We start from the raw sequence: 54,398 nt of genomic DNA, 5'->3' as shown, positions 1-54,398 counted from the left end.
CGTGCGCCCCATGAACATGCCGGTGCTCGATTTCCACCGGCAGCGCCGCACGCACATCCGTCACCTGCAGGCTGAAGCGCAGCGCCTTGCCGGCCCATGGATGGTTGCCGTCGAGCAGCACGACCGGGCCCTTGATCTTCATGACGGTGAAGACATGCTCGGTGCCGTCGTCGAGCCGGCCCTGCAACTGGCCGCCGACCTTCACGCCCGGCGGAAAGTCGGTCTTGGGAATGCTTCGCACCAGCGTCTCGTCGCGCTGGCCGAAGGCGTCTTCGGGCGCGAGGTTCAGCACGGTCTGGTAGCCCTTTTCCTTGCCATCGAGGGCTTCCTCGATCTTGGGCAGCGTGTTCTCGTAGCCGCCATGCAGGTAGGCCATCGGCTCGGGGCTCGCTTCGATGAGCTTGCCCTGGGCGTCGGAGACCTTGTACTTGATGGTGACGACGGTGTCTTTTTCGATTTTCATGGGGTGGCATTTTCAGTGGAAACGAAAAGGCCCTGAGCCTTCCCGGAAGACGGCAGCTCCTGCAGCATGTCCATGTGGTCGAGCTTGCTCATCACCAGGTCGATGAAGGCCGACACCGCCAGCGGCAGGTGCTTGCGGCTCGGGTAGACCACGCTGAGCCCCCGGCCGGTGTACTCGTACTGCGGCAGCACCCGCACCAGCCGCCCTTCCTGTTCGTCGCGCGTCGCCATCGCCGGCGGCAGCTGCGCAATGCCCAGCCCGGCCAGCGCCGCCTTGCGCAGTGCCTGGGCGGTGTTGCCGGTGAACCGGCCGGTGACCTGCACTTCTTCTTCCACCCCCTCGGGACCCGTGAGGCGCCAGATCGTGTGGCCGCTGGGGTGCGGTGGCGTCACGCAGTCGTGGTCCGCCAGCTCCTGCAATGTTGTGGGCTCCCCGCGTTGCGCGATGTAGGCGGGGCTTGCCAGCAGGCCGCCGCTGCGGGTGGCCAGCCGCCGGCCGATGTAGCCCGAATCGCGCAGCACGCCGCCGCGGAAGGCCACGTCGATCTGCTCCGCGATGAGGTCGGCGGCCGCGTCGCTGAGCACGAAGTCGAGCTTCACCAGCGGATGCGCGACCAGGAAGTCGGACACCCATTCCATCGGGAAGAAATCGAAAAAATCCGCCGGCGCCGCCACTCGTACGAGGCCGCTGGGCTCCTGGCCTCCGGCCACCAGCGCCTGCCCGGCCGCAGCCAGCCCGTCGACCAGCCCCGCGCACCGGTCATGAAAATCCTGCCCGGCGCTGGTCAGCGTCAGCTTGCGTGTCGAGCGCTGCATCAGCCGCGTGCCCAGTTGCGATTCGAGCTGCTGGATGCGCCGGCTCACGGTGTTGGGCGGCAGGCCCAGCCGCCGGGCCGCCTCGGCAAAGCTGCCGTGGCGCACCACCTGCACGAACATGGCGACGTCGTTGAGGTCGAACATGGCGGGTTGATTCCTTCAATTTTTGGACGAGTGCAATCCGACTCTACCGTCTAGTCGATTAATGGGTGCGTGCCTAACCTTATGCCCATGACTTCTTCATCTACTTCCTCTCCCATGCAGCGCCGCATCGTCTGGGGCGTTCGCATCCTGCTCGCGCTGGCTTTCGGCGCCGCCGGCGCCTCCAAGCTGGCCGGTGTGCCGCAGATGGTCCAGGTGTTCGACGCGATCGGCTTCGGCCAATGGTTCCGCTACGTGACGGGGCTGGTCGAGGTCGGCGGTGCGCTGCTGCTGCTCGTGCCCGCAACCGGCTTCTTCGGTGGCCTGCTGCTGGCCGCGACCATGGTCTGCGGCGTGGCCACGCACCTGGTGCTGATTGGCGGCAACCCCGTGCCGGCAATGGTGCTGGCGCTGCTGTCGGGCTTTGTCGCCTGGCGCCTGCGGCCCGTGCCCCGGCCGGCCGTCAAGGCGGCCTGACCTCCTCTTCATCTTCTTCAACTTTATTTGGAGTACCCCATGACCCAGCAACAACCCCGCATCGGCATCATCCTCGGCTCGACCCGCGAAGGCCGCTTCGGAGAGAAGCCCGCGCAATGGATCCACGAGATCGCCAAGCAGCGCACCGACCTCGCCTTCGAGCTGGTCGACCTGCGCGACCATCCGCTGCCCTTCTTCAACGAGGCGGGCGCGCCAGCCTGGGGGCCGGTGAAGAATGAAGCCGCGCAACGCTGGCAGGCCAAGCTGGCCACCTTCGACGGCCTGGTCGTCGTCACGCCCGAATACAACCACGGCCCGAGCGCGGTGCTGAAGAACGCGATCGACTGGGCCTACAAGGAATTCATCCGCAAGCCGATCGGCTTCGTGGGCTACGGCGGCGTGGGCGCGGCGCGGGCCGTGGAGCAACTGCGGCTGGTGGCGGTCGAGATGCAGATGGCGCCGGTGCGCAACGCCGTGCACATCGGCATGGTCGAGTTCCTCGGCATCTGGCAGCAGGGCAAGAGCTTCGACGACTTCCCGCACCTCGCGCAGTCGGCCACCGGCATGCTCGACGACATCGCCTGGTGGGCCAAGGCGCTGAAGACGGCGAGGGAGGCTGTATGACCACCGCTGCTGTCGAAACGCTGGCCCGCGCCATCGTCTACCGCACGCGCGGTTCGCAGCACGGCGGAATCGTGCGGCTGATGAGCCCCGGCGACCTGGGCGAGTTTCTCAAGCCCTTCGTGTTCCTCGACCTCTTCGGCTTCGACACCACGGGCGGCCACAAGGGCTTCGGCCTGCATCCGCACTCGGGCATTGCCACGCTCACTTACCTGATCGAGGGCGACACGCTCTACGAGGACACGACCGGCGAGCAAGGCACGCTGCTCGGCGGCGGCGTGGAGTGGATGCGCGCCGGCAACGGCGTGTGGCACACCGGCGGACCCGCGCCGGGCGTGAAGCGCGTGCGCGGCTTCCAGCTGTGGGTGGCGCTGCCCGCCTCGGAAGAGAACGCACCGGCGCAAAGCATGTACCTCGCGCCCTCGCAGGTGCCGCAGGAGGGCCCGGCGCGTGTGCTGCTCGGGCGCTACGGCGCGGCGCAGAGCGCCATCGCGGCACCGGCTCCGATCAACTACCTGGCCGTGCAGCTGAAAGACGGCGAACGCTGGAGCTACGTGCCGCCCGCCGGCCACACGGTGGGCTGGGTTGCGGTCAACGAAGGCGCGCTCGAAGCGGGCGACGACAGAGGCGGCCCGATCGGTAGCGGCGAGCTCGCGGTGTTCGAGGAGTCGAGCGCGGTCATCGACTTCGTGGCCCGTGGCGACACGTCCTTCGTGCTGGGCTCGGCGGCGAAGCACCCGCACGAGCTGGTAATGGGCCACTATTCGGTGCACACCAGCCGGGCGACGCTCGACCAGGGCGAGGCCGAAATCCGGCGCATCGGCGCACGGCTGCGCCAGGAAGGGCGCCTGCCCTAGCACTCCATCGGTGCGCTTGGGCGCACGAACGACAGCCTCCAACCACGCCGGCGGCGCGCATTTTCGGGTGCGCGCCGTCGGCTTTTTTGCGTTCCGCCCTCTGAACGGCGCCGATTTGGAGGGCCACCCAAGGGCTTACCCCATCACGCGGGCCCGCATATTGCTTAAGACTGTCGCTGGTTGACTGTCGACAGCTCGCAGTCAATCCGACGAACCCATCAACAAGGCAAGGCCCGCCCGGCCGGGCCTGTGGAAAGGAACGCGATATGCAACTGCACGCAGTGGACCGCAAGGCCCCGCCCGTCTCAGACGCCGAGCGCCAGGTCCGACAAGACCTGGCCGCGGCCTACCGGCTGGTGGCGCACTACGGCATGGACGACAGCATCTACACGCACATCTCCGCGCGTGTGCCGGGAACCGAAGACCAGTTCCTGATCAACCCCTTCGGGATGCTGTTCCGCGACATCACCGCCTCGTCGCTGGTCAAGATCGACCTGGAAGGCCGCATCCTCGACGACTCGCCCTACGACGTGAACCCGGCCGGCTTCACCATTCACAGCGCGGTGCACGCGGCGCGCCACGACGCGGCCTGCGTGCTGCACACCCACACGGTGGCGGGCGTGGCGGTGTCGTCGCTGGCCGGCGGGCTGCAGCCCTGCAACCAGTGGGCGCTGCAGTTCTATCAGCGCGTGGTCTATCACGACTTCGAGGGCATCGCGCTCGACCCCGAGGAGCGCGAGCGCCTCGTGGCCGACCTGGGCCCCACGGCGCGCGCGCTCATCCTGCGCAACCACGGCCTGGTGACGCTGGGCCGCACGGTGTCGGAAGCCTTCATCCTGATGCTGAACCTGGAGCGTGCCTGCCGCGTGCAGGTCGCCATCCAGTCGAGCGGCCTGCCGGTGTACCCGGTGCCGGCCGAGGTCTGCGAAAAGACCGCGCAGCAGTACGAGGCCGGCGGCGGCAGCTACCTGCCCGGCCAATCCGACCCGAACGCGCGCGAATGGCGCGCGATGCTGCAGCGCATCGAGCCCGCACCGGCCACGTCGTTCCGCGACTGAGCCGCTGCCCCCCGCTTTCCCATCCCGTCCCCCTGACCCTGTCCACCACCTCGAAAGAGCCAGAAGGAGTTCGCCCTCATGAAACGTCGCAACCTCATCCAGATGGGTGCCGCTGCCACCGCCGGCCTGACGCTGGCCGGCGTTCCCCTGCACCTCCTGGCCGCGGGCAGGAAGGGCGGCGTGATCAACGCCGTCGTCCAGCCGGAGCCGCCGGGGCTGATGCTGGGCATCACGCAGAACGGCCCCACGCAGATGATCTCCGGCAACATCTACGAAGGCCTGCTGCGCTACGACGAGAAGATCACCCCGTTGCCCTCGCTGGCCACCGCGTGGACCGTCAACAAGGAAGGCACGCTCTACACCTTCAAGCTCAAGCCCGGCGTCACCTGGCATGACGGCAAGCCCTTCACCTCGGCCGACGTGGTGTTCTCGGCCGACGTGTTCCTGCGCAAGACGCATGCGCGCCTGCGGGCCAACCTGGCCGCGGTGGAAAGCATCCGCGCGGTCGATCCGCTCACCGTCGAGTTCAAGCTCAAGTACCCCTTCGGCCCCTTCATCGGCATCTTCGAGGTCGGCAGCATGCCGATGATCCCGAAGCACATCTACGAAGGCACCGACTTCGCGACCAACCCCGCCAACGCCACGCCCATCGGCACCGGGCCGTTCAAGTTCAAGGAGTGGGTCAAGGGCTCGTACATCCAGCTCGTGGCCAACGACAAGTACCACGTGAAAGACGTGCCGTTGGTCGACAGCGTCTACTTCCACGTCATTCCCGACGCGGCCTCGCGCGCCGCGGCCTTCGAATCGGGCAAGGTCGACCTGGTGCCCGGCGGCGCGGTCGAGTACTTCGACGTGCAGCGCCTGTCCAAGCTGCCGGGCGTCGCGGTCACCACCAAGGGCTGGGAGTTCTTCGCGCCGCATTCGTGGCTGTGGCTGAACAACCGCAAGGCGCCGATGGACAACGTCAAGTTCCGCCAGGCCGTGATGTTCGCCATCGACCGCGAGGCCATGGCCAAGATCGCATGGCAGGGCTTCGCCAAGCCCGCCACCGGCCCCTTCAACAGCAACATCAAGTTCTACAGCACCGACGTCGCCAAGTACCCGCGCAACGTGGAAACGGCCAAGAAGCTGCTGGCCGAATCGGGCTACAAGGGCGAGACGCTGCGGCTGCTGCCGCTGCCCTACGGCGAGACCTGGTCGCGGCAGGCCGAGATCCTGAAGCAGAACCTGGCCCAGGCCGGCATCAAGGTCGAGATGACCGCCACCGACGTGGCCGGCTGGAACCAGCGCCTGAATGACTGGGACTACGACCTCGCCTTCACCTACGTCTACCAGTACGGCGACCCGGCGCTGGGCGTGGCGCGCAACTACACCACCGCCAACATCGCCAAGGGCTCGCCCTTCAACAACGTCGAGGGCTATTCCAACCCGAAGGTCGACGAGCTGTTCGATTCCGGTGCGCGCGAGACCGACCCCGAGAAGCGCAAAGCCATCTACCTGCAGGCGCAGAAGATCCTGCTCGACGAGGTGCCCGTGGCCTGGCTGCTGGAGCTCAACTTCCCCACGCTCTACCGCACCAAGCTCAGCAACATCGTGAGCTCGGGCATCGGCCTCAACGACAGCCTCGGCAACGCAAGCGTCGGCTGACGCGCGGAGTGACGACCGAATGAAACGTACGCAGTTCATGTTGACCCGCGTGCTGCAGGGCCTGGTGGCGATCCTGCTGATTGCGACGGTCAACTTCATGCTGGTGCGCGCCGCGCCGGGCGATCCGGTGTCGGTGCTGGCCGGCGAGGCCGGCGCGTCCGATCCGCAGTTCGTGGCGCAGCTGCGCGCGCAGTTCGGGCTCGACCAGCCGCTGTCGACGCAGCTCGCCACCTACGTCGGCAAGGTGGTGCGGCTCGACCTCGGCTATTCGTACCGCCAGCAGCAGCCGGTGCTGAAGCTCATCATGGACCGGCTGCCCGCCACGCTGCTGCTCACCGGCACGGCCTTCGCGCTCTCGCTGCTCTTCGGCATCACGCTGGGGGCGCTGTCGGCGCGGCGCGCGGGCACGTGGGTCGACAGCGCCATCACCGTGGTGGCGCTGCTGTTCTATGCCACGCCGCTGTACTGGCTGGCGCTGATGGCCGTGCTGGTGTTCACGGTGCAGCTCGAATGGCTGCCGGGCTTCGGCCTCATGACCGTGGGTTCGGGCCACACCGGCTTCGCGCTGGCGCTCGACGTCGCCAAGCACCTGGTGCTGCCGGCGCTCACGCTCGCGCTGTTCTACATGGCCGTCTACGCACGCATGACGCGCGCCGCGATGCTCGAGGTGGCGCAGATGGACTTCGTGAAGACCGCGCGCGCCAAGGGTGTGAAGCCCGGCCGCATCCTGCGCGCGCACGTGCTGCGCAACGCGCTGCTGCCGGTGGTCACGCTGGCGGGCATCCAGGCCGGCGGGATGATCGGCGGCGCCGTGCTCACCGAGACCGTGTTCGCCTGGCCCGGCATCGGCCGCCTGATGTTCGACGCGCTGCTGCAGCGCGACTACAGCCTGCTGCTCGGCGCCTTCCTGGTGACGGCGGCGATGGCAGTGCTCTTCAATCTCATCACCGACCTGGTCTACACCCTGGTCGATCCGCGGATCGAGCTGACATGACGACGACGATGCAAAGCGATTTCTGGCGGCGCTTTCGCCGCAACAAGGGCGCCGTGGCCGGCATGGTCGTGCTGCTGATCGTGGCAGCGGTTGCATTGCTCGGGCCGTGGCTCGCCACCAACGACCCGTGGGCCATGGTCGAGCAACCCTTCGTGCGCCCCTGGACCGAGCCCGGCTTCCTGCTGGGCACCGACACGCTCGGTCGCGACATCCTCGCGGGCCTGGTCTACGGCGCGCGCATTTCGCTGTTGATCGGCGTGGTGTCCACCATCGTGGCGCTGCTGATCGGCGTTACCTTCGGCGCAATCGCGGGCTACTTCGGCGGCTGGATCGATGCGGCGCTGATGCGCTTCACCGAGCTGTTCCAGGCGGTGCCGAGCTTCGCGCTGGCCATTGTGCTGGTGGCGATCTTCGAGCCTTCGATCAAGTCGATCGTCGTGGCCATTGCCATCGTTTCGTGGCCGCCGGTGGCGCGCCTCGTGCGCAGCGAGTTCCTCACGCTGCGCCAGCGCGACTTCGTGCAGGCCGCGCTGCTCGCGGGGCAGTCGACACCGCGCATCATCCTCACGCAGATACTGCCCAACGCCATGTCGCCCATCATCGTGATGGCCTCGCTGATGGTGGCCACGGCCATCCTGCTCGAAAGCAGCCTGAGCTTTCTGGGCCTGGGCGATCCGAACCAGATGAGCTGGGGCTACATGGTCGGCGCCGCGCGCACCGTGCTGCGCCAGGCCTGGTGGATGGCGCTGTTTCCGGGGCTGGCCATCGTGCTGACCGTGCTCGCGCTCAACCTCGTGGGTGAAGGCCTGAGCGACGGCCTCAACACGCGGCTGCACGGAAGGGGCAAGTAAGAAATGAACGCCACCGTGACGCCCATGAAACCCCTGCACCCCGTCCTCGACATCGTCGACCTGAGCATCTCGCTGCCCTCGGGCGCCGACCGCGCGCTGGCCGTCGAGGGCGCCACGCTCTCCGTGCTGCCGGGCCAGACTCTGTGTGTGGTCGGCGAGTCCGGCTCGGGCAAGTCGATGATCGCCAACGCGGTCATGGGCCTGTTGCCGCGCCCGCACGTGGCGCCGGTGGCGGGCCGCATCATGTTCGAGGGCCACGACCTGCTTCAGCTCACCGAGCCGCAGATGCGCGAGCTGCGCGGCCGGCGCATCGGCATGGTGTTCCAGGAGCCGATGACCGCGCTGAACCCGGTGATGCGTATCGGCGAGCAGATCGGCGAGGTGTTCGACGCGCACGGCAGTGTGCCCGCGGCCGAGAAGCGACGCCGCATCCTTGCGGCGCTGGCCGACGTGGGCCTGCCCGACCCCGAACTGCTGATCGACGCCTACCCCTTCCGCCTCTCGGGCGGCCAGCGCCAGCGCGTGATGATCGCCTGCGCGCTGGTGCTGGAGCCCGTGCTGCTGATCGCCGACGAGCCCACCACCGCGCTCGACGTGACCACCCAGGCGCAGATCCTCGCGCTGATACGCGAGCTGCAGCAGCGCCGCGGCACGGCGGTGCTCTTCATCACGCACGACTTCGGCGTGGTCAGCGAAATCGCCGACCACGTGGTGGTCATGCAGACCGGCCACGTGGTCGAGAGCGGCCCGGCCGCGCAGGTGCTCGGCGCGCCGCAGCATCCCTACACGCGCAAGCTCATCGCCGCCATTCCCGACGGCCAGGCGCAGACCGTGCCGCACGACGACCTCACGCGCGTGCTGCAGGTGCAGGACCTGTGCAAGACCTACCGTTCGAGCAGCGGCCTGTTCAAGCGCGGCCGCGCGGTGCAGGCGGCAAAGGACATCAGCTTCGAGCTGCACCGCGGCGAAACGCTGGGCCTCGTGGGCGAATCGGGCTCGGGCAAGTCGAGCGTGGGGCGCTGCCTGGTGGGGCTCGCGCCTTTCGACAGCGGCCGCATCATCTTCAAGGGCCGTAATCTCGCGCAGGGCCGCAACTTCCGCAGCGCGGCGGCCGGCAAGATCCAGATGGTGTTCCAGGATCCGTACGCATCGCTCAACCCGCGCCACCGCGTGGGCGCAGCCATTGCGGGCGGGCCCATCGCGCAGGGCGTGGGCAAGGCCGAGGCAATGGCGCGGGCCATGGAGCTGCTGCAGCTCGTGGGCCTGGGCGCCGATGCGGCGCAACGCTATCCGCACGAGTTCTCGGGCGGGCAGCGCCAGCGCATCGGCATTGCCCGCGCGCTCGCGATGCAGCCTGAGCTGCTGGTGGCCGACGAACCCGTGTCGGCGCTCGACGTGTCGGTGCAGGCGCAGGTGCTGGAGCTCTTCGCGCAGGTGCGCGCGCAGTTCCAGCTCGCGATGGTCTTCATCACGCACGACCTGCGCGTGGCCGGGCAGATGTGCGACCGCATCGCGGTGATGCAGCGCGGCGAGGTGGTGGAGTACGGCGAGACGCAGAAGGTGCTCAACGATCCGCAGCACGCCTACACGCGCAAGCTGATCGACGCCGTGCCGCGCCTTGCGCCGCAGGCCGACATGTCCGCGAAGGTGGCCTGATGCCTTGCGTTGCGCTCCTGAGCGATGTGCTCGACATGCACTACCTGGCGCCCGCTTTTCGCGAGCATTGCCCCGACATCGATTTGCGCCTTGGGTCCGACCTCGGCCCGCTCGACCAGATCGATGTGGCCGTTTGCTGGTTTCCGCCGCATGGCCTGCTGGCGAGCCTGCCGCAGCTGCAACTGGTGCAGTCGCTGGCAGCGGGCGTCGACCACATCACGGCCGACCCCCGGCTGCCGCGCGCGCTGCCGCTGTGCCGCATCGTCGATCCGGAGATGGCCACGGGCATGAAGGCATACGTATGCTGGGCCGTGATCCAGCACCAGCGGCAGATGCCCGCGTACCTTGCGAGCGCGGCCCGGCGCGTGTGGGAAGAGCAGCCGATGAGCCCGCCCGGGCGCCATCGTGTCGGCATCGCGGGGCTCGGCACCCTGGGGCTGGCCTGTGCCGAGGCGCTGGCCGCCATCGGCTATGCGGTGCGCGGCTGGAGCCGCAGCGCCAAGGCCGAACTGCCGGCCGGTGTCACGGGCTTTCACGGCGATGCGCAGCTCGACGAATTCCTCTCGGGCTGCGACACGCTGGTGTGCCTGCTGCCGCTCACGCCGCAGACGCAGGGCTTCCTGGACGCCGACCTGTTCGCGCGGCTGCCGCGTGGCGCGCACCTGGTCAACGTAGGGCGTGGCGCGCATATGGTCGAAGCCGACCTGCTGCGCGCGCTGGACCTCGGCCAGCTCTCTGCGGCCACACTCGACGCCTTCACACAGGAGCCGCTGCCGGCCGACCACCCCTTCTGGGGCGACCCGCGCATCCTGGTCACGCCGCACATCGCCACCCGCACCGACACCTCCGTGATCGCGCGGCAGACACTTCACAACCTCGCGCTCGTGCAGCGCGGCGAGCGGCCCCACACGGCCGTCGACCTCGACCGGGGCTACTGAGCCGCGAGGTTTTCTTCTCTATCGCAATTCAAGCAAGAAAAACGGAGCAGGCCCCATGAACGCATCGATTCCCAACGCCGCCCTGCAATCGGCACACGCCGAGCGCGCGGCGAACGACATCGCGGCCCATCTGCACCCCTTCACCAACCTCGCGGCGCATCCGCAGGTCGACCCGCTCGTGATCGAGCGCGGCGACGGCATCTACGTGCAGGACGACCAGGGCCGCCGCTACCTGGAGGCCATGTCGGGCCTGTGGTGCGTCTCGCTGGGCTTCAGCAACGAGCGCCTGGCCAAGGCCGGCAGCGAGGCGCTGCACACGCTGCCCTGCTATCACACCTTCAACCACCGCTCGAACGCAGCCGCCATCGCGCTGGCCGAGAAGCTGATTGCGATGGCGCCGGTGCCCATGTCCAAGGTGTTCTTCGCCAACTCGGGTTCGGAGGCGAACGACACGGCCGTCAAGCTGGTCTGGTACTACCACAACGCCATCGGCAAGCCGGCCAAGAAGAAGATCATCGCGCGCCGCAACGCGTACCACGGCGTCACCGTGGCGGCGGCCAGCCTGAGCGGGCTTGTTCCCAACCACCGCGACTTCGACCTGCCGATCGACCGCATCCTGCACGTCGACTGCCCGCACCACTACCGCTACGCCGAGCCCGGCGAAACCGAAGAGGCCTTCGCCATGCGGCTGGCCGATGCGCTGGAGCAGCGCATCCTGGCCGAAGGGCCCGACACCGTGGGCGCCTTCATCGCCGAGCCTGTGATGGGCGCGGGCGGCGTGCTGGTGCCGCCGGCCACCTACTTCGAGAAGGTGCAGGCCGTGCTGCGCAAGTACGAGGTGCTGCTGATCGCCGACGAAGTGATCTGCGGCTTCTGCCGCACCGGCGAGATGTTCGGCTCCACCACCTTCGGCCTGCGGCCCGACATCCTCACGGCCGCCAAGGCGCTGTCGTCGGGCTATGTGCCGATCTCGGCCGTCATGGTGTCCGAGCAGGTGCATGCGGCCGTGGCCGCCAACAGCGGAAAGATCGGCACCTTCGGCCACGGTTTCACCTACTCGGGCCATCCGGTGACCGCAGCCGTGGCGCTCGAAACGCTGCGCATCTACGAAGAGGAAAAGGTGCTCGCGCATGTGCAGTCGCTGGCGCCACAGTTCCAGGCTGGCCTGCGCCGCTACGCCGGCCATCCGCATGTGGGCGAGGTGCGCGGCGTGGGGCTGATCGGCGCGATCGAACTCGCAGCCGACCCGGCCACTCGCACGCCGTTCGATCCGGCGATGAAGGCCGGCGCGCGGCTGGCCGAGCTTGCGTTGCAGGAAGGCCTGATCGTGCGCGCCATGGGCGATGCCGTTGCCTTCTGCCCGCCGCTGATCATCACGCCCGCGCAGATCGACGAGATGTTCGAACGCTTCGACCGCGCGATGGCCCGCTTCGAGGCTTCGCTGGCGTGAATACAGCGAACGCCGCAGTGCTGCTGCGACCGCCGGGCTCCAGGAGCACCGGCGTTGCGCTGTTCTTCTGCGCGCTGATGGCCTTTGCGAGCTACGACGCCTTCTGCAAGCACATGCTGCAGTTCTACCCGGCGCCGTTCATCAACCTGATGCGCTACCTGTCGGTGATCTGCATTGCCTTTGCCATGCTGCTGCGCCACGGCGACCTGCGCATCTGGCGGGCGCCGCAGAAAAAGCTGCTGCTGTTGCGCGGCTCGATGCTCGCGACGGTGGCCACCTGCTTCATGACGGCGCTGATCTGGATGCCGCTGGCAGAGGCCACCGCGATCTACTTCACCGCGCCGCTGCTCATGGTGGCGCTGTCGCCCTGGCTGGTCGGTGAACAGGTGCAGCGCAGCCGCTGGGTGGCGGTGAGCGTGGGCTTCGCGGGCATGCTGCTGATCGTGCGACCCGGCGGCAACCTGCCCTGGGTGGGCACGGTGCTGATGGCGGTGTCGGCCGTCTGCTATGCGATCTTCCAGCTGCTCACGCGCCGCCTCGCGGGGCTCGTTGAAAGCCCGGTGCAGTACGCGTACACGGCGATCGTGTGCCTGGTGGTGACGGCCGTGCCGGCGCCCTTTTTCCTGCCGGCCGAGCGGCCCGCCGCCGGTGCGGTGTTGCTGCTGCTTGCGGGCGGCGCGTGCAGCGGGCTCGCGCAATGGCTGTTGCTGGCCGCCTTCGAGCGCGTCGAGGCCGCGACGCTGGCGCCGCTCAACTACTTTCAGCTGCTGCTCGCGGTGGCCTTCAGCACCTTCTGGTTTCACAGGCCGCCCGATGCGCTGGCAATGGCGGGCATTGCGCTGATCATGGCGGCGGGCGTGTACCTGGCCCGGCGGCCGATCAAGAATAAGAACCCGATCCCTCTCACATGACGAGACAAACACCATGGCTTTTTCTTCTTCCACTGCCGACAGCGCCGGCTTCGAGTCCGTCGAGGCGCAAGACCTCGTCGGGCTGGTCGAAGCGCAGCTGACGCGCGCGATCGTCGAGGGGCGCCTGGCGCCCGGCAGCCGCATCGTCGAGGCCGAGATCGCACGCCGCATGGGCGTGAGCCGCGCTCCGGTGCGCGAGGCCGCGCGCCGGCTCGAACGGCAGGGCGTGCTGGTCGCGCGGCCGCGCCACGGCTTCGCGGTGCGCACCATCAGCGTCCAGGAGATCGACGACCTGTTCGAAGTGCGCATCAGCCTCGAGATGACATCCGTCGAACTGGCCTGCCGCAAGGCCGACGACGCCGGGCTGCAGCGCCTGCGCACGCTGGTCGACGGCATGGTGCGCGAGGCGCCCACGCAGCCGCAGCACGTGCGCATCGCGACCGACCTGGCCTTTCACACGCTGATCTGCGAGCTCTCGGGCAACGCGCACCTGCACCGCATCTTCTCGAACACGCAGACCGAGATGCAGATGATCATTGCGCTCATCGACGCGGTCTACCACGACCCCGAGACCATGGCCAACACGCACTACCCGATCGTCGATGCGCTGATGAGCCGCGACGTCGATGCCTCGCGCCTGGCCATGCGCGAGCACCTCGACGACGCATGGCAGCAGGTGCGCGCGCTGTTCGTGAAGCAGCACGGCACGGTTTCTCCATCTACCCCGACGCAAGGACCCGCGCGATGAAGATCGTCTACAGCGACGCCCACAAGGACCACGACCCACAGCTCTTCATGGTGCGCGGGCGCCTGAAGCGCAGCAACGAGCAGCCCGAGCGCGCCTTCCGCCTGCTGTCGGCGGTCGAACATGACGGCCACGAGGTCATCGCGGGCGAAGACTTCGGTGCCGGCCCGCGCGCCGCGATCCACACGCCCGAGTACCTGCGGTTCCTCGAGACGGCCTATGCGCGCTGGCGCCTGCTGGACGACCCCTCCGACGAGGTCATGCCCAACATCCATCCCTTTCCGGGAGAGCCCTGTACCTACCCGGAGAGCGTGGTCGGGCAGGCCGGCTACCACATGGGCGACAACGCCTGCTCCATCGGCCCGCACACCTGGGCAGCGGCCGTGGGCTCGGCCCACGTGGCCACGCATGCGGCGCAGCTGGTGCTGCAGGGCGAGCGCGCGGCCTATGCGCTGTGCCGCCCGCCGGGCCACCACGCGTATGCAGACCGGGCCAACGGCTTCTGCTACCTGAACAACACCGCCATCGCCGCGCAGCAGCTGCGCGCGGCGCACGAGCGCGTGGCGATCCTCGACATCGACGTGCACCATGGCAACGGCACGCAGGGCATCTTCTACCGCCGCGCCGACGTGCTGACGATCTCGCTGCACGGCGATCCGCGCAACTTCACGCCCTTCTTCACCGGCTACGCGCACGAGCGCGGCGAAGGCGCGGGCCTGGGCTACAACATCAACAAGCCGCTCGCGCTGGGCACCGACATCGATGGCTACCTGCCTGCGTTGCGCGATGCCTGCGAGAGCATTCGCGCCTTCGCGCCCGGCGCGCTGGTGGTGGCACTGGGCCTGGACACGCACGAGCGCGATCCCTACAAGGGAATGAAGATCACCACGCCCGGCTTCGCGCAGCTGCTCGCCGAGATCGCGCACCTGGGCTTGCCGACCGTGCTGGTGCAGGAGGGCGGCTACCTCTCCGACGACCTGGGCCCCAACCTCGCCAGCGCGCTGCGCGGCTTCGCGGGCGCCGCATGACGGCAGCGGACGGGTTCGACGATGCGGAAGTCCTGAGCGAAGGCTCGCCCGAACTCGACGCCGAATGGGTGCGCGCGTTCGCGCTGCGCCATTACGGCATCGAGGGCGAGATGCGGCCCCTGACCGGCGAGCGCGACCGCAACTACCGCCTTGAATCGGCGCTGACCGGCGAGCGCTTCATGCTGAAGATCTCCCACCCGAGCGAAACACCGCTGGTGGCGGACTTCCAGACCCAGGCGCTGCTGCACATCGCGGCGGCCGACGCGGGGCTGCCTGTGCAGCGCATCGTGCCCACGCGCGAGGGCCAGCCCTCGCTGCTGTGCGATCCGGGCGACGGCCTGCCGCGCGTGGCTCGGCTCTTCAGCTATCTGCCGGGCTTGCCCTTGCCCGAAGCGCCGCGCACCGCCGCGCAGCAACTGAACCTGGCGCGCATGCTGGCCCGGCTCGACCTCGCGCTGCGCGACTTCGACCATCCGGCCGGCGCGCTCGCGCTGCCCTGGGACATCCAGCGCGCCGACAGCGTGCGCGGCCTGCTCGCGCACATCGGCGATCCGCAGCGGCGCTCGCTGGCCGGGCGCTCGCTCGACCGCTTCGAGCGCGATGCGAAGCCCGTGCTGGCGGGCCTGCGCACGCAGCCCATTCACAACGACTTCAACATCTACAACGTGCTGGTCGACCCCGCCGACACCGACCGAATTGCCGGCATCCTCGATTTCGGCGACATGGTGCGCGCGCCGCTGATCGACGACCTCGCGGTGGCCGCGGCCTACCAGCTCGATCCGGCGGGCGATGCGCTGGCCGGCATCGTTCCCTTCATTGCCGCGTACAACGACGTGCTGCCGTTGAAGCGTGAAGAAGTCGACGTGCTGTTCACGCTGATCACCGCGCGGCTCGTGATGGTGGTGGCCATTAGCGGCTGGCGCGCTGCGCGCCACCCCGACAACGCGGCCTACCTGCTGCGCAACAACGCGCTTTCGTGGGCCCGCCTGCAGGCCTGCGACCGCATCGGCAACGACGTCGCGAGCGCCGCATTCCGGCGCGCCTGCGGCATGAACCAGAGTCACGCAAATGCCTGAAGAATCGCTCCTGGAGCGCCGCGCGCGGCTGCTCGGCCCGGCCTACCGCCTGTTCTACGAAGCACCGCTGCACCCGGTGCGCGGCGAGGGCGTGTGGCTCGACGACGCCGACGGCAAGCGCTATCTCGATGCGTACAACAACGTCGCGTCGGTGGGGCATTGCCATCCGCACGTGGTGGAGGCCATCGCGCGGCAGGCCGGCGTGCTCAACACCCACACGCGCTACCTGCACGAGGGCGTGCTCGACTATGCCGAGCGGCTGCTCGCCACCATGCCGCGCGAACTCGGCCATGCGATGTTCACCTGCACCGGCAGCGAGGCCAACGACCTCGCGATGCGCATCGCCAAGGCCCACACCAAGGCCGAAGGGCTGATCGTCACGCGCTTCGCGTATCACGGCGTGACCGAATCGATCGCGCAGGCCTCTCCTTCGCTCGGGCGCTTCGTGCAGCTTGGCCGCGCGGTGCGCACCGTGCCGGCGCCGGACAGCTATCGCGTGCCGGCCGGGGAGCAGGGCGCGGCGTTTGCGGCCGGTGTGCGTGCAGCGATTGCCGACCTGCAGGCTCATGGCATTCGGCCTGCCGCGTTGATGGTCGACACGGTGTTCTCGAGCGACGGCATCTTCACCGACCCGGCGGGCTTTCTCACTGAAGCGGTGGCGGCGATCCGCGAAGCCGGCGGCATCTTCATCGCCGACGAAGTGCAGCCGGGCCTGGGCCGCACCGGCGATGCCTTCTGGGGCTTCATGCGCCACGAGGGCCTGGTGCCCGACATCGTGACCATGGGCAAGCCGCTGGGCAACGGCCATCCGCTGGCCGGGCTGGCGGTGCGCCCCGAGGTGCTGGCCGCGTTCGGCCGCGAGTGCCGCTACTTCAACACCTTCGGCGGCAATCCGGTGTCGATGGCCGCCGGCATGGCCGTGCTCGACGTGATCGAGCGCGAAGGCCTGATGGCCAATGCGCAGCGCGTCGGCCGCCATCTGCGCTCGGGGCTCTCGAAGCTTGCCGAGCGCCACGAGTTGATCGGCGACGTGCGCGGCGCGGGCCTGTTCGTGGGCCTGGAGCTCGTGACGGACCGTCGCGCGCGCACGCCTGCCACAGCCGAGACCGTGCGCGTCGTCAACGGCCTGCGGGAGCGGCAGGTGCTGCTGAGCGCCACCGGCGAGCATGCCAACACGCTGAAGATCCGTCCGCCGCTGGTGTTCTCCGAAGCCAATGCCGATCTGCTGATCGACACGCTGGACGAAGTGCTGGCCGGGCTTTGACCCAACGCCATAGCGGCGAACGCCGCCTTGCGCCAGAATCGTCCGCCTCCCACGACAGCGCCCTTGCCGCCATGAACATCGCCGATTCCTTCCTCGCCAACGCCGCCCATTTCGTCGAGATCCGACGCGACATCCACGCCCACCCCGAACTCGGTTTCGAGGAGCACCGCACCTCCGAGAAGGTCGCGAACCTGCTGACCGGATGGGGCATCGAGGTGCACCGCGGCATCGCCGGCACTGGCCTCGTCGGCGTGCTGCGCAAGGGCACAGGCTCGCGCACCATCGGCCTGCGCGCCGACATGGACGCGCTGCCATTGCACGAAGCCAACGAGTTCGCCCACAAGTCGACCAACCCCGGCCGCATGCACGCCTGCGGCCACGACGGCCACACCACCATGCTGCTGGCCGCCGCGTGGCACCTGTCGCAGCAGAGCCCCGACGACTTCGACGGCACGGTGCATTTCATCTTCCAGCCCGCCGAGGAGATGGGCAAGGCGGGTGCCAAGAAGATGATCGACGAGGGCCTGTTCGAGCGCTTTCCGTGCGACGCGGTCTTCGGGCTGCACAACTTTCCGGTGGGCGACGTGGGCCGCTTCGCGCTCAACGAAGGCGCGCTGATGGCGTCGAGCAACACGTACAAGATCACCGTGCACGGGCGCGGCACGCACGCCTCGATGCCGCACACGGGCATCGACCCGGTGGCGGCGGTAGTCACGCTCGCGCAGCAGCTGCAGACCATCGTGGCGCGCACCATTCCGAGCACCGAGCGTGCGCTGCTTGCGGTCACGCAGTTGCAGGGTTCCGATGCGCCGAACGTGATTCCCGACGTGGCGACGGTGGGCGGCACCATCCGCACTTTCTCCATCGAGGCCATCGACAAGATCGAGGCCCGCCTGCGCGAGGTGGCCGCGGGCGTGGCGGCGGCGCATGGCTGCACGGCCGAGGTGTATTTCAACCGCTCGTCGCCGCCGACCGTGAACCACCCAGCCGAGGCGCGTTTTGCCGCCGGCGTGATGCGCGAGGTGGTGGGCGACGACATGGTGACCGACAACTTCCCCGCCGTGATGGGCGCCGAAGACTTCGCGCACATGCTGCTCGCACGGCCCGGCTGCTATGCCTTCCTGGGCAATGGCGACGGCGATCACCGGCTCGACGGCCACGGGCCCGGCCCTTGCATCATCCACAACACCTCGTTCGATTTCAACGACGAGATCATCCCGATCGGTGCCAGCTACTTCGTGAAGCTGGTGCAGCGCTGGCTGCCGTCGGGCGTTTGAATTTTTCACTGTCGACGATGACGAAGAAAGAAGTGGCCACCCAGATGACCTCCACCCCGCTCACCCGACGTTCATTGACCGCGCTCGCAGCCGCGGCGGTGCTCTGTGCCGTTGCACCGGCGCATGCGCAGCAGCGCGTGATCCACATCGTCGTGCCCTTCGCCACCGGCGCGGTGCAGGACACGGTGGCGCGCGCCTTCAACAACGAGCTGGGCGCGGCGCTGAATGCCAGCGCCATCGTCGAGAACCGCGCGGGCGCGGGTGGCACCGTGGGCGCGGCCCTGGTGGCGCGTGCGCCGGCCGACGGCAACACGCTGATCCTGGCGGCCGCGAGCCACAACATCGCGGGCTTTCTCTACAACAAGCTGAGCTACGACCCGCTGAAGGATTTCGTCGGCGTGGCCAACGTCGGCAACGCGGGCTATGTTCTGGCGGTGGCGAGCGGCATGAATGTGTCGAGCACGGCCGACTTCATCAAGGAGGTCAAGGCCAACCCCGGCAAGTACAACTACGCCTCGGCGGGCAACGGCAGCGCTACGCACCTCGCGATGGCGTCGTTTCTCGCGAAGGCGGGGCTGCAGATGACGCACATCCCGACCAAGTCGACCGGCGAGGCCGTCAACGAGGTGCTCGCGGGCCGCGTGCAGGCGGTGATCTCGTCGAGCATCGGCGTGATTGGGTTCCAGGACGACGCGCGCATGAAACTGCTGGCTTCCACCGGCCAGTCGCGCAGCCCCTTCCTGCCGAAGCTGCCGACGGTGGCCGAGAGCGGATTGCCGGGTTACGCCTTCGATTCGTGGATCGGTCTGCTCGCGCCGGCCGCCACGCCCAAGGCGGAGGTCGAGCGCCTGAACGCCGCGGCCAACAAGGTGCTGGCCGACCCGGCGATCCAGGAACGCTTCAAGCGCTTGGGTGTGGAGCCGCGCAGCCAGAGTGCGGAGGAATTCCAGAAGCTGCTGCGTTCGGATTGGGATGCGATGGGGGTTGTGGTGAAGGCTTCGGGGGCGAAGATTGATTGAGGCGGTGATTGAATAACGGCCAGGCCTTGTTTCGGGGAAAAACAAGACAGGGCTTGTAACTTATAAAAATATCCCAAAGCCGATATTTTGACAAAATAAGCTATAGCCGATATTCTGGTCGGCGATGGACTATCCCCTTCGTTTCGTCGACCAGCTGCGGCCGCACCTCAAGGCACTGCGGAAGAAGCGCGGCCTGACGCAGGCGCAGGCAGGCGCGCTGGTCGGTGTCAGCCAGGCCCGGATCGCGGAGATCGAAGCGAATCCCGGGGCGGTCAGTTTCGAGCAACTGATGAAGTTGATGGCGGCGTTGGGGGCATCCTTTTCCCTGCAGGACGGGACGTCCCCAAGTCCCATCGCGGACGCCGCGCAGCAGCATTCCGGGGAGCGCGACTCGCTGCCGGACGATGCCGTGAACCTCCCGGAAGGATGGATCGCCAAGAGGATGAGCGATCAATCGGTGCTGGTCCGCCTGCCTTCCGGGCAATCGAGCGCTCCAGGCACATCGCTTCGTGCGCTTCAGGCGCTGAATCCCGGCAAGGACATCAAGCCGACGTCTCGCCGGAGCTTCGTCGTCCGGCCGAAGAAGGAGTCCTGGTGACGCAAGCGCTCGGCGCGTGGATGAACGGGGAGCCCGTTGGCACCTGGTCCGTCGACCACGGCGTCCACACCTTCCGGTACGACCCCCGATGGCTCGAATCGCCCCGGCGGCGCTCGCTGTCGTTGTCGATTCCGCTCACCGGCACGCTCGAAGTCCGCGGCGAGGTGGTCCGCAACTACTTCGACAATCTGCTGCCCGACAACGACAGGGTTCGCGCGCGCCTGCGCAATCGCTTCAAGCTCAAGGACGCCAAGACTTTCGACCTGCTCGAAGCCATCGGCCGCGACTGCGTCGGGGCCGTGCAATTGCTGCCCGAAGGCGCCGCGCCGGAACGCTGGAATGCCGTGAACTCCGAGCCCCTGGACGAAGAGCAGATCGCCGCGCTGCTGCAAGCCGTTCCGTCCGAAGACACCCCGGAAGGCATGCGCGACGAAGACCTGTTTCGCATTTCCCTTGCCGGTGCGCAGGAGAAGACCGCCCTGACTTTCTGGAACGGCGAATGGTGCCGGCCGCATGGCGCCACGCCCACCACGCACATCATCAAGCTGCCGCTGGGATTGATCGGCGGCTCCAAGCGCGTGGACGCCTCGGACTCGGTGCAGAACGAATGGCTGTGCGCACAGATCGTCGAGGCACTCGGCCTGCCAGTGGCACCGACGTCCATGGCCACTTTCGGCGGGCAGACGGTCCTGGTCGTGGAGCGGTTCGACCGCGAGTGGATGGACGGTGGCGCCTGGATCGCGCGCCTGCCGCAGGAAGACTTTTGCCAGGCCATGGGTCTGCCGTCCGACAGGAAGTACGAGCAGCACGGCGGCCCCGGCATGAGCAAGTGCCTGCAGCTTCTGCAAGGCAGCGGGAGCGTGGATGACGGCGCCCGGTTCCTGCTCGCGCAATTGGCCTTCTTTTTGCTCGCCGCCACCGATGTCCATGCCAAGAACTTCTCGATTCACCTCCTGCGCGGCGACGCCTACGAGATGACGCCGCTCTACGACATCATTTCGATGTGGCCGTACTTCGGCAACGGGCCCAATCAGTTCCAGCCGCGCAAGGCGGGTCTGGCCATGGCCATCCGATCCAAGAATGCGCACTATGTCTTTCACACCATCCAGGCTCGCCATTGGCATGGGTTGGCCATGAAGAACGGTGGCATCGACGTCTGGAACGCCATGCTGGACATGGCGGCGTCGGTGGATGACGCACTGAGCGAGGTCGAGGCCCTGTTGCCGTCGGATTTCCCTGCATGGACCTGGGAGTCCATCTCGCGGGGCATGCGAAGCGAGGCCGAGCGGTTCCTCTCAGGTGTGGCCGACATCGCTGTGTAGGACGCCGGTCAATTGACAACGCGCCGCCCGCGTTCATGCTTCCTGATGGGTTTCGGGGCATTCCGCTTCGGACCGTAAAAGGGGCTTTTCATGGATCCGACGTCGCCATTCAACCCGCCTCCGGGCCAGCCGGCGGGCAAGTCGCCCAAGGCGCTGTGGGCCGTGATCGGCGCATTGAGCGTGGCCGTGGTGGCGCTTGGCGGCGTGTTGCTTCACCGGCAGGAGCCGGTCGCGAGTGCGAGTGTTCCGCCGCCAGTCGTTGCCGCAGCATCACCCGCCGCACCGGACGATTTCAAGCCTGAAGCCATGCCGCCAGCGCCCGCAGTGCCGCCCACGGCGGCAGGCCCGGCGCCACAAGCGAGGGCGGCTGCGCCGATGCCCGCTCCCATGCCAGCCCCGGCTATCGAGCCCGGACCTGCGCCAGGCGTGATGAATGCACCACAGGTCGCTGCCGCGCCTCCCGCCCCGCCACCTTGCGCGGTCTGCGGCCATGTCGAATCGGTTCGCCCGGTTCAGAAGCGCATCCAGAACACCTCGGGCGTGGGGGCCGTGGCCGGCGGCGTGGTGGGTGGCCTCGTCGGCAACCAGTTCGGCCATGGCAATGGGCGCGTCGCGACCACGGTGCTCGGCGCGGTGGGCGGCGGCTTCGCGGGCAACGAGATCGAGAAGCACGTGCGCACGGTCACGGTCTACGAGGTGGGCGTGCGCATGGACAACGGCACGCTGCGCACCGTCGAGACGAAGACCGCGCCGCCCATCGGCAAGCCGGTGACGCTCAAGCGGGGCCTGCTGCGCCCCGCGGACGGCCGCAAGTAGCGCGACCTACCCGCTCCCGGATATCACAGAAAAACCGGGCGCGGAAGAGCGCATGCCCGAAAGATATCTTGACCATATATCCTTAATATATTTAAAGTGCGACGCTTCCACACCACCGCACATCCACAAGGAGCGATCAAGTGAGCAATCCTCGCTGGCAAGGCATCTTCCCCGCCGTCACCACCAAGTTCCACGCCGACGAGAGCATCGATGCCGAGGGCACGGCCCGGCACATCGACTTCCAGATCCGCAACGGCATCCACGGCCTCGTCACCTGCGGCTCGCTTGGCGAAGCCAGCACGCTGACGCTGGAAGAAAAGCTGCAGGTCGCGAAGATCGCGCTCGAAGCCGCCGACGGCCGCATTCCCGTGCTGGCCAATGTGTCCGAGACCAGCACGCGCGAAGCGCTGCGCTACGTGGACGGCGCCAACAAGCTCGGCGTGGCCGGCTTCATGGTGATGCCCTCGGTGATCTACGTGGCCGACGCGCGCGAGGCGATGCTCAACGTGCGCACCATCGCCAATGCAGCGCAAAAACCCATCATGGTCTACAACAACCCGGTGGCCTACCGCGTCGACCTCAAGCCCGAGCACATGGTCGAGCTGGCCGACTGCGAATGGATCGCGGCCATCAAGGAAAGCACCGACGACATCCGCCGCATCACCGACCTGCGCAACACCGTGGGCGACCGCTACCAGCTGTTCCTGGGCGTGGACGACCTCGCCTATGAGGGCCTGGCGCTCGGCTGCGACGGCCTGCTGGCCGGCGTGGGCTGTGCCTTCCCGCGCGAGACCGTGGCGCTGTACGACCTGATGAAGGCCGGCAAGTTTTCCGAAGCGCTCAAGCTCTACCAGTGGATGACGCCGATGCTGCATCTCGACGTGTCGACCAAGCTGGTGCAGAACCTCAAGCTCATCGACGTGCTGGTGGGCGTGGGCAGCGAGCACATGCGCCGTCCGCGCCTGCCGCTCATCGGCGAGGAGCGCGCCTTCATCGAAGCGATCGTCAAGAAGGCGCTCGCGACGCGGCCCACTCAGTACCAGTCGGTCATGTAATCGCACACAACGAACGTCCTTTTCATCGTCCCCAACCTAGGAAGAAGCATGAAGACAAAAGCAGGCATGGTTCCGTTTCTAAGCCTCGTGGCCCTCGCCCTTGCAGGCCAGGCGTACGCACAGGAGCAGGTGGTCAAGATCGGTCACAGCGGTCCGCTGTCGGGCCCCAATGCCTTCGCGGGCAAGGACAATGAAAACGGCGTGCGCCTCGCCGTCGAGGAGCTCAACGCGAAGAAGCTTGTCGTCGGCGGCAAGACGCTGAAGTTCGAGATGGTCTCCGAAGACGACCAGTGCGACGCCAAGACCGGCGTGAGCGTCGCGCAGAAGTTCGTGGACGACGGCGTCAAGTACGTCATGGGCCCGTACTGCTCGGGCGTGGCCATCCCGGCTTCGCGCATCTACAGCGAAGGCGGCACCATGGTCTCGACCGTGGGCACCAACCCGAAGGTGACGCAGGGCGGCTACAAGAACCTCTACCGCATCATCGCGAGCGACAACCAGATCGGCTCCAGCATGGCCGTGTATGCGGCCAAGGTGCTGAAGGTGACCAAGGTCGGCGTGATCGACGATCGCACCGCCTTCGGCCAGGGCCTCGCCGAGGAGTTCACCAAGGAAGCGAAGAAGCAGGGCCTGACCGTGGTCGGCCAGGAGTTCACCACCGACAAGGCCGTGGACTTCACCGCCATCCTGACCAACATGAAGGCCAAGGCGCCAGAGGCCATCTTCTTCGGCGGCTATGCACCGCAGGCCGCGCCCATGGCGCGCCAGATGAAGCAGCTGGCCGTGCCCGGCAAGCTGCTGGGCGGCGACACCGTGTGCAGCCCCGCCACCGGCAAGCTCGGCGGCGATGCGGTCAACGACCTGGTGTTCTGTGCGCAAGGCGGCTCCATTCTCGAGAAGGCGCAGAGCGGCCCGGCGTTCAAGGAAAAGTTCAAGAAGCGCTTCAACGCCGACCCTGATGCCTACGCTGCTTCGTACTACGACCAGGTGCTGTTCATCGGCGAGTCGATGAAGAAGGCCAACTCCATCGACCCAGACAAGGTGGGCGCGGAGCTCTACAAGGCAACGTACAAGGGCGTGGCCGCAACCTATGCCTACGACGACAAGGGCAACATGAAGCAGGCGCCCATCACCGTGTTCACGTTCAAGAACGCGGCCCCGGTGCCCATCGCCAGCTACTGAACGAACGGACGACGCCACATGCAACGCATCCAGGTCATCGACTCGCACACGGGCGGCGAGCCCACGCGCCTTGTGATCGGCGGCTTCCCCGATCTGGGCGGCGGCAGCATGGCCGAGCGCCGTGCGCTGCTGGCCGACCAGCACGACAAATGGCGCGCGGCCGCCGTGCTGGAGCCGCGCGGCAGCGACGTGGTGGTGGGCGCGCTGCTGTGCGAGCCGGTGTCGCCGGATGCGGCTGCCGGCGTGGTCTTCTTCAACAACGCCGGCTACCTCGGCATGTGTGGCCACGGCACCATCGGGCTGGTCGCAAGCCTTGCGCACATGGGGCGCATCGGCGTGGGCGAGCACCGCATCGAAACGCCTGTGGGCACCGTCACGACCACGCTGCACGAAGACGGCTCGGTGAGCGTGCGCAACGTGCCCGCGTACCGGCATCTGCACCAGGTGGCGGTCGAGCTGCCGGGCCATGGCACCGTGCGCGGGGATGTGGCCTGGGGCGGCAACTGGTTCTTCCTGGTGAGCGAACACGGCCAGCGCGTGGCGAGCGACAACCTCGTGGCGCTGACCGACTACACCGCGGCATTGCGCAAGGCACTCTCGGCCCAGGGCATTACGGGCGCGGATGGCGCGGAGATCGACCACATCGAACTCTTCGCCACGGACGACGAAGGCGCCGACAGCCGCAACTTCGTGCTGTGCCCCGGCAACGCCTACGACCGCTCACCCTGCGGCACCGGCACCAGCGCCAAGATCGCCTGCCTCGCGGCCGACGGCAAGCTTGCGCCCGGCGAGGTGTGGAAGCAGGCCAGCGTGATCGGCAGCGTCTTCGAGGCCAGCTACGCGATGGACGGCGACAAGGTCATTCCCACGCTGCGTGGCCGCGCGCACATCAGCGCGGAAGCCACGCTGCTGATAGACGACGAAGACCCGTTCGGCTGGGGCATCCGGCTCTGACGCCGCGCGGCATGGACGCGGATGTCATCGTCATCGGCGCCGGCATCGTCGGCGCGGCTTGCGCGCAAGCGCTTGCACAGGCGGGCCGCCGCGTGCTGGTGCTCGATGCGCGCATCGGCGGCGCCACCGGCGCGGGCATGGGTCACCTCGTGGTGATGGACGACAACGCGGCCGAACTCGAACTGAGCCGCCATTCGGTCGCGCAATGGCGCGAGCTTGCGCCGCGCATGAGCGAAGACTGCGCGTACAGCGCCTGCGGCACGCTGTGGATTGCCGCCAACGACGAAGAGATGGCCGAGGCCGAACGCAAGCAGCAGCGGCTGCGCGCGCACGGCATCGACAGCCGGCTGCTCGATGCGCGCGAACTGGCGAGCGCCGAGCCCGCCTTGCGCAAGGGCCTGTCGGGCGCGCTCGAAGTGTCGGGCGACGGCATCCTCTATGCGCCGAATGCGGCGCGCTGGCTGCTCGCACAGGCCGCTGATTTGGTCCGTGTGGAGCACGCGAAGGTCGATGCCGTCGAAGACGACGGCGCACTGCGTCTCGCGGACGGCAGCCGCCGCACCGCGCCGCAGATCGTGCTGGCCAACGGCATCCAGGCGACGACGCTGTGCCCCGAACTCCCGATACGCCCGAAGAAAGGCCACCTGCTGATCACCGACCGCTATCCGGGCACGGTGCATCACCAACTGGTCGAGCTCGGCTACGTGACCAGCGCGCACCACAGCGACGGTGACTCGGTCGCCTTCAACGTGCAGCCGCGCCCCACGGGGCAGCTGTTGGTCGGCTCGTCGCGCCAGTTCGACACGACCGATCTGACGGTCGAGGCGCCGATGCTGGCGCGCATGCTCCAGCGCACGCTGGACTACCTGCCGGGGCTCGCGAATCTCAACGCCGTGCGTTCGTGGACCGGTATGCGCGCGGCGTCGCCCGATGGGTTGCCTTTGCTTGGTAAGCACCCGTGGCGCGAGAAGCTCTGGCTTGCCGTTGGGCACGAAGGCCTGGGCGTAACCACGGCGCCGGGCAGCGCGCATCTGCTTGCTGCGCTGATGACCGGCGCGACTCCTGATTTCGATGCGACGCCATACGCGCCGCGCGGACTGCGGGAGATCGCATGAGCGCCCACACCCTGTTGAACATCGACGGCCACCTGGTCCGCGTGAAGGCGGGCAGCTCGGTCGCCGCCGCGTTGCGCGTGGCTGGTGGCATGGGCGTTGCGCGCACGTCGGTCACGGGCCAGCAACGCGCGCCGTTCTGCGGCATGGGCGTGTGCCAGGAGTGCCGCGTGCTGGTCGATGGCCGGCGCAGGCTCGCATGCCAGACGGTCTGCGCCGAGGGCATGCGCGTGGAGACCGCGGAATGAACATGGAACATTGCGATGTGCTGATCGTCGGCGCAGGCCCGGCCGGCATGGCTGCTGCAGTGGCTGCTGCGCCGAGCGGTGCATCGATCGTCGTCATCGACGACAACCCCGCGCCCGGCGGACAGATCTGGCGCGATGGCCCCGGCGCAGCCTTGCCACCAGCGGCGCGCAAGTGGCGCGATGCGCTCGAGCGTCACGCCAACATCCGCGTGCGCAGCGGCACCCGCGTCGCTGCCGCACCTTCGCCCAACGAGCTACTGCTCGAAGACGCGGAGCGCGCCACGCGCATGCAATGGCGCAAGCTCGTCCTCTGCACCGGCGCGCGCGAGCTGCTGCTGCCCTTCCCCGGATGGACGCTGCCCGGCGTGACCGGCGCGGGCGGCCTGCAGGCGCTCATCAAGGCCGGCATGCCGGTCGAGGGCGAGCGCATCGTCATCGCGGGCAGCGGCCCCTTGCTGCTTGCCGCCGCCGCAACAGCACGTGCTGCGGGTGCGAAAGTGCTGCGCATCGCCGAACAGGCTTCATTCGCTTCGGTCGCGCGCTTCGGCGCCAGCCTCGCGCGCTGGCCGGGCAAGGCCGCGCAGGCAGTGACGCTCGCCGATCCGCAGTACCGCACTTCGTCGCGCATCGTCTCGGCGCAGGGTGCGACGCAGGTCGAGTCGGTTCGCCTTCGGCAAGGCGGCGGCAGCGAAGTCGAGACCGCCTGCGAGCGCATCGCCTGCGGCTTCGGCCTCACGCCCAACACGCAGCTGGGGCAACTGCTCGGCTGTGCCCTCACGCCCGCGGGCCCAGGTGCGCAGGCCCTGGCGGTCGATGCCTTGCAGGCCACCAGCGTCGCTGGCGTCTATGCAGCGGGCGAGTGCACCGGCTTCGGCGGCAGCGAACGCGCGCTGGCACAGGGCACCATCGCCGGCCATGCCGCCGTCGGCAACGAGCGCGCTGCAAAGACGCACGAGGGCGAACGCGCCCGCTGGAACGCCTTCGCCGCCCAGCTGCACCGCAGCTTCGCGCTGGCCGCCGACATCAAGGCCATGCCGCAACCCGACACGCTCGTGTGCCGCTGCGAAGACGTGCCCTTCTCCGCGCTGGCAGGCTGCAGCGGCTGGACAGACGCCAAGCTGCACCGCCGTTGCGGCATGGGCGCCTGCCAGGGCCGCGTTTGCGGCGATGCCGCGCAATTCCTCTTCGGATGGACTCCGCCCGTGCCGCGCCCGCCGCTGTCGCCGGTCCGCATAGCGACACTCGCGGGTCTCGTGGGTCTGGCGAACGACGGCGACGCCCGACAATGACGCCGCCGCATCCGCGGAAAAAGAAAACCATGGCCGCCCCGAAGAAGACTGCTCCAAAGAAGACAAGCTTGCGCCCACCGCCCAAGCGCCGCGCCGCCGACATGGCCTACGACGCCATCGAGACGCTGCTGTCGACCATGCTGCTGAAGCCCGGCAGCCAGATCGTCGAGGCCGAACTCGCCGAGCGCACGGGGCTGGGCCGCACGCCGGTGCGCGAGGCGCTGATGCGCATGGTGTCCATCGGCCTCATCGTGCAGCAGCCGCGCCGCGGACTGCTGGTGTCGGCCATCGACCTGGCCGACCATCTCGACGTGATCCAGACCCGACGCGTGCTCGAACTGCTGATTGCCGCCTGCTCCGCGCGCCGGGCCACCGCGCAGCAGCGCAAGGAAATCGTTCATTGCGCCGAGATGATGGTCGAGGCCGCGGGCCGCGGCGACCTGAACGACTACATGCAGGCCGACCGCGCGCTGGACCTCGTCAACCACCAGGCGAGCCACAACGATTCCGCGGTGAAGGCGGTGGTGCCGTTGATCGTGCAGTGCCGGCGCTTCTGGTACGCGTACCAGCATGAAGGCGAGATCGTCGAGGGCGCGAATGCGCACCTCGAACTGGCGCAGGGCATCGCGACAGGCGATGAGGCCGCGGCCATCGCGGGCGCCAACCGGTTGATGGACTATCTCGAAGTCTTCGCCCGCAAGATCATCGACAAGTAGCGGCGAGTAGGCCGAAGGGCCTCGCCCGGCACCCGGGGAATTCCGTGTGTTCCACAGCGGCTCGCGGCGCCATACTGGCCTCATGGCCGCCGCTCCCCGTGCCCAACCCGAAGACTTCTTCACCACCGACGAGTGGCAGTCTCTCACCGCGCGCTCGTCGTGGAAGGGCCTGTGGCTGGTGCTGCACTGCTGGGGCGTGATTGGCGTCGCCGTGCTGGCGGGCATCGTGTGGCCGTGGACCATTCCGCTGGTGGTGCCCATCGTCGGCGCGCGGCAGCTGGGGCTCTTCATCCTCATGCACGACGCGGCGCATGCGGGGCTGCATCGCAATCGCAAGGTCAACGACTGGGTGGGCTACTGGCTGTGCTCGTCGACGCTGCGCGACTACCGGCCGTACCACCTGCAGCACCATCGCTTCGTGCAGCAGACCGAAGACCCCGACCTCGTGCTGTCGGCGCCCTTCCCGATCACTCGGGCCTCGATGTGGCGCAAGGTGGTGCGCGACCTGAGCGGGCAGACTTTCTACAAGCAGCGCTTCGGGCACATCGCCGAGGGCATGCGCAAGCGTGCGGCGGGCGAGTCGGCCTTGAAGGTGCTGGGCCGGGAGCTTGCGAAAGACCGCCGCTTTCTTATCGCCAACGGCCTCGGCTTCCTGGCCTTTGCCGTGGCCGGCTACTGGTGGGCATGGCTGCTGATGTGGCTGCTGCCGATGGCGACGTGGCTGCCGCTCGTGAGCCGCGTGCGCAACATCGCCGAACACGCGCTCGTCGCGCAGAACGAGGCCGATCCGCTGCGGCAGGCCCGCACCACGCACGCCGGCTGGCTCGAACGCATCCTGGTGGCGCCCTACTGGGTCAACTACCACTGCGAGCACCACATGTTCACCAGCCTGCCCTGCTGGGCCCTGCCGAAGGCGCATCGCCTGTTGCAGCGGCAGGGCGCGATCGTGCGCATGGAAGTGCAGCCCGGCTACCTGAGCCTGCTGAAGCGCGCCACGGCGCTTGCCGCCTAACGGGTGGCCGCAGCAGGCCGCACCAGCGGCTGCGCGCCGCGCTGCGCATGCTGGCTGAGCCAGATGCTCGCGATCACGATGCCGATGCCCGCCACCTGCCACGCCGAAAGGCTCTGCCCCAGCAGCGCCCAGCCGAGGATCACGGCCGTCACCGGGCTCAGGAAGGCCAGCGGCGCGATCGCTGATGGCTCAAGCTTGGCCACGCCGCGGAACCACACGATGTAAGTCAGCGCGGCGCCCACGAGGCCGAGCCAGCCGAAGCCGATCCAGTTCTGCACCGTGAGCGCGGGCAGTGGCGGCTCCAGCAGCAGCGCCACCGGCAACAGCAGCAGGCCGCCCGCGGTGAGCTGCCAGGCGGTGAAGGTCAGCGCCGACACCGGCGGCTGCCAGCGGCGGCTCAGCACTGTGCCGAAGGCCATCGACACGGCCGCGGCGACGGCTGCGGCAATGCCGATGGCGTCGAGCGCTGCATTCGGCGTGAGCACCAGCAGCGCGACCCCGCCGATGCCGACCACCGCCGCCGCCACCGACAGCGCACGCACCGGCGAGCCCAGGAAGACGCTCGCGAGAAACACCACGAGCAGCGGCTGCACCGAGGTGATCGTCGCCGCCACACCGCCCGGCAGCCGATACGCCGCGAGAAACAGCATGGCCCAGAGGATCGAGAAATTCAGCGCCCCGAGCACGAAGATGCGGCCCCACCAGGCGCGTTCGGGCAGCTTGCGCACGATCAGCAGCAACAGCAGGCCCGCGGGCAACGCGCGCAGCAAGGCAACCGTGAGCGGGTAGTTCGCCGGCAGCAGTTCGGTGGTGACGATGTAGGTGCTGCCCCAGACGGCGGGCGCGGTCGCGGTGAGGAGGATGTCGGTGGTGCGGCTGGTCATGCCTCGAATCTAGTGAGTTGACCCTTGGTTGTGAATGCTCGAATAATGAATTGATTCTTTACTGTCGGTCGTCAATCCAGCATGGACCATCTCACGGCTCTCAAGGTCTTTCGCACCACCGCCGCCACGGGCAGCTTCGCAGGCGCCGCGCGGCAAATGGGGCTCTCGGCCGCGGCCATCAGCAAGAACGTCGCGGAGCTGGAGGCGCATTTGAAGGTGCGACTCATCAACCGCACCACGCGGCAGATGAGCCTGACCGAAGCGGGCGCAGCCTACTTCGAGCGCCTGTCGCGCATCCTCGACGAACTCACCGAGGCCGATGCCGCGCTCGCGCCCATGGGCAGCAGCCCCGGCGGCGTGCTGCGCGTGAGCGCGCCGCTGACCTTTGCGCTCACCTCGCTGTCGCCAGCCATTCCCGAGTTCATGAAGCGCTACCCGAACCTGCGGCTCGAACTCAACCTGCAGGACAGCCGCTCGGACATCATCGGCGAGGGCTACGACCTCGCCATCCGCGGCAGCGACCGGCTGGAAGATTCGAGTCTCGTCGCGCGCAAGCTGATGACCATGACCCACGTGCTGTGCGGCGCGCCCGGCTACTTCGCCTCCGCCGGCCGGCCTGCGCAGCCCGAAGACCTGAAGGCCCACGAGTGCGTGCAGTTCACGCTTTCGGGCCACGCGAACAAGTGGACCTTCAGCCGCGCCGGCCGCAGCGTGGCGGTGCCCATCGACGGGCGCTACAAGGTCAGCTCCAGCATCGCCGTGCGCGACGCGCTGCTTGCGGGCTTCGGCCTGAGCCTGATCCCGCGCATCTATGTCGAGAGCGAGCTGGCTTCAGGCCGGCTGCAGGCTGTGCTCGAAGACTGGGAGGCCGACCGGACGCCCATCTATGCCGTCTACCCCTCGCGTCACTTGGCGGCCAAGACCCGCGCCTTCGTCGACTTCCTGGTCGAGCGCTTTTCCGCGCGCTGACCGTTCAGCAGCGAGCCGAGGCGGGTGTGGCGCACCAGCAGCTGGTAGCTGGCGAGCGCCACCAGCGACGTGGCCGCGATGTTCAGGCCCATCTTCGCAACCGCGCCGAGGGGCGCGTTGAACAGCAGGATGCCGAAGCCGATGGTGCCGAGCATGTGCACCAGGTACACCCAGTACGAGCTTTGCGACAGGTAGGCCAGCACGGCGTTCTGGCGTGGCAGGTAGCGCACGAAGCCGCCGATCAGGGCCAGGCTCCAGAGCCATGCGGTCGCGTTGTAGACGAAGGCGATCCAGAACTCGGGATGCGGCAGCGACTGGAGACGGTTGCCGCGGAATGCACCCAGCAACACCACCGTTGCCACCAGGAATGCGAGGCCGGCCACCGCGTGGCCCTTGCAGCGCGACGCGAACAGCGCCAGCAGCCGCTCCTGCTGGCCGTGCACGTACCAGCCGACCACGAAGAAGAGCCCGCTCTGCACCCATTCGGCCAGCGGCGGCAGGAACGAGCCGCTTTCCGTGACCATGCCGGACGGATAGAAAGTGCCAACGAGCGCCAGGGGCAACGCCAGCACAGCGAAGCCCCAGCGCCGTTCGGCCAACGTCACGAAGCTTCGGGCCAGCGCCGCGCGCAGCTGTATCGGCACGAAGCGCTGCAGCCGCACACCGGCCCAGGCCATCACGCTGAACCAGAACAGCTGGTACAGGAACCACAGGTGCATGGTGTTGAAAGGCGAGCCGCCAGGCTGCCGCGCGGGCGTCAGCGCGGGGTCGATGCCCGGCACGCCGCGCGCCGTCAGGTGGATGTAGACCATCGCCAGCACGGTGGTCGCCACGAACAGCGGCGGCCAGAAAATCGCGAAGGGCAGCGCCAGTCGCAGCGCGCGGTTTCGCAGCATGCCGCCGGCACCGCGCCGTGCAACCAGCAGCGCAACGAAGAAGCCGGCCAGCACGAAGAACACCGGCATGCGGAAGCTGTGGATGAAGAGCAGCAGCAGGTCGGCGACCGGCGATGTCTTCGGGTCGCGCCAAGGCAGCGGCGAATTGATCGTGAGGTGGTTGATCGCCACGTGCAGGACGATGCCGAGCCACATCATCAGGGCGCGGAGGTTGTCGAGCGCGTGGAGCCGTTGGGGCGTGGTTGGGTTGTTCATGCGGCCACTGTCGGGCCTCACGCAACGTCAGGGTCAAGCGCTGCCGGCGGGCGGCGGCGGATTTTTCTGCTGCAGCACGGCCATGGCGCGCATCAGGTACTCGCGCACTTCGGGCGTGGTCACGGCGGCGGCCTGCAGCACCGGCTCCGCGTTCATCGCCCGCATCAGGCGGGCTGCCAGGCCGGGGTCGTGGTTGGTGAAGGCGGCGAACAGGCGCGCCCATTCGCGCGCGATGGCCTGCACCGACTCGTCTTCAGGAGGGACGGCGCGCGCCCGCAGCACGGCGAGTTCGCCCGCCAGGCGCCGCCATTCGTCCTCGGGCGGGCGGCTCAGGTGCGCGAGATCGTCGGTGCTCAGGTGGCGCAGCAGCGCGGCCATGCGCATGCCGATGGCTTCGCCGATGTACTCCACCAGTTCGGCGGGAGGCCCGTCGTCGCTGCGAGCCACGGGCTCGCGCCGGTACATCTCGCCCCAGCGCGTGATGAGGTCGAAGCTGCCGTCCATCCACTGGCCCATCAGCGTCATCCAGCGGGCGGCCAGCGGCTGCACCTCGGGGGCGCTGGCCGGCACGCCGCGCGACATCAGCGCCGCCACCTCGGCCACCAGCGGCGGCCACCGGTCGGCCACGTCCTTCCAGTTGGCCATGAACGACCTGATCTCGGCGGGGCTGAAGTAGCGCCCGTAGGTGGTCATCTTCTCGAGCGTGTCCAGCCAGTCCTTCATGTCGGGCTGGGTGCCTTCGTCCAGGCGCTGCTGCAGCAGGCCGAGCCGTTCGCGCAAGGCCGTGGCCTGTGCGATCTGCTGGTCGAGCGATTCGATCTGCCGCGCGATGATGGTGGGCAGCGAGCTGCTCTCCGCGCCCAGCAGGGCGCCGATCTCCGCCAGCGGCAGGCCCAGCAGCCGCAGTGCTTGGATCGCGTGCAGGCGGGCGATGTCGGCCGCGTTGTAGAGCCGGTAGCCGGCCTCGGAGCGTGCCGAGGGCGCGAGCAGGCCGATGGCGTCGTAGTGGTGCAGCGTGCGCACCGTCAGGCCGGTGTGCCGGGCGAGCTCTCCGACCTTGAGCAGCATGGGTCGCTCCGGCAGGGGCTCAGTCCGCTTCGGGCGCCGGCTCGGGCCCTTGCCAGCCCAGCAGCTCGGCCAGCCGCTGCACGATCCAGCCCGCCTCGGCCGCCGATACGCCCGATTCAGGCGTGGCCAGCCCGGCGTGGATGCGCCGCAGGATCTCGCTTTCGACCGGCACCTCGGTGTGGTGCTGGATCTGCGCATGGCCCACGAGGTGGCTGGCGAGGTCTTCGCAGATCTCGTAGCGCTCGCGCACCACGCCGATCGGCTCGCTCAGGCGCTGGCGCGCGTCGGTGTACACCGCGAAGAACGAGGGCGGGATGAGGATCTGGTTGTCGTCGGACATTGCGATTTATAGCTGCCCCAATGACAAAACGCGCCCTGGGGCGCGTCTGTCGTGGCTCAGGTGGGAGCCAGGCGGGGGCTGATGGATCAGCCGCCCTTCTTGGCGCGCTTGCCAGGGTTCTTCTTGCTGCGCGTTGCGGTGCCGCGTTCCAGGCTGACCTTCTGGCCGCCACCGGAGCGAGGCGCCGTGTAGCCGGGCAGGGGCGTCGGCTTCGGGGTGGCAACGCGGTCGGCTTCGGTACGAATTTTCTTGGGCATGAAAAGCTCGGGTAAAAGTAATGTTCGAGCCGCAATTAGGCCACATCGAGAATTTCACATGCCAATAGCCGAAACAACCGGCGGTGTCGAGCGCGCGCGCTTCGTTTCGGGGTCGCTGCTGCGGCATGTCTGCGTGATGGCGGGCACCGGGGCCATCGGACTGATCGCGGTGTTCGCGGTCGACCTGATCAACCTGTTCTACATCTCGCTGCTCGGGGAGAAAGCGACGGCCGCGGCGGTCGGCTTCGCGGGCGTGGTGGGGTTCTTTCATGCGTCGCTGTGCATCGGGTTGACCATCGGCATCGCGGCGGTGGTGTCACGCACGGTGGGGGCGGGACGCACCGAGGACGCGCGGCGCATCGGCACCTCGAGCCTCGTGCTGATGACGGCGGTGTCGGTAGTGGTGGGCACGGGCACAGCCTTCTTCCTGCACCCAGCGCTGCAGGCGCTCGGCGCCGAGGGCGAGACGGCGCGGCTCGCGCAGCGATACCTCTCGGTGACGGTGCACACGCTGCCCCTGCTGGGCATCGGCATGGCGACTTCCGCGCTGCTGCGTTCGATCGGCGACGCACGCCGCGCGATGACAGTGACGCTCGCGGCCGCCTTCGTGACGGCGGTGCTCGACCCGATATTGATCTTCGGCTTCGGGCTGGGGCTCGACGGCGCGGCCATCAGCGCGGTGGTTTCGCGCATGGTGCTGGCGGCCATCGGGCTGCATGGCGTGATGGTGAAGCACCGCATGCTCGGGCGCTTCGATGCGCGGCAGTTGGCCGGCGATGCGCGCGCGCTCGGGACGGTGGCCGGGCCGGCTGTGCTGACCAATCTTGCGACGCCCGTGGGCGCAGCCTTTGTCACGCATGCGGTCGCGCAGTTCGGGCCGTCGGCAGTGGCGGGCGCGGCCACCGTCGACCGGCTGACGCCGGTGGCCTTCGGGCTGGTCTACGCGCTCAGCGGCGCGGTCGGGCCGATCCTTGCGCAGAACCTGGGCGCGGGGCAGTACCGCCGCGTGCAGGAGGGGCTGCGCGACAGCCTGCTGTTCATGGTGGCGTCGGTGGCCGTGGCGTGGCTGGTGCTGGCACTGGGCCAAGGCGTGCTGATTCGCGCGTTCTCGGCCGACGGGCTGGCGGCGGAGCTGATCTCGCTGTTCTGCAGCTGGCTGGCCACGAGCTTCTTCTTTGCGGGCGGGCTGTTCGTGGCGAATGCGTCGTTCAACAACCTCGGGCATCCGCTGTTGTCTACGGCGTTCAACTGGGGGCGCGCCACGCTGGGCACGATTCCATTTGCCTGGTGGGGCTCGCACTACGGCGCGGCCGGCGTGCTGATCGGGCAGGCCGTGGGCTCGTCGATCTTCGGGTTGCTGGCGGTGGTGGTGGCGTTCCGGCTGGCCGCGAAGCTGGCGCGGCAGGAGGCGCCTGATGCGGCGCCGGCTCCGGTGCTCGACGCACCGGTGGCGCCGACCTCGCCACTCGTCACGCCGCAATCAGCAGGGGCTGCTACAGGTCCTGCAGCGTCAGCAGCCGCACCTTGACCGACTTGCCCTTCACGCGGCCGCTGGACAGCTTGCGCGCCGCCTCTTCAGCAATGGCGCGGTCGACCGCCACGTAGGTCGAGAACTCGTTGACGTTGATCTTGCCGACCTGGTCCTTCGCGTAGCCGCAGTCGCCCGTGAGCGCGCCCAGCACGTCGCCGGCGCGGATCTTTTCCTTGCGCCCGCCCACGATCTGCAGCGTGGCCATCGGCGGCTGCAGCGGCGCGCCCTTGCCCGGCGTGAGCTCGGCCAGTTCGTGCCATTCGGACTCGCGGCCTTGCAGCTGCTCGATTTTTCCGACGCTGCCCATCTCGTTCATGCTGGCGAGGTTCAGCGCCAGGCCCTCGGCGTCACCCGACTGGCCCACGCGGCCGGTGCGGCCGATGCGGTGGATGTGGATTTCCGAATCGGGCGTCACGTCGACGTTGATTACCGCTTCGAGCTGCGCAATGTCGAGCCCGCGCGCCGCCACGTCGGTTGCCACCAGCACCGAGCAGCTGCGGTTGGAGAACTGCACCAGCACCTGGTCGCGCTCGCGCTGCTCCAGTTCGCCGAACAGCGCCAGCGCACTGAAGCCCTGGGCCTGCAGCACCTCGACGAGGTCGCGGCACTGCTGCTTGGTGTTGCAGAAGGCCAGCGTGCTCACGGGGCGGAAATGATCGAGCAGCAGGCTCACGGTGTGCAGCCGCTCGCTGTCCTTCACCTGGTACCAGCGCTGGCGGATCTTGCTGCCTTCATGCTGGGCCTGCACCGTGATCTGCTCGGGGTTCTTCATGAACTGCTGCGCGAGCTTGGCGATGCCTTCGGGATACGTGGCCGAGAACAGCAGCGTCTGGCGTTCCTTCGGGCACTGGCGCGCCACCTTCACGATGTCGTCGAAGAAGCCCATGTCCAGCATGCGGTCGGCTTCGTCGAGCACCAGCGTGTTGAGCGCCGAGAGGTCGAGGTTGCCGCGCTCCAGGTGGTCCATCAGGCGGCCTGGAGTGCCGACCACGATGTGGGCGCCGTGCTCCAGGCTGGCGATCTGCCCGCGCAGTGCGACGCCGCCGCAGAGCGTGACGACCTTGATGTTTTCCTCGGCGCGCGCGAGGCGGCGGATTTCGGTCGTGACCTGGTCGGCCAGCTCGCGCGTCGGGCACAGCACCATCGACTGCACCGCGAAGCGGCGGGGGTTCAGGTTGGAGAGCAGCGCCAGGGCGAAGGCGGCGGTCTTGCCGCTGCCGGTCTTGGCCTGGGCGATCAGGTCCTTGCCGAGCAGCGCCGGCGGCAGGCTAGCCGCCTGGATTGGCGTCATCTGCGTGTAGCCGAGCTGCGTGAGGTTGGCCAGCATCTGTGGCGAGAGCGCCAGCGCGGCGAAGCCGTTGTCGGCAGGGGCCTGGGCTTGCGGGCCGCCGGCTGTGGGATTGGGTGTGGTCATCGTTCAGCAGCCGGACAGACGCACGAATGACAAAGGCCTTGCCGGCGCCCGTCGCGGGGCGCCGCAAGGCCTTTCGTCAGTCGCGGATCAGCGGCGGGGTGCGTTGTTGTTGCCGGAGTTGGTCGGCGGCGGGCCGCGACGTTCCAGGTGACGGAAGGTGATACGGCCCTTGGTCAGGTCGTAGGGCGAGAGTTCGAGCGACACCTTGTCACCCGCCAGGATGCGGATGTGGTGCTTGCGCATCTTGCCGCCGCTGTAGGCGATCAGCTGATGGCCGTTGTCCAGCGTGACGCGGTAGCGCGAGTCGGGCAGGACTTCGGTCACTGCGCCGTTCATTTCGATCAGTTCTTCCTTGGGCATGTGTGGTTACCTCTGAATCGTTCGATGTGTGTTGGAGATGGAATTGGGCGTAATTGTTTCAGCCCGCGCACGGAAGCGCGAGAGGGGCATTGCGGGGAGCGCGTTCGCGCACCCAGCCGAGGCCCTGGTCGATGGCGTAGCCGACGGCGGCTGCGTGGCTGGCAAAGCGCGGCGTGAAGCGCATCACGCGGTCGTGCATGCCGCTGCCGTGGCCGGAGCGGATCGAGACGGAAGCGGCGTAATTGCCGTCGTCCTGATGTCGAATGAGCGGGGAAACAAGGTACTTGCCCACCGCGATACTGTGTTGAATGATGTCCATGAAGCCTTGGCACGCCGCGCGGATACAGAGCGCGAAGTGCCTGAAAAATAATTGAAAACGGGCGTGGGCCGGCCGGAATGGCGCGGCGGACGCGCTATTTCGCTTCAACAGGAACGAAGGCAGTGGTGGCAATCATGGGCGCCCGGTCTGGCGCTCCAACACACTGTGAAAGCCGGCTTGGGAGTGAGAGGCCTGAATAATCCAAGGACAGTGCAGGTCAGCCGGCGGTATTGACGAAATTCTTCGTCGTGGTATCGAAACGAACCCGACATTATAGCTTGCGGGGCATGACAATTGCCGGTCTTAAAAACAACGATCCCATGAAAAAGGCCCCGAAGGGCCGTGACTGGAGAGTTGTTTGCTATCAAAAGTATAGTTATTCAGCGCCCGATCAAGCCGTAGCAGCCGCTGCCAGCGCCGAACTGGCCGTCCGCGCCTTGTGCGCCGCGCGTAACAGCAGCATCAATCCCGCGAACTGGAAGGCCGCCCCCACCCAGCCCACCGCGCTGACGCCGACCAGCTCGATCGCCGCGCCGCCGGACACCGAGCCCGCCGCAATGCCGAGGTAGATCGCCGAGGCGTTGAGCGACAGCGTCATCGGTGCGCGCTCCGGTGCCAGCCGGATCAGCCGCACCGCCTGCGCCGGCCCGAAGCCCCAGCCCGCGAAGGCCCACAGCGCCGACAGCCCCACGATCAGCGGCAGCGCCAAGCCGCGCGGCAGCATCTGCGCCGAGAAAGACAGCCCGCCCAGGATCACCACCAGCATCAGCGCGAAGCCCTGCGCCGTGCGGTCGGCGCCGAGGCGGTCGGTGGCCCAGCCGCCGGCCGCGGTGCCGATGGCCGCCGCCACGCCGATGGCGAAGAACATCGCGCCCACGCCCTCGGTGCCGAAGCCCAGCGTGGCCGAGAGGAACGGCGCGATGTAGGTATAGAAGCTGAAGCCGCCAGTGGTCCACAGCATGGTGGTCAGCAGCGCCGGCAGCACGCCCGGTTCGCGGGCCACTGCGAAGGCCGGCGTGCCCTTCGTGGCGGTGACTGGCGTCTGCGCCAGTTGGCGCGGCAGTCCGAGCGCGAGACCCCAGGTGGCGAGCGCCGCCACCGCCGCGATCAGCAGGTAGGCCGTGCGCCAGCCGCCCCAGCCCGCGATCCACGCACCCAGCGGCACGCCGAGCGCGACTGCCACCGTACCTCCGCCGGTCACGATGGCCAGCGCCCGGCCGCGCAGCGCGGGCGACACCATCGCGGCCGCCACTGCGCTCGCGGTCGGCAGGAACACGCCGGCCACCAGCCCCAGCGCGACCCGCGCCAGCGCCAACTGCGCAAAGCCGTGCGCCATCGACGCCGCCAGCGTCAGCGCCGAGAAGGCCGCGAGGCTGGCAATCAGCAACGGCCGGCGCCCGAAGCGCGCCAGCAGCGCCGCCATCACCGGCGAGCCGATGGCGTAGCTCAGCGCGAACAGCAGCACCAGTTGCCCGGCCCGCGCGGCGCTGATCTGCAGGTCGGCCGCCAGCACCGGCAGCAGCCCCACGACCATGAAGCTTTCGGTGCCGAGGGCGAAGGCGCCCAGCGCAAGCCAGCCCAGGCTCAGCGGCAGGCGTTCGGTTGCCGGTTGCTGTTGCGATGTCGAGAGATCCGTGTTCATGAAGGACTCCGTGGCAAGTGTGTTCAAGGCCTCCAGAATAGGTTTGCAATTGGCTCTTCAAAAGAACCACAATCGGCGAAGTTCATGGAGCCACTTTTCGAACTCGCCATCCGCCTGCCGGGCGCCGGCTCGCGCGATCTGCTGCGCGAGGTGCACCGCCAGCTGCGCAGCGCCATCCTCGACGGCCGGCTGCAGCCCGGCGCCCGCCTGCCCGCCACGCGCGCGCTGGCGCTGCGGCTGGGCGTGTCGCGCAACACCATGCTCGCGGCCTACGACCTGCTGCTGAGCGAGGGCTACCTGCTGGCGCGCCCCGGCGCCGGCACCTACGTGGCGGACACGCTGCCGGCATCCCGGCGCGGCCGCAGCACGAAGGCCTCGACGGCCCGGCGTGACCCCCGGCTGGTGCCGCTGAACGTTCCTGGCGCCGACCTCGCCCCCACGCTGCAGCCGCAGCCCGCGCGCGACGACTTCCGCGTCGGCCTGCCCGACGTGAGCGTCTTTCCCTTCGATATCTGGCGCCGCCTGAGCGACCGCGCGCTGCGCCGCGTCGCGCGGCAGACGGCCGACTACGCCGACCCGCAAGGCCAGGGCGCGCTGCGCGAGGCCATCGCGAAGCACGTGTCCTTCACCCGCGCGGTCGGCTGCACCGCCGACGACATCGTGGTCACGGCCGGCGCACAACAGGCCTTCGGGCTGCTCGCGCGCATCCTCGTCGTGCCGGGGCGCACGGTGGTTGCGGTCGAGCAGCTGTTCTATCCCTCGCTGCGCGAAGCCATGCTGGCCGCGGGCGCGAGAGTGATGACAGTGCCGACCGATGGCGAGGGCCTGTGCGTGGACCGCATCCCGCCCGAGGCGCGCGTGGTCTGCGTGACGCCCTCGCACCAGTTCCCCACCGGCGTCGCGATGTCGCCGCAGCGCCGCGCCGCCCTGCTGGCCTTCGCGCGGGCGCGCAACGCTGTCGTCGTCGAGGATGACTACGACAGCGAATTCCGCTTCGCCGGCCGCCCGCTCGATGCACTGCAGACGCTGGACCGCGCCGAGTCGGTCTTCTACATCGGCACCTTTTCCAAGAGCCTGTTTCCCGCCTTGCGCCTTGGCTTCGTGGTGACGCCGCCGTGGGCGCGCGCGGCGCTGGTGCGGGCGCGCGAGCTGGCCGACTGGCACGGCCCGGTGCTCGGCCAGGAGGCGCTCGCCGCCTTCATCGCCGAAGGGCACCTGGCGCGCCACATCCGCAAGATGCGCAAGATCTACGGCGCGCGGCGCACCGTGCTGCTCGATGCGCTGGCATGCCACTGCGCGGGCAGGCTCGAAGCGATTCCTTCAGATGCGGGCCTGCACCTGTCGGCCTGGCTGCACGGCGACACGCGCGACCACACTGTGGTCGAACGCGCGGCCGCAGCCGGCATCACGCTGCCGCCGCTGTCGCGCTACGCGCTCGACCCGAACGCGCCTGGCGCGCCCAACGGCCTTGCCTTCGGCTACGGCCTCATAGCCGCGCCGCAGATCGACGGCGCCATCCGGCGGCTGGTGGCGTTGCTCTGAGGATCGGTCAGCCGATCCCCAGCACCCGCTTGTTGGCCGCCACGTCGACCCCGCCCGCCGCGAAGTCGTCGAAGGCCCGGTCGGCCACGCGGATGATGTGGTCGGCGATGAACTTCGCGCCTTCGCGCGCGCCGTCTTCGGGGTGCTTGATGCAGCACTCCCACTCCAGCACCGCCCAGCCCGGGAAGTCGTACTGCGCCATCTTCGAGAAGATGGCCTTGAAGTTCACCTGCCCGTCGCCCAGCGAGCGGAAGCGCCCTGCCCGGTTGATCCAGCTCTGGAAGCCGCCGTACACGCCCTGCTTGCCGGTCGGGTTGAGCTCGGCGTCCTTCACGTGGAAGATCTTGATGCGCTCGTGGTAGTGGTCGATGTAGGCCAGGTAGTCGAGCTGCTGCAGCATGAAGTGGCTCGGGTCGTACAGCAGGCAGGCGCGCGGGTGGTTGTTCACGCGCTCCAAAAACATCTCGTAGCTCACGCCGTCGTGCAGGTCTTCGCCGGGGTGGATCTCGTAGCCCACGTCCACGCCCACGGCGTCAAAGGCGTCGAGGATCGGCCGCCAGCGGCGCGCAAGTTCGTCGAAGGCTTCCTCGATCAGGCCCGGCGGACGCGGCGGCCACGAGTAGAGGTACGGCCAGGCCAGCGCGCCCGAGAAGGTCGCGTGCGCCTTGAGCCCGAGGTTGGCCGAGGCCTTTGCCGCAAAGTGCAGTTGCTCGACGGCCCACTGCTGGCGCCGCACCGGATCGCCGCGCACCTCGGGCGCCGCGAAGCCGTCGAAGCCAGCGTCGTAGGCCGGGTGCACCGCCACCAGCTGGCCCTGCAGGTGCGTCGAGAGCTCGGTGATCTCCAGGCCGTGCTTTGCCAGCGTGCTCTTCACCTCGTCGCAGTAGGTTTTGCTTTCGGCGGCGCGCTGAAGGTCGAACAGGCGGGCATCCCAGCTCGGGATCTGCACGCCCTTGTAGCCCAGCCCGGCGGCCCAGCCGGCGATGCCGTCGAGCGTGTTGAACGGCGCGGTGTCTCCCGCGAACTGGGCCAGAAAGATGGCGGGGCCCTTGATCGTTTTCATCGGCTTGTCTTCCTTATTCGTTGGGGCAGCGTTGAAAGCATACTTGGCGTGTCGTCCGACCCCGTGCGAGAGGCCAACGAGCCAAAATGGACTTTCCTTTTCGCATCAATCGACCGGTTCCCACCGACGACAGTCCCGCGATGACACAACCTGTTTCCGCTCGGCTCAAGATCGGCCTGTCCGCCTGCTTCTCGCACGCCGACCCGGCCCGCTCGCTCTTCACCAACAAGACGCTGCAGTACGTCGAGCAATCGATCGCGCACTGGCTCATGTCCGCCGGCGCCATGGTGGTGATGGTGCCCTGCCCCACCGGCGAAACCGCGCGCGGCGACACCAAGCTGTCGCACTACGCCGAATGGCTCGACGGCGTGGTCATGCACGGCGGCGCCGACGTCTGGCCCGGCAGCTACGGCGAGGTGCCTCTGAAGGACGCATGGATCGGCGACCAGATCCGCGACCTCTACGACCTCGCGCTGGTCGAAGCCTTCGAGCAGGCCGGCAAGCCCATCTTCGGCGTGTGCCGCGGGCTGCAGCTCATCAACGTGGCCTTTGGCGGCACGCTCTACCAGGACATCGAGGCGCAGCACGAGGGCGGCCTGCGCCACCGCGACCCGGTGACCTACGACCAGAACTTCCACGAGATCGAACTGGTTCAAGGTACGCGGCTGTCGAAGCTCTACCCGCAGGTGGAGAAGGCGCGCGTCAACAGCATCCACCACCAGGGCATCAAGGGCCTCGCGCCCGGTTTCGAGATCGAGGCCTGGAGCCTGCCCGACCGCGTGCCCGAGGCCATCCGCCGCCGCCCCGACAAGGGTCGCAGCTACATCGCCGCGACCCAGTGGCACCCCGAATTCCACAAGTACGGCAGCACAGAGACGGTCGACGACACGCCGATCCTGCATGACTTCCTGTGGGCCTGCGCCACCGCGAAGGTCGCGCCGAAGGTGCCGCCGCGCTCCAGCTCCGGCAAGATCCGCGACCGCGCTGCGCGCGTGCTGCGCCAGGCGCTGCTGCGACGCTAGGCGGCGCGCACTGATCAGCGCGACGACTTGTTCGTCGTGCCGCTGACGCTGGCGTCGATGGTGCCGAACACCGTGACGCCGCTGCCGCCGGTCGCGCCCGATGTATTGGCGCCGCTGCTGGCCGGGGCCGAACCCGTGCCTGCGCAGCCCGACACCAGCGCGCCCATTGCGATCGCGAACACAGCAGCAATGATTGGCTTCACTGGAAACTCCAAGAGATGGTTTGGTTGACGGTTGTTGCCGGCCCACTATAGGCCGCCGGCCCGCTCGCCCTGTAACAACACACCCGGCGCCGACAAGGTTGTTTCGCGCAGCCAGTCGATCAGCGCGCGCAGCTTGGGCGGCACGCGCCTGCGGTCGGGGTAGTACAGCGTCAGGTCGGGCAGCGGCGTGGTCCAGTCGGCCAGCAGCTGCACCAGCCGGCCGTCGGCGACGTGGCGCTCGGTGTAGCTGCTGATCAGGTTGGCGATGCCGATGCCTTCGACCGCCGCGTCGAGCATCACGGCCACGTCGTTCATCACGAGGCGGCCGCTCACCGCGAGTGTCATGGCCTCGCCGTCTTTCTCGAACTCCCACCGCTCCAGCAGGCCCGAGCTCTCGAAGCGAAAGCCGATGCAGTCGTGCGCCAGCAGTTCGCGCGGGTGCACCGGCGTGCCGCGTTCGGCCAGGTAGCGCGGCGCGGCGACGATGCTGTTGGCCAGCGGCCCGCCGACCTTCACCGCCACCATGTCGCGCTCGACCATGCCGCCGAAGCGGATGCCGGCGTCGAAGCCCCGGCCCACGATGTCGACCAGCGCGCTGTCGATCGACACCTCCACGTCGATCTGCGGATAGGCCCGCAGGAAGCCCCCGAGCGCCGGCTGCAGCACGAACAGGTAGGCCGCGCGAGGCACCGTGAGTCGCAGCAGGCCCGCGGGCCGCTCGGCGCTGTCGCTCAGCTCGTCGGAGGCCGAGGCCAGCTCCTGCACCGCCGGGCGGATGCGTTCCAGAAAGCGCGCGCCGGCTTCGGTGAGATTCACGCTGCGCGTGGTGCGGTTGAACAGCGGCACGCCCACGCGCTTTTCGAGCAGCCGCACCGCCTGGCTCACGGCCGAGGGCGAGACGCTCAGTTGCACCGCCGCGGCCGAAAAGCCGCGTGTTTCGGCCACGGCCACGAAGGTGACGAGTCCGTCTAGCTGGTCCTGGCGCATGGGTGGAATCCGGTTGATCTTGAAGAAAACCTTCAAGGTGCTTCGTCGATTGGGCGGATTATCAAAGCGATGCGGCGCGCGCACAGTCAGGCCATCGGTTCTTCCATCCACCCTTCAAGGACATCGCCATGACGGTTTCTTCTTCTCCCAGGACCTGGTTCATCACCGGCGTCAGCAGCGGCTTCGGTCGCGCGCTGGCGCAGGAGGCGCTGGCCGCCGGCCACCGCGTGGTCGGCACGCTGCGCAACGAGGCCGCGCGCGCCGAGTTCGATGCGCTGCAGCCCGGCCGCTCCTTCGGCCGCCTGCTCGACGTGACGCAGGGCGCCGAAGTGGCCCGCGTGGTGGCCGAGGTCGAGGCCTCGGTCGGCCCGATCGACGTGCTGGTCAACAACGCCGGCTATGGCCACGAAGGCACGGTCGAGGAATCGTCGCTCGACGAGCTGCGCCAGCAGTTCGAGGTGAACGTGTTCGGCGCCGTGGCCGTCGCCAAGGCGGTGCTGCCCTTCATGCGGGCGCGCCGGCGCGGCCACATCCTCAACATCACGTCGATGGGCGGCATCGTGACCTTTCCGGGGCTGGGCTACTACCACGGCAGCAAGTTCGCGCTCGAGGGCATCTCGGAGACGCTGGGCAAGGAGGTGGCGAGCTTCGGCATCCACGTGACTGCCGTGGAGCCCGGCGGCTTCCGCACCGACTGGGCGGGCCGCTCGATGGTGCGCGCACCGCAGACCATTGCCGACTACGCGCCGGTGATGGGCCCGGTGCGCGAGCGGCGGCTGGCACGCAGCGGCAAGCAGGACGGCGATCCGGTGAAGGCGGCGCGCGCCATGATCCAGATCACCGAGGCCGCGAACCCGCCGGCCCACCTGCTGCTCGGCCCCGATGCGGTGAAAGTGGTGCGCGAGAAGCTCGGCGCGTTGCAGGAGGAGATCAAGGCGTGGGAGGCGCTGTCGGTGTCGACCGACTTCACGCCCGCCGGCGCCTGATCGAGCTGCAAAGGATCAGCGCGGGTCCGTGGCCAGCAGCATTTCGACCATCGAGCGCAGATGGCCCTGCAGCCGCGCCGCGCCGGCCTCGTCGAGCGCCAGCGTGGCCTCGTCCATGTACAGCTTGCGGTTGATCTCGACCTGGATGCTGTGCCGGTGTTCGGCAGGCTTGCCGTGCCGGCGCACCAGTTCCACGCCCTTGTACGGGTGGTTGTAGTCCACGCTGTAGCCGAAGGCGCGCAGGTGCTCGCAGATCTTCTGCGACAGCGCCGGGTCGGCCGTGCTGCCGTCGCGGTCGCCGATCACGAAGTCGGCATGCGCCAGGCCCGGAAAGTCCGTCGCGTGGCTGGCCGCGATGGCCGGCATCGAGTGGCAGTTGATGTGGATGCTGTAGCCGTGGCGCGCATGCGCCTCGGCTACAGCCTGCGCCACCGCCGCGTGGTACGGCCGCCAGCAGGTGTCGATGCGCTGGCGCACCTCGTCCACCGGGAGCTGGCGGTCGTAGATAGGCAGGCCTTCGTCGGTGAGCTTCCAGATCAGGCCCTTGCCCAGGCGCACCTTCGACAGCACGCGCGGGTCGGTGGAAACCGGATCGGTCCAGGAGCCGTCGAGCATCGTGGTGTCGATCTCGGTCGTGTCGCGGTTGGCGTCGAGATAGCTGCGCGGAAAGTGCGCCTCGATCCAGGCCGCGCCCATGGCGGGCGCGAAGGCGTAGAGCTTCTCGACGTGCGTGTCCTCGGCGCGGCGCAGGGTGGCCAGCTCGCGCACCGTGCGGAAGTCTTCTGGGTAGACGGTGCCGCTGTGCGGGGAGTCGAGCACCAGCGGGGTATGCCCGGCGACGCTCGTCACCTGGGCGCGGGTTTGGATCAGTTTCAGAACAGGATGCATAGGCAGGTGTCGGTCAGTCCAATCGGATGCGGGCGAATTCGGCCACCTTCTTCATCTTCTCGATCTCACCCGCGATCTGCCTGGCGAACTCGGCAGGCGTGGTGCCCGAGGCGTACAGCCCCTGCAACGCAAGGCGCTCGCGCACCGCGTGGTCCTTCAGCGCAGTGGCCACGGCCTGCTGCATGCGCAGCGCGATCTCGGCCGGCGTGCCGGCGGGTGCGACCATGCCGAACCACGAAGGATCGTTGTTGACCGGATAGCCCAGCTCGCCATACGTCGGCACCTCGGGCAGCACGTCGAGCCGGCCGCTCCAGGACACGGCCAGCGCCTTCAGCTTGCCCGACTTCACGTGCGGCAGCGACGAGGCCACCTGGTCGAAGTACACCGGCACCTGGCCCGCGAGCACGTCGTTGATGGCCGGGCCCGCACCGCGGTAGGGGATGTGCACCATCGAGGTTCCGGTGCTGCTCTTGAACAGCTCGCCCCACATGTGGCCGATGGTGCCGTTGCCCGGCGTGGCGTACGACACCTTGCCGGGGTTGGCCTTCAGGTACTTCACCAGTTCCGCGAAGCTGCCGACCGGCAGCACGGACGGGTTGATGACGATCACGCCCGGCGCCTTCACCAGCTCGGTCACGGCGACGAAACCCTTGATCGGGTCGTAGGGCAGCTTCTGGTACACGGCCGGGTTCACGCCGTGGGTGGACAGCGTGGCCACGCCGAAGGTCAGGCCGTCGGGCGTGGCGCGTGCCAGCTCGGCCATGCCGATGGAGCCGCCCGCGCCGGCGCGGTTGTCGATCACCACGGGCTGCTGGAGGATCTTGCCGAGGGGCTCGCCGAGCACGCGCGCCGTGATGTCGGTGGCGCCGCCGGGCGGGAACGGCACGACGAGGCGAATCGGCTTGCCCTGGGCGAAGGATATTCCTGGCACGACGGAAGCAGCGGCCAGGGTGGAAATGAAGTGACGACGTAGCATGGGTTTCTTCCAATGAAACAGAGAGTGATGGAGCGATTCGCTGCATTACCTGAAGCAAAGGATAGACCAGCTAACATTCCGATCTGGAATGTTTTAATGGGCATCCCGCCATGTCACTCCGCCCATGTCACTGCGCCGTCTCAACCCGCCCCTGAACCTGCTGCGCGCCTTCTCGACCGTCGTGCGCTTCGGCGGCGTCTCGCGCGCGGCCGAGGCGCTGCACCTCACGCAGGGCGCGGTCAGCAAGCAGGTGCAGGAGCTCGAACGCTGGATCGGCGCGACGCTGTTCGAGCGCAGCCGCAAGCGCCTGGCGCTCACGCCGGCCGGCGAGCGCTACGAGAAGGCGGTGCGCGCCACGCTCGCGCAGCTGGAGGCGGCCACGCTGGAGCTCATTACCAGCGGCGACGGCGGCGGCGCGCTGCACCTGTCCGCCCTGCCCACCTTCGGCGCCAAGTGGCTGATTCCGCGGCTGCCCGACTTTCAGCGCGCGCATCCGCAGATCACGCTGCATTTCGTGCCCTTCGTGCATGGCTATGACTTCGAGCGGCCCGAGCTCGACTGCGCCATTCTTTTCGGCGACGGCCACTGGCCCGGCGCCCGCTCGCACTACCTCGCCGGGCAGGACGTGGCGCTGATCGCCCCGCGCGCCGCGCAGGCCGAGGTGGCCATCCGCACGCCGCAGGACGTGGCGCGCTGCACGCTGCTTCGCCACGTGAGCGTGCCGCAGTCGTGGCTGCAGTGGAGCGAGGCGCATGGCGTGCGGGGGCTCGACCCGCTGGCGGGGCCGCAGTTCGACCAGTTCCAGACCATGATCCGCGCAGTGATGGTCGGCATGGGCGTGGCGCTGGTGCCGCGCTGCCTGGTGCAGGACGAAATCGCTTCCGGGCTTGTGGACGAGCCCTTGCCCGGCGGCGGCTACCGCGGCAACGAGGGCTACTGGTTCTGCTACCCGGAAGGGCGCGGCCAGCTGGCCACGCTCGATCATTTCCGCAGCTGGCTGCTCGCGGAGGTGGATCGCGGCAAAGAGGCGCAGGCGCCTGCTTGATGCCTGCTTAATGCCTGCTTATTCGGGCTTCGCGCCCGAAGCCTTCACCGCCGCACCCCACACCCCGATCTCGCTCGCCACGAAGCGGTCGAACTCGGCCGGCGTCGTGGGTGCGGGCTCGGAGCCGCGCTCGCGGATGAAGCGCGCCATCTGCTCGCTCTTCAGGATGTCCGTCACTTCACGATTGAGCCGCTCGACGATGTCGGCCGGCGTGCCGCGCGGCGCCATCAGGCCGAGCCAGCCCACGGCCTCGAAGTTCTTGGTGCCTGCCACGCCGCTTTCGCGCACGGTGGGCACATCGGGCAGTTGCGACGAGCGCGTGGCCGAGGTGACGGCCAGCGCCACCGCCCTGCCCGACTTGATGTGCGGCAGCGCGGCCGTCACCGAGTCGACCATCAGCGGAATCTGGTTGCCCAGGAAGTCCGACTGCGCCGGCCCGCTCCCCCGGTACGGAATGTGCGTGATGAACACATGCGCCGCAGACTTGTACATCTCGCCCGACAGATGCTGCGTGCCGCCGATGCCGGCGCTCGCGTAGCTCAGCCGGCCGGGCTCGGCCTTGGCGCGCGCCGTGAGTTCGGCCAGCGTGCGGATGCCGCTCTCGGGCGTTGCAAGAAACACCAGCGGCACCTTCGCGATCAGCGAGATGCCCGTCAGGTCCTTGCGCGGGTCGAAGCCCGGCTTGGCATAGAGCGTCTGGTTCACAGCCATCGCGCTGCCGGCCACCACCAGCGTGTAGCCGTCCGGCTGCGAGCGCACCACGAACTCGGTGCCGATGTTGCTGCCGGCACCGGCCTTGTTGTCGATGATCACTGGCTGGCCCAGCCGCTTGCCGAGCTGCTCGGCAAGCGCGCGGGCGAAGATGTCGGTGGCCTGCCCCGGCGGAAAGGGCACGACCAGCTTGACCGGCTTGTCAGGCCACGCGGCGGCGTGGGCCAGGCCCGCGCTGCCCAGCAGCGCGACGGCCATCGCAACAACGCTTGCGCTGAAGTGTCTGCGCCGCATGGCTCAGGGCGCCGAGAGGTGCTTGCCCACGATGCCCGCGAGTTCGAACATCGTCACCTGGTCCTTGCCGAACACCGGCTTGAGCTTGGCGTCGGCATTGATCGCGCGCTTGTTGGCCGCGTCCTGCAGGCCGTTGGCCTTGATGTAGTCCCACAGCTTCTTGATGACCTCGGTGCGCGCCACCGGTTCGGCGCCGATCACCGCGGCCAGCGAATCGCTGGGCTTCAGGCCCGCGCCGGGCTTGCGCGGTGCCGCGGCCTTCTTCGCTGCCGGTGCCTTCTTGGCGGCGGGCGTCTTCTTCGCAGCAACCTTCTTGGCCGCAGCCGTCTTGCCCGCGGGCGCGGCCTTGCCGAAGGTCTTGCGCGGCGGGAACTTGCTGCCGCCTTCGCGCGGCGCGAACTCGAAGGTCACCTTGCCCTCTTCGGCGTTCCACGTCAGGAAGGCCTTGAAGGCGCGGCGCGTGCGCATGCTCACGAACTTGTCGAGCAGGTCGGTCTTGCCGGTGGCGAGCAGCTTTTCCATCTGCGCGCGTTCCACCGGCTGCTGCAGGATGATCTTGCCGGTCTTGAAGGTGCAGCTCGGCGTGGGCTGTGCATTGGTCGGCACCGACTTCTCGCAGACGTAGTTGCTGCCATGCTCGAACACCGGTGCGCCGCACACCGGGCACGGGCCCACGGTGTCCTGCTCGCTGAAGTCGACGATCTCGCCGCTGTCTTCGTTCTTGTCGTCGCCGAAGTCGAACTCCAGCTTCCAGTTTTTCGCTTCCTCGTCGAACTTGATGACGATCTCGGAGGTGAAGGGCCAGCCGGCCTTGGAGCGGAAGCCTTCCAGCGGGCCGATGTGCTTGTCGCGCAGCAGCGCCTCGGCCTCGGCCACCTCGAAGGTGCGCCCGGCCGGAGACTTGCCGAACGAGAAGCCGCAGGCGTCCTCGCCGGTGCCGCTCTTGCCGGTGCAGGCGTAGCGGCGGTAGTTTTCGCGCACGATGCCGCCGCAATTGGGGCACGGCGTCTGCAGGGTCGCGTAGTCGCCCGGCACGGTGTCGCGGTCGTATTCCTTGGCCTTCTTGACGATGTGCTCGGTCATCGCCGCAATCTCGCGCATGAAGGCGTCGCGGCTGAGCGCGCCCTTCTCCATCTGCGCGAGCTTGTATTCCCACTCGCCGGTCAGCTCGGCCTTGGAGAGTTCTTCCACGCCCAGGCCGCGCAGCAGCGTCATGAGCTGGAAGGCCTTGGCCGTAGGAATCAGCTCGCGGCCTTCGCGCAGCATGTACTTCTCGGTGATCAGGCCTTCGATGGTGGCGGCGCGCGTGGCTGGCGTGCCGAGGCCCTTCTCCTGCATGGCCTCGCGCAGCTCGTCGTCGTCGATGGTCTTGCCCGCGCCTTCCATGGCACCGAGCAGCGTCGCTTCCGAGTAGCGTGCCGGCGGGCGCGTCTTCAGGCCCTTGATGTCGGCCGACTCGGTGTTCACGATCTCGCCCGGCTTCACCGGCACGAGGCGCTTGCCGTCCTTGTCGTCTTCCTTTTCGTCGTCCTGTGCTTCCTTGCCGTAGATGGCGAGCCAGCCCGGCTTCACCAGCACCTTGCCGTCGGTGCGGAAAGGATACTTCTTGCCGCCCTGCTCCACCGTGCTGATGCGCGTGGTCACCTGGTGCTCGGCGCTCGGGAAGAACACCGACATGAAGCGGCGCACCACGAAGTCATAGAGCTTCTGCTCGGCATCGCTCAGGCCGCTGGGCGCCTGCAGCGTCGGGATGATGGCGAAGTGATCCGACACCTTGGCGTTGTCGAAGATGCGCTTGTTGGGCTTGACGTAGTTGCCATCGACCGCCTGCTGCGCGAACGGTGCCAGGTGCTTCATGCCGCTCGTGGCGAGCATGCCCATGGTCTGCTTGACCACCGGCAGATAGTCTTCCGGCAGCGCGCGCGAATCGGTACGCGGGTAGGTCAGTGCCTTGTGGCGTTCGTAGAGGCTCTGTGCCAGCGCCAGCGTAGTCTTGGCGCTGAAGCCGAAGCGGCCGTTGGCCTCGCGCTGCAGCGAGGTCAGGTCGAACAGCGCGGGCGAGGCCTGCGTGGTGGGCTTGCTCTCTTCCGTCACCGTGGCGGGCTTGCCGCGCGAGGCGTCGGCGATGGCGCGGGCTTCCTGCTCGTTCCACACGCGGTCGGCGCGCTGTTCGGAGTCGGGCTCGCCGTTGGCCAGGAGCGGCGCGTTGGCCTTCTTCCAGTCGGGGTTGAACCACTTGCCCGGGTACTCGCCGGCCTCGGCCGCGAAGCTGCCGTGGATTTCCCAGTAGTCGCGCGAGACGAACTTGCGGATCTGCTCCTCGCGCTCCACAACGACGGAGAGAGTCGGCGTCTGCACGCGGCCCACGGTCGTGAGGAAGAAGCCGCCGTCGCGCGAATTGAACGCGGTCATGGCGCGCGTGCCGTTGATGCCCACCAGCCAGTCGGCCTCCGAGCGCGAGCGCGCGGCGTCGGCCAGGCCCTGCATCTGCTTTTCGGTGCGCAGCGCGTCGAAGCCGTCGCGAATGGCCTGCGGCGTCATCGACTGCAGCCACAGGCGCTTGACCGGCTTGTGAAGGCCCGCCTTGCCGCCGGCGTATTGCTCGATCAGGCGGAAGATCAGCTCGCCCTCGCGCCCCGCGTCGCAGGCATTGATGAGCTGCGTCACGTCCTTGCGCTTGGCCTGCTTGACCACGGCGTTCAGGCGCGTCTTCGTCTTGTCGACCGGCTTGAGGTCGAAATGAGGCGGGATCACCGGCAGGTTGGCAAAGCTCCATTTGCCTCGCTTGACGTCGAACTCCTCGGGCGCCTGGATTTCGACCAGGTGACCGACAGCGCTGGTCACGACATAGGTGTCGTTCTCGAAATGCTCGTCATGTTTGTCGAATTTCCCTGCAACCGGCGTGAGGGCACGGACGATGTCCTGTGCCACCGACGGCTTTTCTGCGATTACCAAAGTCTTTGTCATCTAAGGGCTCTCTATACTCTGCGGCTTCCCGCGTGCGCACGCGCACACGCGCATGTGTGCATATTCAAACTAACAGACTTCGGCGATGCCTTCCAAATCCCCACTTTCCGCCGGTCGCCGAATCCAGACGCGGCGCTCGAATGTCCATGGCAACGGCGTGTTCGCCGTGCAGGACCTGGCCGAGGGCGAAACGCTGATCGAATACAAGGGCGAAGTCATCAACTGGAAGGAGGCGCTGCGCCGCCATCCGCATGACCCGGCCCAGCCGAATCACACCTTCTACTTTCACATCGACGACGGGCGTGTGATCGACGGCAACGTCAAGGGCAACGCCGCCCGCTGGATCAACCACTCGTGCGAGCCGAACTGCGAAGCCGACGAGGTCGATGGGCGCGTTTATATCAAGGCGCTGCGCAACATCTCCGCCGGCGAAGAGCTCAACTACGACTACGGCCTGATCATCGACGAGCCGTACACGCCGAAGCTTCTGTCCGAATTTCCTTGCTGGTGCGGCTCGGAGCAGTGCCGCGGCACGCTGCTGACGCCCAAGGACGATGAGGACGAGAAGAAGAAAAAGAAGAAAAAGAAGAAGGCTGAAAAGAAAAAGGCCGAGAAGAAAGAAGCCAGGAAGGCGGAAAAGAAGGCCGACAAAAAAGCCGAGAAGAAATCCGAAAAGAAGGCGGAGAAAAAATCCGCCAAGAAGGAAAAGTCCGCCGAGGACTGACCATGAGCAGCAGCACCTCGGCCGCCTGGTTCGAAGACCGGATCGCCGCGTCGGTCGCTCCGCTGCTGCCCGGCTTCGCGGTCGAGGCCGTGGCCGAAATCGATTCCACCAACACCGAGCTGATGCGCCGCGCGCGTGCCGGCCGCATCGAGCCCGTGCTGCTCGTGGCCGAGCGCCAGACCGCGGGGCGCGGCCGTCTCGGGCGGCCCTGGCAGAGCGCGCCACAACAGGAAGAGTCGGCCTCGCTGACCTTCTCGCTCGGCCTGCCTCTGGCGCCTGCCGACTGGTCGGGCCTCTCACTGGCCGTCGGTGTCAGCGTGGCCGAAAGCCTCGATCCCTTGGGCGCACACAAGGTCGGCCTCAAGTGGCCCAACGACGTGTGGGTGAACGACTGCAAGCTGGTCGGCATCCTCATCGAAACCGCGCTGCCGTCCGCCGGCCGCGCCGATGCGCCGCGCTATCTCGTGATCGGCATCGGGATCAACATCGGCGCGCGCGAAGGCGACGGCATGCGTACGCCGCCGGCCTGGCTGCGCCAGTGGCACCCCGAGGCCAATGCGCCCGAAGTGCTGTGCGAACTGGCCGAGCCGTTGGTGCGCAGCGTGCTCGAATTCGAGGCCAGGGGCTTCGCGTCCTTTGCCGAGCGCTTTGCAGCACGCGACGTGCTGCGGGGCCGCGAAGTGGTGCTCAGCGACGGCACCGCCGGCCTGTGCGAAGGCGTGGCCTGGGGTGGAGAGCTGCAGGTGCGCACCGACGCCGGCCTGCAGCTGATTTCCAGCGATGAAGTGAGCGTGCGCCCTCGCGGCATGACCCTCTGACACGTATGAAGCTGCGCCTGCTCCTCATCGTCCTGCTGCTGGCCAACGCCGGCTATTTCTTGTGGGCGCGCGGCGATCTTGCCGGCTTCGGCCTGGCTCCGGCCGCGCTCAACGAGCGAGAGCCGCAGCGCATGTCGCGCCAGATCCACCCCGAGTGGCTGCAGATCCGCAAGGAAGCGAAGCCGGGCGCGCCTGCTCCCTGACTCCCCTGATCAATCAAGGTGCCGCTTCACCCTCGAAGCGCACTGTGAACAGCGCTCCCGGCGGCAGCTTGCCTGGATGCGCATCTTCCAGCTTCACCTGCGCGCGGTGCTGGTTCGCAATCTCCAGCACGATCGGCAGCCCCAGCCCCGAACCGTCGGCCTCGTTGCCGAGCACGCGGTAGAAGGGCTCGAACACCAGCTCGCGGTCGACCTCGGCGATGCCGGGGCCGTTGTCCTCCACCTGCAACAGCAGCACGTGGCCGAAGGGGTCGGCCAGCACGCGCACGGTGATCAGGCCGGGGCGCTCGGGCGTCGAGGGCGTGTAGTTGATCGCGTTGTCGACCAGGTTGCGCACGAGCTCCTTCAGCAGCGTCGCGTTGCCGTCGAACATCACGCCCGGTGCGCCGGCTTCCGCGCCGTCGTAGCCCAGGTCGATACGCTT

56 protein-coding genes (2 of these 56 only partly in view) are annotated in these 54,398 nt (G+C 68.1%); 37 read left to right on the top strand and 19 right to left on the bottom strand.

What is annotated here, in order from left to right; genetic code table 11:
- On the bottom strand, positions 1-463 hold the 5' portion of the coding sequence (locus tag AC07O3_RS07465; RefSeq protein WP_093055094.1) for an FKBP-type peptidyl-prolyl cis-trans isomerase. Its footprint begins 14 nt before the window's first position; the window shows 463 of its 477 coding nt (coding positions 1-463); it begins with the start codon at positions 461-463; the stop codon falls past the left edge of the window.
- Positions 460-1,422: a LysR family transcriptional regulator gene (locus tag AC07O3_RS07460; RefSeq protein WP_495338962.1), complete on the bottom strand. Its 963-nt coding sequence runs from the start codon at positions 1,420-1,422 to the stop codon at positions 460-462. Before AC07O3_RS07460 ends, AC07O3_RS07465 begins: the two co-directional genes overlap by 4 nt.
- 87 nt (positions 1,423-1,509) lie before the next feature.
- Between AC07O3_RS07460 and AC07O3_RS07455 the strand changes: the two genes are divergently transcribed.
- The 28 genes from AC07O3_RS07455 to AC07O3_RS07320 all read left to right on the top strand — a co-directional run bounded on the left by AC07O3_RS07455 (position 1,510) and on the right by AC07O3_RS07320 (position 29,592).
- Positions 1,510-1,896 (top strand): DoxX family protein, encoded by a 387-nt coding sequence (locus AC07O3_RS07455; protein ID WP_495338961.1) that lies wholly within the window; start codon positions 1,510-1,512, stop codon positions 1,894-1,896.
- Between the two features lie 39 nt (positions 1,897-1,935).
- Positions 1,936-2,520 (top strand): NADPH-dependent FMN reductase, encoded by a 585-nt coding sequence (locus AC07O3_RS07450; RefSeq protein WP_093055098.1) that lies wholly within the window; start codon positions 1,936-1,938, stop codon positions 2,518-2,520.
- Complete coding sequence (locus tag AC07O3_RS07445) at positions 2,517-3,374, top strand: pirin family protein (protein ID WP_093174535.1); 858 nt, start codon at positions 2,517-2,519, stop codon at positions 3,372-3,374. The genes AC07O3_RS07450 and AC07O3_RS07445 overlap by 4 nt, the downstream gene beginning before the upstream one ends.
- A 266-nt stretch (positions 3,375-3,640) precedes the next feature.
- Positions 3,641-4,432, top strand: coding sequence for a class II aldolase/adducin family protein (locus AC07O3_RS07440; protein ID WP_093055102.1), 792 nt, complete (start codon positions 3,641-3,643; stop codon positions 4,430-4,432).
- Positions 4,433-4,510: 78 nt separating this feature from the next.
- Positions 4,511-6,079, top strand: coding sequence for an ABC transporter substrate-binding protein (locus AC07O3_RS07435; protein ID WP_093055104.1), 1,569 nt, complete (start codon positions 4,511-4,513; stop codon positions 6,077-6,079).
- A 19-nt stretch (positions 6,080-6,098) separates the two neighbouring features.
- Entirely contained in the window at positions 6,099-7,073 is a 975-nt protein-coding gene (locus tag AC07O3_RS07430) for an ABC transporter permease (protein WP_093076361.1), read from the top strand.
- Positions 7,070-7,924 (top strand): ABC transporter permease, encoded by an 855-nt coding sequence (locus tag AC07O3_RS07425; protein WP_093076359.1) that lies wholly within the window; start codon positions 7,070-7,072, stop codon positions 7,922-7,924. The genes AC07O3_RS07430 and AC07O3_RS07425 overlap by 4 nt, the downstream gene beginning before the upstream one ends.
- Before the next feature lie 3 nt (positions 7,925-7,927).
- A complete protein-coding gene (locus tag AC07O3_RS07420) occupies positions 7,928-9,580 on the top strand; it encodes an ABC transporter ATP-binding protein (RefSeq protein WP_495338960.1) in 1,653 nt (550 codons plus the stop codon).
- Positions 9,580-10,518, top strand: coding sequence for a 2-hydroxyacid dehydrogenase (locus AC07O3_RS07415; RefSeq protein WP_495338959.1), 939 nt, complete (start codon positions 9,580-9,582; stop codon positions 10,516-10,518). Before AC07O3_RS07420 ends, AC07O3_RS07415 begins: the two co-directional genes overlap by 1 nt.
- Positions 10,519-10,573: 55 nt before the next feature.
- On the top strand, positions 10,574-11,968 hold the full coding sequence (locus AC07O3_RS07410) for an aspartate aminotransferase family protein (protein WP_495338958.1): 1,395 nt from the start codon (positions 10,574-10,576) through the stop codon (positions 11,966-11,968).
- Positions 11,965-12,879: a DMT family transporter gene (locus AC07O3_RS07405; RefSeq protein ID WP_093055116.1), complete on the top strand. Its 915-nt coding sequence runs from the start codon at positions 11,965-11,967 to the stop codon at positions 12,877-12,879. The genes AC07O3_RS07410 and AC07O3_RS07405 overlap by 4 nt, the downstream gene beginning before the upstream one ends.
- A 13-nt stretch (positions 12,880-12,892) precedes the next feature.
- Positions 12,893-13,627 (top strand): GntR family transcriptional regulator, encoded by a 735-nt coding sequence (locus AC07O3_RS07400; protein WP_093174525.1) that lies wholly within the window; start codon positions 12,893-12,895, stop codon positions 13,625-13,627.
- Positions 13,624-14,652, top strand: coding sequence for a histone deacetylase family protein (locus tag AC07O3_RS07395; RefSeq protein WP_495338957.1), 1,029 nt, complete (start codon positions 13,624-13,626; stop codon positions 14,650-14,652). The genes AC07O3_RS07400 and AC07O3_RS07395 overlap by 4 nt, the downstream gene beginning before the upstream one ends.
- The gene (locus AC07O3_RS07390; RefSeq protein ID WP_495338956.1) at positions 14,649-15,728 is read left to right on the top strand and encodes a phosphotransferase; all 1,080 of its coding nucleotides are present in this window, start codon (positions 14,649-14,651) and stop codon (positions 15,726-15,728) included. The genes AC07O3_RS07395 and AC07O3_RS07390 overlap by 4 nt, the downstream gene beginning before the upstream one ends.
- Positions 15,721-16,992 carry an aspartate aminotransferase family protein gene (locus tag AC07O3_RS07385; RefSeq protein ID WP_495338955.1) on the top strand — a complete coding sequence of 424 codons (1,272 nt, stop codon included), beginning with the start codon at positions 15,721-15,723 and terminating at the stop codon, positions 16,990-16,992. The genes AC07O3_RS07390 and AC07O3_RS07385 overlap by 8 nt, the downstream gene beginning before the upstream one ends.
- Before the next feature lie 71 nt (positions 16,993-17,063).
- Positions 17,064-18,269 (top strand): M20 aminoacylase family protein, encoded by a 1,206-nt coding sequence (locus tag AC07O3_RS07380; protein WP_495338954.1) that lies wholly within the window; start codon positions 17,064-17,066, stop codon positions 18,267-18,269.
- 17 nt (positions 18,270-18,286) lie between these two features.
- A complete protein-coding gene (locus AC07O3_RS07375; RefSeq protein WP_093055128.1) occupies positions 18,287-19,288 on the top strand; it encodes a tripartite tricarboxylate transporter substrate-binding protein in 1,002 nt (333 codons plus the stop codon).
- Between the two features lie 124 nt (positions 19,289-19,412).
- On the top strand, positions 19,413-19,886 hold the full coding sequence (locus tag AC07O3_RS07370) for a helix-turn-helix domain-containing protein (protein WP_495338953.1): 474 nt from the start codon (positions 19,413-19,415) through the stop codon (positions 19,884-19,886).
- On the top strand, positions 19,880-21,208 hold the full coding sequence (locus AC07O3_RS07365) for a type II toxin-antitoxin system HipA family toxin (RefSeq protein WP_495339011.1): 1,329 nt from the start codon (positions 19,880-19,882) through the stop codon (positions 21,206-21,208). Before AC07O3_RS07370 ends, AC07O3_RS07365 begins: the two co-directional genes overlap by 7 nt.
- Positions 21,209-21,298: 90 nt before the next feature.
- A complete protein-coding gene (locus AC07O3_RS07360; protein ID WP_093174513.1) occupies positions 21,299-22,024 on the top strand; it encodes a glycine zipper 2TM domain-containing protein in 726 nt (241 codons plus the stop codon).
- 140 nt (positions 22,025-22,164) lie between these two features.
- A complete protein-coding gene (locus AC07O3_RS07355) occupies positions 22,165-23,079 on the top strand; it encodes a dihydrodipicolinate synthase family protein (RefSeq protein ID WP_426390895.1) in 915 nt (304 codons plus the stop codon).
- A gap of 48 nt (positions 23,080-23,127) precedes the next feature.
- Positions 23,128-24,261, top strand: coding sequence for a branched-chain amino acid ABC transporter substrate-binding protein (locus tag AC07O3_RS07350; RefSeq protein ID WP_093055138.1), 1,134 nt, complete (start codon positions 23,128-23,130; stop codon positions 24,259-24,261).
- An 18-nt stretch (positions 24,262-24,279) separates the two neighbouring features.
- Positions 24,280-25,215 carry a 4-hydroxyproline epimerase gene (locus AC07O3_RS07345; RefSeq protein ID WP_495338952.1) on the top strand — a complete coding sequence of 312 codons (936 nt, stop codon included), beginning with the start codon at positions 24,280-24,282 and terminating at the stop codon, positions 25,213-25,215.
- Between the two features lie 11 nt (positions 25,216-25,226).
- Positions 25,227-26,330 (top strand): NAD(P)/FAD-dependent oxidoreductase, encoded by a 1,104-nt coding sequence (locus AC07O3_RS07340; RefSeq protein WP_495338951.1) that lies wholly within the window; start codon positions 25,227-25,229, stop codon positions 26,328-26,330.
- Entirely contained in the window at positions 26,327-26,575 is a 249-nt protein-coding gene (locus AC07O3_RS07335) for a (2Fe-2S)-binding protein (RefSeq protein WP_093076336.1), read from the top strand. The genes AC07O3_RS07340 and AC07O3_RS07335 overlap by 4 nt, the downstream gene beginning before the upstream one ends.
- On the top strand, positions 26,572-27,864 hold the full coding sequence (locus AC07O3_RS07330; RefSeq protein WP_495338950.1) for an FAD-dependent oxidoreductase: 1,293 nt from the start codon (positions 26,572-26,574) through the stop codon (positions 27,862-27,864). Before AC07O3_RS07335 ends, AC07O3_RS07330 begins: the two co-directional genes overlap by 4 nt.
- A 29-nt stretch (positions 27,865-27,893) precedes the next feature.
- On the top strand, positions 27,894-28,580 hold the full coding sequence (locus AC07O3_RS07325; protein WP_093076333.1) for a GntR family transcriptional regulator: 687 nt from the start codon (positions 27,894-27,896) through the stop codon (positions 28,578-28,580).
- Between the two features lie 82 nt (positions 28,581-28,662).
- Positions 28,663-29,592, top strand: coding sequence for a fatty acid desaturase family protein (locus tag AC07O3_RS07320; protein ID WP_495338949.1), 930 nt, complete (start codon positions 28,663-28,665; stop codon positions 29,590-29,592).
- Here the strand turns inward: AC07O3_RS07320 and AC07O3_RS07315 are convergent.
- On the bottom strand, positions 29,589-30,476 hold the full coding sequence (locus tag AC07O3_RS07315) for an EamA family transporter (protein WP_495338948.1): 888 nt from the start codon (positions 30,474-30,476) through the stop codon (positions 29,589-29,591). The two genes, AC07O3_RS07320 and AC07O3_RS07315, sit on opposite strands and share 4 nt — an antisense overlap.
- Positions 30,477-30,557: 81 nt before the next feature.
- Here AC07O3_RS07315 and AC07O3_RS07310 point away from each other — a divergent pair, with 81 nt between their 5' ends.
- Positions 30,558-31,445: a LysR family transcriptional regulator gene (locus tag AC07O3_RS07310; RefSeq protein ID WP_440533018.1), complete on the top strand. Its 888-nt coding sequence runs from the start codon at positions 30,558-30,560 to the stop codon at positions 31,443-31,445.
- On the opposite strand, the gene AC07O3_RS07305 is transcribed toward AC07O3_RS07310, so the two are convergent.
- The 4 genes from AC07O3_RS07305 to AC07O3_RS07290 form a co-directional block, all read right to left on the bottom strand.
- Entirely contained in the window at positions 31,382-32,596 is a 1,215-nt protein-coding gene (locus AC07O3_RS07305) for an acyltransferase family protein (RefSeq protein ID WP_495338947.1), read from the bottom strand. The genes AC07O3_RS07310 and AC07O3_RS07305 overlap by 64 nt on opposite strands.
- A gap of 33 nt (positions 32,597-32,629) precedes the next feature.
- Positions 32,630-33,664: a MerR family transcriptional regulator gene (locus AC07O3_RS07300; RefSeq protein ID WP_495338946.1), complete on the bottom strand. Its 1,035-nt coding sequence runs from the start codon at positions 33,662-33,664 to the stop codon at positions 32,630-32,632.
- Between the two features lie 19 nt (positions 33,665-33,683).
- A complete protein-coding gene (locus AC07O3_RS07295; RefSeq protein WP_093055160.1) occupies positions 33,684-34,004 on the bottom strand; it encodes a hypothetical protein in 321 nt (106 codons plus the stop codon).
- An 86-nt stretch (positions 34,005-34,090) separates the two neighbouring features.
- Positions 34,091-34,261 carry a hypothetical protein gene (locus AC07O3_RS07290; protein WP_176928792.1) on the bottom strand — a complete coding sequence of 57 codons (171 nt, stop codon included), beginning with the start codon at positions 34,259-34,261 and terminating at the stop codon, positions 34,091-34,093.
- 58 nt (positions 34,262-34,319) lie between these two features.
- Here AC07O3_RS07290 and AC07O3_RS07285 point away from each other — a divergent pair, with 58 nt between their 5' ends.
- Entirely contained in the window at positions 34,320-35,789 is a 1,470-nt protein-coding gene (locus AC07O3_RS07285; protein ID WP_495338945.1) for an MATE family efflux transporter, read from the top strand.
- On the opposite strand, the gene dbpA is transcribed toward AC07O3_RS07285, so the two are convergent.
- The 4 genes from dbpA to AC07O3_RS07265 all read right to left on the bottom strand — a co-directional run bounded on the left by dbpA (position 35,755) and on the right by AC07O3_RS07265 (position 39,527).
- The gene (dbpA, locus tag AC07O3_RS07280) at positions 35,755-37,206 is read right to left on the bottom strand and encodes an ATP-dependent RNA helicase DbpA (protein WP_093076324.1); all 1,452 of its coding nucleotides are present in this window, start codon (positions 37,204-37,206) and stop codon (positions 35,755-35,757) included. The genes AC07O3_RS07285 and dbpA overlap by 35 nt on opposite strands.
- A gap of 87 nt (positions 37,207-37,293) precedes the next feature.
- Positions 37,294-37,566 (bottom strand): translation initiation factor IF-1, encoded by a 273-nt coding sequence (gene infA, locus AC07O3_RS07275; protein WP_015867950.1) that lies wholly within the window; start codon positions 37,564-37,566, stop codon positions 37,294-37,296.
- A gap of 58 nt (positions 37,567-37,624) precedes the next feature.
- Positions 37,625-37,885 (bottom strand): hypothetical protein, encoded by a 261-nt coding sequence (locus AC07O3_RS07270; protein ID WP_093055166.1) that lies wholly within the window; start codon positions 37,883-37,885, stop codon positions 37,625-37,627.
- Between the two features lie 391 nt (positions 37,886-38,276).
- Positions 38,277-39,527, bottom strand: a complete 1,251-nt coding sequence (locus AC07O3_RS07265; protein WP_495338944.1) for an MFS transporter — start codon at positions 39,525-39,527, stop codon at positions 38,277-38,279.
- An 84-nt stretch (positions 39,528-39,611) separates the two neighbouring features.
- Between AC07O3_RS07265 and pdxR the strand changes: the two genes are divergently transcribed.
- Positions 39,612-41,069: a MocR-like pyridoxine biosynthesis transcription factor PdxR gene (gene pdxR, locus AC07O3_RS07260; RefSeq protein WP_495338943.1), complete on the top strand. Its 1,458-nt coding sequence runs from the start codon at positions 39,612-39,614 to the stop codon at positions 41,067-41,069.
- 7 nt (positions 41,070-41,076) lie between these two features.
- Here pdxR and AC07O3_RS07255 read toward each other — a convergent pair whose 3' ends face one another.
- A complete protein-coding gene (locus AC07O3_RS07255) occupies positions 41,077-42,132 on the bottom strand; it encodes a sugar phosphate isomerase/epimerase family protein (RefSeq protein WP_495338942.1) in 1,056 nt (351 codons plus the stop codon).
- Positions 42,133-42,272: 140 nt separating this feature from the next.
- Here AC07O3_RS07255 and AC07O3_RS07250 point away from each other — a divergent pair, with 140 nt between their 5' ends.
- Entirely contained in the window at positions 42,273-43,154 is an 882-nt protein-coding gene (locus AC07O3_RS07250; RefSeq protein WP_093055178.1) for a gamma-glutamyl-gamma-aminobutyrate hydrolase family protein, read from the top strand.
- Between the two features lie 14 nt (positions 43,155-43,168).
- Here the strand turns inward: AC07O3_RS07250 and AC07O3_RS07245 are convergent, their stop codons facing one another.
- Both AC07O3_RS07245 and AC07O3_RS07240 read right to left on the bottom strand, forming a co-directional pair.
- Positions 43,169-43,357 carry a hypothetical protein gene (locus AC07O3_RS07245; protein ID WP_093055180.1) on the bottom strand — a complete coding sequence of 63 codons (189 nt, stop codon included), beginning with the start codon at positions 43,355-43,357 and terminating at the stop codon, positions 43,169-43,171.
- Positions 43,358-43,402: 45 nt separating this feature from the next.
- Positions 43,403-44,380 (bottom strand): LysR family transcriptional regulator, encoded by a 978-nt coding sequence (locus tag AC07O3_RS07240; protein WP_495338941.1) that lies wholly within the window; start codon positions 44,378-44,380, stop codon positions 43,403-43,405.
- Between the two features lie 92 nt (positions 44,381-44,472).
- On the opposite strand from AC07O3_RS07240, the gene AC07O3_RS07235 reads away from it, so the two are divergent.
- Positions 44,473-45,330, top strand: coding sequence for an oxidoreductase (locus AC07O3_RS07235; RefSeq protein ID WP_426390879.1), 858 nt, complete (start codon positions 44,473-44,475; stop codon positions 45,328-45,330).
- A gap of 15 nt (positions 45,331-45,345) precedes the next feature.
- Here AC07O3_RS07235 and AC07O3_RS07230 read toward each other — a convergent pair whose 3' ends face one another.
- Positions 45,346-46,218, bottom strand: a complete 873-nt coding sequence (locus tag AC07O3_RS07230; RefSeq protein ID WP_354336579.1) for an N-formylglutamate amidohydrolase — start codon at positions 46,216-46,218, stop codon at positions 45,346-45,348.
- Between the two features lie 13 nt (positions 46,219-46,231).
- Positions 46,232-47,194, bottom strand: a complete 963-nt coding sequence (locus AC07O3_RS07225; protein ID WP_495338940.1) for a tripartite tricarboxylate transporter substrate binding protein BugE — start codon at positions 47,192-47,194, stop codon at positions 46,232-46,234.
- Between the two features lie 124 nt (positions 47,195-47,318).
- On the opposite strand from AC07O3_RS07225, the gene AC07O3_RS07220 reads away from it, so the two are divergent.
- Positions 47,319-48,239: a LysR substrate-binding domain-containing protein gene (locus AC07O3_RS07220; protein WP_307614720.1), complete on the top strand. Its 921-nt coding sequence runs from the start codon at positions 47,319-47,321 to the stop codon at positions 48,237-48,239.
- A gap of 18 nt (positions 48,240-48,257) precedes the next feature.
- Here AC07O3_RS07220 and AC07O3_RS07215 read toward each other — a convergent pair whose 3' ends face one another.
- Both AC07O3_RS07215 and AC07O3_RS07210 read right to left on the bottom strand, forming a co-directional pair.
- Positions 48,258-49,244 carry a Bug family tripartite tricarboxylate transporter substrate binding protein gene (locus AC07O3_RS07215; protein ID WP_093076312.1) on the bottom strand — a complete coding sequence of 329 codons (987 nt, stop codon included), beginning with the start codon at positions 49,242-49,244 and terminating at the stop codon, positions 48,258-48,260.
- Between the two features lie 3 nt (positions 49,245-49,247).
- A complete protein-coding gene (locus tag AC07O3_RS07210) occupies positions 49,248-52,211 on the bottom strand; it encodes a DNA topoisomerase III (RefSeq protein ID WP_093055190.1) in 2,964 nt (987 codons plus the stop codon).
- Positions 52,212-52,296: 85 nt separating this feature from the next.
- Here AC07O3_RS07210 and AC07O3_RS07205 point away from each other — a divergent pair, with 85 nt between their 5' ends.
- The 3 genes from AC07O3_RS07205 to AC07O3_RS07195 are packed head-to-tail and all read left to right on the top strand — an operon-like array spanning position 52,297 to position 53,956.
- Positions 52,297-52,935, top strand: a complete 639-nt coding sequence (locus AC07O3_RS07205; protein WP_093055192.1) for an SET domain-containing protein — start codon at positions 52,297-52,299, stop codon at positions 52,933-52,935.
- 2 nt (positions 52,936-52,937) lie between these two features.
- A complete protein-coding gene (locus tag AC07O3_RS07200; RefSeq protein ID WP_495338939.1) occupies positions 52,938-53,753 on the top strand; it encodes a biotin--[acetyl-CoA-carboxylase] ligase in 816 nt (271 codons plus the stop codon).
- A gap of 5 nt (positions 53,754-53,758) precedes the next feature.
- The gene (locus AC07O3_RS07195; protein WP_093055196.1) at positions 53,759-53,956 is read left to right on the top strand and encodes a sporulation protein; all 198 of its coding nucleotides are present in this window, start codon (positions 53,759-53,761) and stop codon (positions 53,954-53,956) included.
- A 13-nt stretch (positions 53,957-53,969) separates the two neighbouring features.
- Here AC07O3_RS07195 and AC07O3_RS07190 read toward each other — a convergent pair whose 3' ends face one another.
- A protein-coding gene (locus tag AC07O3_RS07190; RefSeq protein ID WP_093076307.1) for a sensor histidine kinase crosses the window boundary here: on the bottom strand, positions 53,970-54,398 show its 3' portion. 1,014 nt of this gene lie beyond the right edge of the window; only the last 429 of its 1,443 coding nucleotides appear in the window; its start codon lies off the right edge, out of view — the gene reads right to left on this strand; it ends in the stop codon at positions 53,970-53,972.

The sequence above is a fragment of the Variovorax sp. GW821-FHT09D05 genome, from assembly GCF_059416325.1.
Note: the sequence above shows the minus strand (reverse complement) of the source record. Positions and strands in the feature narration are given on the sequence as shown.

What these genes read in the sequence shown, in the direction of transcription:
- AC07O3_RS07460 (WP_495338962.1), bottom strand. Translation starts at nt 1,422, where the DNA reads ATGTTCGACCTCAACGACGTCGCCATGTTCGTGCAGGTGGTGCGCCAC.
- AC07O3_RS07455 (WP_495338961.1), top strand. Translation starts at nt 1,510, where the DNA reads ATGACTTCTTCATCTACTTCCTCTCCCATGCAGCGCCGCATCGTCTGG.
- AC07O3_RS07450 (WP_093055098.1), top strand. Translation starts at nt 1,936, where the DNA reads ATGACCCAGCAACAACCCCGCATCGGCATCATCCTCGGCTCGACCCGC.
- AC07O3_RS07445 (WP_093174535.1), top strand. Translation starts at nt 2,517, where the DNA reads ATGACCACCGCTGCTGTCGAAACGCTGGCCCGCGCCATCGTCTACCGC.
- AC07O3_RS07440 (WP_093055102.1), top strand. Translation starts at nt 3,641, where the DNA reads ATGCAACTGCACGCAGTGGACCGCAAGGCCCCGCCCGTCTCAGACGCC.
- AC07O3_RS07435 (WP_093055104.1), top strand. Translation starts at nt 4,511, where the DNA reads ATGAAACGTCGCAACCTCATCCAGATGGGTGCCGCTGCCACCGCCGGC.
- AC07O3_RS07430 (WP_093076361.1), top strand. Translation starts at nt 6,099, where the DNA reads ATGAAACGTACGCAGTTCATGTTGACCCGCGTGCTGCAGGGCCTGGTG.
- AC07O3_RS07425 (WP_093076359.1), top strand. Translation starts at nt 7,070, where the DNA reads ATGACGACGACGATGCAAAGCGATTTCTGGCGGCGCTTTCGCCGCAAC.
- AC07O3_RS07420 (WP_495338960.1), top strand. Translation starts at nt 7,928, where the DNA reads ATGAACGCCACCGTGACGCCCATGAAACCCCTGCACCCCGTCCTCGAC.
- AC07O3_RS07415 (WP_495338959.1), top strand. Translation starts at nt 9,580, where the DNA reads ATGCCTTGCGTTGCGCTCCTGAGCGATGTGCTCGACATGCACTACCTG.
- AC07O3_RS07410 (WP_495338958.1), top strand. Translation starts at nt 10,574, where the DNA reads ATGAACGCATCGATTCCCAACGCCGCCCTGCAATCGGCACACGCCGAG.
- AC07O3_RS07400 (WP_093174525.1), top strand. Translation starts at nt 12,893, where the DNA reads ATGGCTTTTTCTTCTTCCACTGCCGACAGCGCCGGCTTCGAGTCCGTC.
- AC07O3_RS07395 (WP_495338957.1), top strand. Translation starts at nt 13,624, where the DNA reads ATGAAGATCGTCTACAGCGACGCCCACAAGGACCACGACCCACAGCTC.
- AC07O3_RS07390 (WP_495338956.1), top strand. Translation starts at nt 14,649, where the DNA reads ATGACGGCAGCGGACGGGTTCGACGATGCGGAAGTCCTGAGCGAAGGC.
- AC07O3_RS07385 (WP_495338955.1), top strand. Translation starts at nt 15,721, where the DNA reads ATGCCTGAAGAATCGCTCCTGGAGCGCCGCGCGCGGCTGCTCGGCCCG.
- AC07O3_RS07380 (WP_495338954.1), top strand. Translation starts at nt 17,064, where the DNA reads ATGAACATCGCCGATTCCTTCCTCGCCAACGCCGCCCATTTCGTCGAG.
- AC07O3_RS07375 (WP_093055128.1), top strand. Translation starts at nt 18,287, where the DNA reads ATGACGAAGAAAGAAGTGGCCACCCAGATGACCTCCACCCCGCTCACC.
- AC07O3_RS07370 (WP_495338953.1), top strand. Translation starts at nt 19,413, where the DNA reads ATGGACTATCCCCTTCGTTTCGTCGACCAGCTGCGGCCGCACCTCAAG.
- AC07O3_RS07360 (WP_093174513.1), top strand. Translation starts at nt 21,299, where the DNA reads ATGGATCCGACGTCGCCATTCAACCCGCCTCCGGGCCAGCCGGCGGGC.
- AC07O3_RS07350 (WP_093055138.1), top strand. Translation starts at nt 23,128, where the DNA reads ATGAAGACAAAAGCAGGCATGGTTCCGTTTCTAAGCCTCGTGGCCCTC.
- AC07O3_RS07345 (WP_495338952.1), top strand. Translation starts at nt 24,280, where the DNA reads ATGCAACGCATCCAGGTCATCGACTCGCACACGGGCGGCGAGCCCACG.
- AC07O3_RS07340 (WP_495338951.1), top strand. Translation starts at nt 25,227, where the DNA reads ATGGACGCGGATGTCATCGTCATCGGCGCCGGCATCGTCGGCGCGGCT.
- AC07O3_RS07335 (WP_093076336.1), top strand. Translation starts at nt 26,327, where the DNA reads ATGAGCGCCCACACCCTGTTGAACATCGACGGCCACCTGGTCCGCGTG.
- AC07O3_RS07330 (WP_495338950.1), top strand. Translation starts at nt 26,572, where the DNA reads ATGAACATGGAACATTGCGATGTGCTGATCGTCGGCGCAGGCCCGGCC.
- AC07O3_RS07325 (WP_093076333.1), top strand. Translation starts at nt 27,894, where the DNA reads ATGGCCGCCCCGAAGAAGACTGCTCCAAAGAAGACAAGCTTGCGCCCA.
- AC07O3_RS07320 (WP_495338949.1), top strand. Translation starts at nt 28,663, where the DNA reads ATGGCCGCCGCTCCCCGTGCCCAACCCGAAGACTTCTTCACCACCGAC.
- AC07O3_RS07315 (WP_495338948.1), bottom strand. Translation starts at nt 30,476, where the DNA reads ATGACCAGCCGCACCACCGACATCCTCCTCACCGCGACCGCGCCCGCC.
- AC07O3_RS07310 (WP_440533018.1), top strand. Translation starts at nt 30,558, where the DNA reads ATGGACCATCTCACGGCTCTCAAGGTCTTTCGCACCACCGCCGCCACG.
- AC07O3_RS07305 (WP_495338947.1), bottom strand. Translation starts at nt 32,596, where the DNA reads ATGAACAACCCAACCACGCCCCAACGGCTCCACGCGCTCGACAACCTC.
- AC07O3_RS07300 (WP_495338946.1), bottom strand. Translation starts at nt 33,664, where the DNA reads ATGCTGCTCAAGGTCGGAGAGCTCGCCCGGCACACCGGCCTGACGGTG.
- AC07O3_RS07295 (WP_093055160.1), bottom strand. Translation starts at nt 34,004, where the DNA reads ATGTCCGACGACAACCAGATCCTCATCCCGCCCTCGTTCTTCGCGGTG.
- AC07O3_RS07290 (WP_176928792.1), bottom strand. Translation starts at nt 34,261, where the DNA reads ATGCCCAAGAAAATTCGTACCGAAGCCGACCGCGTTGCCACCCCGAAG.
- AC07O3_RS07285 (WP_495338945.1), top strand. Translation starts at nt 34,320, where the DNA reads ATGCCAATAGCCGAAACAACCGGCGGTGTCGAGCGCGCGCGCTTCGTT.
- dbpA (WP_093076324.1), bottom strand. Translation starts at nt 37,206, where the DNA reads ATGACCACACCCAATCCCACAGCCGGCGGCCCGCAAGCCCAGGCCCCT.
- infA (WP_015867950.1), bottom strand. Translation starts at nt 37,566, where the DNA reads ATGCCCAAGGAAGAACTGATCGAAATGAACGGCGCAGTGACCGAAGTC.
- AC07O3_RS07270 (WP_093055166.1), bottom strand. Translation starts at nt 37,885, where the DNA reads ATGGACATCATTCAACACAGTATCGCGGTGGGCAAGTACCTTGTTTCC.
- AC07O3_RS07265 (WP_495338944.1), bottom strand. Translation starts at nt 39,527, where the DNA reads ATGAACACGGATCTCTCGACATCGCAACAGCAACCGGCAACCGAACGC.
- pdxR (WP_495338943.1), top strand. Translation starts at nt 39,612, where the DNA reads ATGGAGCCACTTTTCGAACTCGCCATCCGCCTGCCGGGCGCCGGCTCG.
- AC07O3_RS07255 (WP_495338942.1), bottom strand. Translation starts at nt 42,132, where the DNA reads ATGAAAACGATCAAGGGCCCCGCCATCTTTCTGGCCCAGTTCGCGGGA.
- AC07O3_RS07250 (WP_093055178.1), top strand. Translation starts at nt 42,273, where the DNA reads ATGACACAACCTGTTTCCGCTCGGCTCAAGATCGGCCTGTCCGCCTGC.
- AC07O3_RS07235 (WP_426390879.1), top strand. Translation starts at nt 44,473, where the DNA reads ATGACGGTTTCTTCTTCTCCCAGGACCTGGTTCATCACCGGCGTCAGC.
- AC07O3_RS07230 (WP_354336579.1), bottom strand. Translation starts at nt 46,218, where the DNA reads ATGCATCCTGTTCTGAAACTGATCCAAACCCGCGCCCAGGTGACGAGC.
- AC07O3_RS07225 (WP_495338940.1), bottom strand. Translation starts at nt 47,194, where the DNA reads ATGCTACGTCGTCACTTCATTTCCACCCTGGCCGCTGCTTCCGTCGTG.
- AC07O3_RS07220 (WP_307614720.1), top strand. Translation starts at nt 47,319, where the DNA reads ATGTCACTGCGCCGTCTCAACCCGCCCCTGAACCTGCTGCGCGCCTTC.
- AC07O3_RS07215 (WP_093076312.1), bottom strand. Translation starts at nt 49,244, where the DNA reads ATGCGGCGCAGACACTTCAGCGCAAGCGTTGTTGCGATGGCCGTCGCG.
- AC07O3_RS07210 (WP_093055190.1), bottom strand. Translation starts at nt 52,211, where the DNA reads ATGACAAAGACTTTGGTAATCGCAGAAAAGCCGTCGGTGGCACAGGAC.
- AC07O3_RS07205 (WP_093055192.1), top strand. Translation starts at nt 52,297, where the DNA reads ATGCCTTCCAAATCCCCACTTTCCGCCGGTCGCCGAATCCAGACGCGG.
- AC07O3_RS07200 (WP_495338939.1), top strand. Translation starts at nt 52,938, where the DNA reads ATGAGCAGCAGCACCTCGGCCGCCTGGTTCGAAGACCGGATCGCCGCG.
- AC07O3_RS07195 (WP_093055196.1), top strand. Translation starts at nt 53,759, where the DNA reads ATGAAGCTGCGCCTGCTCCTCATCGTCCTGCTGCTGGCCAACGCCGGC.